General features: G+C 62.5%; 47 protein-coding genes and 3 pseudogenes. 29 read left to right on the top strand and 21 right to left on the bottom strand.

Annotated features, from left to right (window positions below):
• Nucleotides 1-163: 163 nt before the first annotated feature.
• From AC07V9_RS19460 to glcD, 4 genes are read right to left on the bottom strand one after another with little or no spacing between them, the layout of a single operon-like run.
• Nucleotides 164-571 (bottom strand): heme-binding protein, encoded by a 408-nt coding sequence (locus AC07V9_RS19460; protein WP_495017277.1) that lies wholly within the window; start codon nt 569-571, stop codon nt 164-166.
• Between the two features lie 45 nt (nt 572-616).
• Nucleotides 617-1840 (bottom strand): glycolate oxidase subunit GlcF, encoded by a 1224-nt coding sequence (gene glcF / locus AC07V9_RS19455; protein ID WP_495017276.1) that lies wholly within the window; start codon nt 1838-1840, stop codon nt 617-619.
• 2 nt (nt 1841-1842) lie between these two features.
• Nucleotides 1843-2940 carry a glycolate oxidase subunit GlcE gene (gene glcE, locus AC07V9_RS19450; protein WP_495017275.1) on the bottom strand — a complete coding sequence of 366 codons (1098 nt, stop codon included), beginning with the start codon at nt 2938-2940 and terminating at the stop codon, nt 1843-1845.
• Complete coding sequence (glcD, locus tag AC07V9_RS19445; protein ID WP_495017274.1) at nt 2940-4439, bottom strand: glycolate oxidase subunit GlcD; 1500 nt, start codon at nt 4437-4439, stop codon at nt 2940-2942. Before glcD ends, glcE begins: the two co-directional genes overlap by 1 nt.
• 312 nt (nt 4440-4751) lie before the next feature.
• Between glcD and glcC the strand changes: the two genes are divergently transcribed.
• From glcC to hppD, 3 genes are all read left to right on the top strand, one after another.
• Nucleotides 4752-5525 carry a transcriptional regulator GlcC gene (gene glcC / locus AC07V9_RS19440; RefSeq protein ID WP_495017273.1) on the top strand — a complete coding sequence of 258 codons (774 nt, stop codon included), beginning with the start codon at nt 4752-4754 and terminating at the stop codon, nt 5523-5525.
• Nucleotides 5526-5604: 79 nt separating this feature from the next.
• Nucleotides 5605-6237, top strand: coding sequence for a maleylacetoacetate isomerase (gene maiA / locus AC07V9_RS19435; RefSeq protein ID WP_495017272.1), 633 nt, complete (start codon nt 5605-5607; stop codon nt 6235-6237).
• 142 nt (nt 6238-6379) lie between these two features.
• Nucleotides 6380-7456, top strand: coding sequence for a 4-hydroxyphenylpyruvate dioxygenase (gene hppD, locus AC07V9_RS19430; protein WP_495017271.1), 1077 nt, complete (start codon nt 6380-6382; stop codon nt 7454-7456).
• Nucleotides 7457-7606: 150 nt separating this feature from the next.
• Here hppD and AC07V9_RS19425 read toward each other — a convergent pair whose 3' ends face one another.
• Complete coding sequence (locus tag AC07V9_RS19425; RefSeq protein ID WP_495017270.1) at nt 7607-8398, bottom strand: IclR family transcriptional regulator; 792 nt, start codon at nt 8396-8398, stop codon at nt 7607-7609.
• A gap of 107 nt (nt 8399-8505) precedes the next feature.
• Between AC07V9_RS19425 and hmgA the strand changes: the two genes are divergently transcribed.
• Nucleotides 8506-9822, top strand: coding sequence for a homogentisate 1,2-dioxygenase (hmgA, locus tag AC07V9_RS19420; RefSeq protein WP_495017269.1), 1317 nt, complete (start codon nt 8506-8508; stop codon nt 9820-9822).
• Complete coding sequence (gene fahA / locus AC07V9_RS19415; RefSeq protein WP_495017268.1) at nt 9819-11117, top strand: fumarylacetoacetase; 1299 nt, start codon at nt 9819-9821, stop codon at nt 11115-11117. Before hmgA ends, fahA begins: the two co-directional genes overlap by 4 nt.
• Nucleotides 11118-11237: 120 nt before the next feature.
• Here fahA and AC07V9_RS19410 read toward each other — a convergent pair whose 3' ends face one another.
• From AC07V9_RS19410 to AC07V9_RS19395, 4 genes are all read right to left on the bottom strand, one after another.
• On the bottom strand, nt 11238-12701 hold the full coding sequence (locus AC07V9_RS19410) for an N-acyl-D-amino-acid deacylase family protein (protein WP_495017267.1): 1464 nt from the start codon (nt 12699-12701) through the stop codon (nt 11238-11240).
• A gap of 3 nt (nt 12702-12704) precedes the next feature.
• A complete protein-coding gene (locus tag AC07V9_RS19405) occupies nt 12705-13565 on the bottom strand; it encodes a MurR/RpiR family transcriptional regulator (RefSeq protein WP_495017266.1) in 861 nt (286 codons plus the stop codon).
• The gene (locus AC07V9_RS19400; RefSeq protein WP_495017265.1) at nt 13566-14915 is read right to left on the bottom strand and encodes a GntT/GntP/DsdX family permease; all 1350 of its coding nucleotides are present in this window, start codon (nt 14913-14915) and stop codon (nt 13566-13568) included.
• Nucleotides 14916-15299: 384 nt separating this feature from the next.
• On the bottom strand, nt 15300-16280 hold the full coding sequence (locus AC07V9_RS19395; RefSeq protein ID WP_495017264.1) for a GlxA family transcriptional regulator: 981 nt from the start codon (nt 16278-16280) through the stop codon (nt 15300-15302).
• A 116-nt stretch (nt 16281-16396) separates the two neighbouring features.
• On the opposite strand from AC07V9_RS19395, the gene AC07V9_RS19390 reads away from it, so the two are divergent.
• The gene (locus AC07V9_RS19390; RefSeq protein ID WP_495017263.1) at nt 16397-17077 is read left to right on the top strand and encodes a DJ-1/PfpI family protein; all 681 of its coding nucleotides are present in this window, start codon (nt 16397-16399) and stop codon (nt 17075-17077) included.
• Here AC07V9_RS19390 and AC07V9_RS19385 read toward each other — a convergent pair.
• On the bottom strand, nt 17074-17703 hold the full coding sequence (locus AC07V9_RS19385; RefSeq protein WP_495017262.1) for a TetR/AcrR family transcriptional regulator: 630 nt from the start codon (nt 17701-17703) through the stop codon (nt 17074-17076). The two genes, AC07V9_RS19390 and AC07V9_RS19385, sit on opposite strands and share 4 nt — an antisense overlap.
• A gap of 223 nt (nt 17704-17926) precedes the next feature.
• Between AC07V9_RS19385 and AC07V9_RS19380 the strand changes: the two genes are divergently transcribed.
• The gene (locus AC07V9_RS19380) at nt 17927-19018 is read left to right on the top strand and encodes an MBL fold metallo-hydrolase (RefSeq protein ID WP_495017261.1); all 1092 of its coding nucleotides are present in this window, start codon (nt 17927-17929) and stop codon (nt 19016-19018) included.
• 15 nt (nt 19019-19033) lie between these two features.
• Here the strand turns inward: AC07V9_RS19380 and AC07V9_RS19375 are convergent, their stop codons facing one another.
• The 3 genes from AC07V9_RS19375 to AC07V9_RS19365 all read right to left on the bottom strand — a co-directional run bounded on the left by AC07V9_RS19375 (nt 19034) and on the right by AC07V9_RS19365 (nt 21378).
• Nucleotides 19034-19198, bottom strand: a complete 165-nt coding sequence (locus AC07V9_RS19375; protein WP_495017260.1) for a hypothetical protein — start codon at nt 19196-19198, stop codon at nt 19034-19036.
• 27 nt (nt 19199-19225) lie between these two features.
• On the bottom strand, nt 19226-20779 hold the full coding sequence (locus tag AC07V9_RS19370; protein WP_495017259.1) for an FAD-dependent oxidoreductase: 1554 nt from the start codon (nt 20777-20779) through the stop codon (nt 19226-19228).
• Between the two features lie 110 nt (nt 20780-20889).
• Nucleotides 20890-21378 (bottom strand): GFA family protein, encoded by a 489-nt coding sequence (locus AC07V9_RS19365; RefSeq protein WP_495017258.1) that lies wholly within the window; start codon nt 21376-21378, stop codon nt 20890-20892.
• Between the two features lie 195 nt (nt 21379-21573).
• On the opposite strand from AC07V9_RS19365, the pseudogene AC07V9_RS19360 reads away from it, so the two are divergent.
• From AC07V9_RS19360 to AC07V9_RS19345, 4 genes and pseudogenes are all read left to right on the top strand, one after another.
• Nucleotides 21574-22341: pseudogene (locus tag AC07V9_RS19360) on the top strand (MCP four helix bundle domain-containing protein); the annotation flags it as partial.
• Nucleotides 22336-23199: a methyl-accepting chemotaxis protein gene (locus tag AC07V9_RS19355; RefSeq protein WP_495017303.1), complete on the top strand. Its 864-nt coding sequence runs from the start codon at nt 22336-22338 to the stop codon at nt 23197-23199. The pseudogene AC07V9_RS19360 and the gene AC07V9_RS19355, both read left to right, overlap by 6 nt.
• Before the next feature lie 277 nt (nt 23200-23476).
• Nucleotides 23477-24733 carry a D-mannose isomerase gene (locus AC07V9_RS19350; RefSeq protein ID WP_495017257.1) on the top strand — a complete coding sequence of 419 codons (1257 nt, stop codon included), beginning with the start codon at nt 23477-23479 and terminating at the stop codon, nt 24731-24733.
• Entirely contained in the window at nt 24730-25347 is a 618-nt protein-coding gene (locus AC07V9_RS19345; RefSeq protein WP_495017256.1) for an LbetaH domain-containing protein, read from the top strand. Before AC07V9_RS19350 ends, AC07V9_RS19345 begins: the two co-directional genes overlap by 4 nt.
• Nucleotides 25348-25539: 192 nt before the next feature.
• Here AC07V9_RS19345 and AC07V9_RS19340 read toward each other — a convergent pair whose 3' ends face one another.
• Nucleotides 25540-26637 (bottom strand): AbrB family transcriptional regulator, encoded by a 1098-nt coding sequence (locus tag AC07V9_RS19340; protein WP_495017255.1) that lies wholly within the window; start codon nt 26635-26637, stop codon nt 25540-25542.
• A 104-nt stretch (nt 26638-26741) separates the two neighbouring features.
• Between AC07V9_RS19340 and AC07V9_RS19335 the strand changes: the two genes are divergently transcribed.
• From AC07V9_RS19335 to AC07V9_RS19325, 3 genes and pseudogenes are all read left to right on the top strand, one after another.
• Nucleotides 26742-27644, top strand: a complete 903-nt coding sequence (locus tag AC07V9_RS19335; protein ID WP_495017254.1) for a LysR family transcriptional regulator — start codon at nt 26742-26744, stop codon at nt 27642-27644.
• Between the two features lie 58 nt (nt 27645-27702).
• Nucleotides 27703-27906 (top strand): hypothetical protein, encoded by a 204-nt coding sequence (locus tag AC07V9_RS19330; protein WP_495017253.1) that lies wholly within the window; start codon nt 27703-27705, stop codon nt 27904-27906.
• A 170-nt stretch (nt 27907-28076) separates the two neighbouring features.
• Nucleotides 28077-28334: pseudogene (locus AC07V9_RS19325) on the top strand (LacI family DNA-binding transcriptional regulator); the annotation flags it as partial.
• 48 nt (nt 28335-28382) lie between these two features.
• Here AC07V9_RS19325 and AC07V9_RS19320 read toward each other — a convergent pair.
• The 3 genes from AC07V9_RS19320 to qhpR form a co-directional block, all read right to left on the bottom strand.
• The gene (locus AC07V9_RS19320) at nt 28383-29084 is read right to left on the bottom strand and encodes a FadR/GntR family transcriptional regulator (protein WP_495017252.1); all 702 of its coding nucleotides are present in this window, start codon (nt 29082-29084) and stop codon (nt 28383-28385) included.
• Nucleotides 29085-29149: 65 nt separating this feature from the next.
• Nucleotides 29150-30463, bottom strand: a complete 1314-nt coding sequence (locus AC07V9_RS19315; protein ID WP_495017251.1) for a C4-dicarboxylate transporter DctA — start codon at nt 30461-30463, stop codon at nt 29150-29152.
• Between the two features lie 328 nt (nt 30464-30791).
• On the bottom strand, nt 30792-31853 hold the full coding sequence (gene qhpR, locus AC07V9_RS19310; RefSeq protein WP_495017302.1) for an AraC-like transcriptional regulator QhpR: 1062 nt from the start codon (nt 31851-31853) through the stop codon (nt 30792-30794).
• A gap of 426 nt (nt 31854-32279) precedes the next feature.
• Here qhpR and eat point away from each other — a divergent pair, with 426 nt between their 5' ends.
• The 3 genes from eat to eutC are packed head-to-tail and all read left to right on the top strand — an operon-like array spanning nt 32280 to nt 35897.
• Nucleotides 32280-33632, top strand: a complete 1353-nt coding sequence (gene eat / locus AC07V9_RS19305) for an ethanolamine permease (RefSeq protein WP_495017250.1) — start codon at nt 32280-32282, stop codon at nt 33630-33632.
• 28 nt (nt 33633-33660) lie between these two features.
• Nucleotides 33661-35052: an ethanolamine ammonia-lyase subunit EutB gene (locus AC07V9_RS19300; RefSeq protein ID WP_495017249.1), complete on the top strand. Its 1392-nt coding sequence runs from the start codon at nt 33661-33663 to the stop codon at nt 35050-35052.
• A 23-nt stretch (nt 35053-35075) separates the two neighbouring features.
• A complete protein-coding gene (gene eutC, locus AC07V9_RS19295; protein WP_495017248.1) occupies nt 35076-35897 on the top strand; it encodes an ethanolamine ammonia-lyase subunit EutC in 822 nt (273 codons plus the stop codon).
• 165 nt (nt 35898-36062) lie between these two features.
• Here eutC and AC07V9_RS19290 read toward each other — a convergent pair whose 3' ends face one another.
• Together AC07V9_RS19290 and AC07V9_RS19285 are read right to left on the bottom strand one after the other, a co-directional pair.
• Nucleotides 36063-37223, bottom strand: coding sequence for a gamma-butyrobetaine dioxygenase (locus AC07V9_RS19290; protein WP_495017247.1), 1161 nt, complete (start codon nt 37221-37223; stop codon nt 36063-36065).
• A gap of 24 nt (nt 37224-37247) precedes the next feature.
• On the bottom strand, nt 37248-38222 hold the full coding sequence (locus AC07V9_RS19285) for a DMT family transporter (protein WP_495017246.1): 975 nt from the start codon (nt 38220-38222) through the stop codon (nt 37248-37250).
• A gap of 235 nt (nt 38223-38457) precedes the next feature.
• Between AC07V9_RS19285 and AC07V9_RS19280 the strand changes: the two genes are divergently transcribed.
• Together AC07V9_RS19280 and AC07V9_RS19275 are read left to right on the top strand one after the other, a co-directional pair.
• The gene (locus AC07V9_RS19280) at nt 38458-39387 is read left to right on the top strand and encodes a LysR substrate-binding domain-containing protein (RefSeq protein WP_495017245.1); all 930 of its coding nucleotides are present in this window, start codon (nt 38458-38460) and stop codon (nt 39385-39387) included.
• A gap of 28 nt (nt 39388-39415) precedes the next feature.
• Nucleotides 39416-40804 (top strand): CoA transferase, encoded by a 1389-nt coding sequence (locus AC07V9_RS19275; protein ID WP_495017244.1) that lies wholly within the window; start codon nt 39416-39418, stop codon nt 40802-40804.
• Nucleotides 40805-40812: 8 nt separating this feature from the next.
• Here AC07V9_RS19275 and argC read toward each other — a convergent pair whose 3' ends face one another.
• A complete protein-coding gene (gene argC, locus AC07V9_RS19270; RefSeq protein WP_495017243.1) occupies nt 40813-41772 on the bottom strand; it encodes an N-acetyl-gamma-glutamyl-phosphate reductase in 960 nt (319 codons plus the stop codon).
• Nucleotides 41773-41855: 83 nt separating this feature from the next.
• Between argC and AC07V9_RS19265 the strand changes: the two genes are divergently transcribed.
• The 10 genes and pseudogenes from AC07V9_RS19265 to AC07V9_RS19220 form a co-directional block, all read left to right on the top strand.
• Nucleotides 41856-42740: a LysR family transcriptional regulator gene (locus AC07V9_RS19265; RefSeq protein WP_495017242.1), complete on the top strand. Its 885-nt coding sequence runs from the start codon at nt 41856-41858 to the stop codon at nt 42738-42740.
• A gap of 226 nt (nt 42741-42966) precedes the next feature.
• The gene (gene yghX, locus AC07V9_RS19260; protein ID WP_495017241.1) at nt 42967-43854 is read left to right on the top strand and encodes a YghX family hydrolase; all 888 of its coding nucleotides are present in this window, start codon (nt 42967-42969) and stop codon (nt 43852-43854) included.
• A gap of 570 nt (nt 43855-44424) precedes the next feature.
• Nucleotides 44425-45657 carry a non-hydrolyzing UDP-N-acetylglucosamine 2-epimerase gene (gene wecB / locus AC07V9_RS19255; protein ID WP_495017240.1) on the top strand — a complete coding sequence of 411 codons (1233 nt, stop codon included), beginning with the start codon at nt 44425-44427 and terminating at the stop codon, nt 45655-45657.
• Between the two features lie 160 nt (nt 45658-45817).
• Nucleotides 45818-48028, top strand: coding sequence for a cellulose biosynthesis cyclic di-GMP-binding regulatory protein BcsB (locus tag AC07V9_RS19250; RefSeq protein WP_495017239.1), 2211 nt, complete (start codon nt 45818-45820; stop codon nt 48026-48028).
• An 11-nt stretch (nt 48029-48039) separates the two neighbouring features.
• Nucleotides 48040-50160, top strand: a complete 2121-nt coding sequence (locus tag AC07V9_RS19245) for a glycosyl transferase family protein (protein WP_495017238.1) — start codon at nt 48040-48042, stop codon at nt 50158-50160.
• On the top strand, nt 50157-52124 hold the full coding sequence (locus AC07V9_RS19240; protein ID WP_495017237.1) for an NfrA family protein: 1968 nt from the start codon (nt 50157-50159) through the stop codon (nt 52122-52124). The genes AC07V9_RS19245 and AC07V9_RS19240 overlap by 4 nt, the downstream gene beginning before the upstream one ends.
• Before the next feature lie 19 nt (nt 52125-52143).
• On the top strand, nt 52144-52986 hold the full coding sequence (locus tag AC07V9_RS19235) for an alpha-amylase family protein (RefSeq protein WP_495017236.1): 843 nt from the start codon (nt 52144-52146) through the stop codon (nt 52984-52986).
• A gap of 333 nt (nt 52987-53319) precedes the next feature.
• Entirely contained in the window at nt 53320-55137 is a 1818-nt protein-coding gene (atzF, locus tag AC07V9_RS19230; RefSeq protein WP_495017235.1) for an allophanate hydrolase, read from the top strand.
• A 31-nt stretch (nt 55138-55168) separates the two neighbouring features.
• A complete protein-coding gene (locus AC07V9_RS19225) occupies nt 55169-55891 on the top strand; it encodes a GntR family transcriptional regulator (RefSeq protein ID WP_495017234.1) in 723 nt (240 codons plus the stop codon).
• A 60-nt stretch (nt 55892-55951) separates the two neighbouring features.
• Nucleotides 55952-56177 (top strand): annotated as a pseudogene (locus AC07V9_RS19220) (PIN domain-containing protein); the annotation flags it as partial.
• A 70-nt stretch (nt 56178-56247) separates the two neighbouring features.
• Here AC07V9_RS19220 and AC07V9_RS19215 read toward each other — a convergent pair.
• Nucleotides 56248-57375, bottom strand: coding sequence for an alkene reductase (locus AC07V9_RS19215; RefSeq protein ID WP_495017233.1), 1128 nt, complete (start codon nt 57373-57375; stop codon nt 56248-56250).
• Nucleotides 57376-57486 lie beyond the last annotated feature (111 nt).

Below are 57486 nucleotides of genomic sequence, written 5' to 3'. Positions count from 1 at the left end.
AGTGATGCAATTTTCTGTGGGAGCGAATTTATTCGCGAGAAAGGGTTCAGGCGATAAAGATGCATCGACATTATCGACGCATCGCGAATGAATTCGCTCCCACCCATGTTGCGGTCCGTCATGGGTAACGGGGGATTTTCGAAACCGCTGTACGTGGTGATTGTTATCCTGCGTTTACAGCGCCTGCACCGGCCTTGGCCACTTGCGCGTCCTGATCGGCCTTGACCCCGGACACGCCCACCGCGCCAATCGTCTCGCCATTGACGACCACCGGCACGCCGCCTTCCAGCGAGGTGAGCAGAGGCGCGGTGACGAACGCAGTACGCCCGCCATTGACCATCTCTTCATAGCCCTTGGACTCACGACGGCCCAGCGCCGAGGTGCGGGCTTTCTCGATGGCGATGTAGCCGCCAATCGGCGCGCAGCCGTCCAGACGCTCGAAGCCCAGCAGGTGACCGCCGTCGTCGGTGACGGCAATGGACACGGCCCAGCCGTTGTTCTGCGCTTCGGCACGGGCCGCCGCGAGGATCTGGGTGACTTCGGTCTGGGTCAGTACGGATTTGGTCTTCATGCTGCTCTCCTGAGGATTGTTGTGAGTGATCAAGACGCCCCGTGATCATCTGGGATGCAGGGCGTCCTCGATAAGTTCGATCCAGTGTTTGACGGGTGTGCGACCCGCACTGGCCAGGTGGGTCTGACAGCCAATGTTGGCGGTGGCAATGACCTCCGGTGCGCCGCTTTCCAGCGCGTTCATCTTGTTGTCACGCAGCTGCTTCGAAAGCTCGGGCTGGGTGATCGAGTATGTGCCCGCCGAGCCACAGCATAGGTGACTGTCGGGCACTGCGGTCAGGTTGAAGCCCAGCTGGGTCAACACCGACTCCACCGCGCCGCCGAGTTTCTGGGCGTGCTGCAGGGTGCAGGGGCAATGAAACGCGAGTTTGGCACTGGTGCAGGCGCCGAGTTTTTCCAGGGGTTCGGCGCGCATCACTTCCACCAGGTCCTTGGTCAGCGCGCTGATTCTGTCGGCCTTTTCGGCGTAGGCCGGGTCGTCGCGCAGCATGTGCCCGTAATCCTTGACGAAGGCCCCACAGCCGCTGGCGGTCTGCACGATGGCTTCGGCGCCAGCCTGCACGCTTGGCCACCAGGCATCGATGTTGCGACGGGCGCGTTCCAGGCCTTGCTCTTGGGCGTTCAGGTGGTAATCCACCGCGCCGCAGCATCCTGCCTGGGCGATGGATTTGACGCTGATGCCCAGCCGATCCAGCACTCGCGCCGTCGCCGCATTGGTGTTGGGTGACAGGCCCGGTTGCACGCAGCCTTCTAGAATCAGCATGTGGCGCGCGTGCTGCTGCGTGGGGCGTGCCTTGGCCGGGCGAATGTTGCCGGGAAGCTTGTCTTTCAGAGTGCCGGGCAACAGGGGCCGAAATGCACTGCCCATCTGGGTCAGGGTCTTGAACAGCCCGGCGTTCGGCACCACCGCGCGCAGGCTCTCACGCAGCATGCGCTGGCTCATCGGGCGCGGCACGGCGGCGTCGACCACGGCCCGGCCAATGTCCAGCAGGTTGTGGTAGTTCACCCCGGACGGGCAGGTGGTCTCGCAGTTGCGGCAGGACAGGCAGCGGTCCAGGTGCAGCTGGGTTTTCTCGGTGACTTCCTTGCCCTCCAGCACTTGCTTGATCAGGTAGATCCGGCCGCGCGGGCCGTCCAGTTCATCGCCCAACAGTTGATAGGTCGGGCAAGTGGCGTTGCAGAATCCGCAGTGCACGCAGCTGCGCAGAATGCTCTCGGCTTCTTCGCCACGGGGCAGGCTTTTCGCGTGTTCGCTCAGGGTGGTCTGCATGGTTAGATCTCCGCGTACATTCGGCCCGGATTGAACACTCCGTGCGGATCCAGTTGCGCCTTGAGCTGGCGGTGATAGCGCAAAAGCGGCGCGGCGAGTGGCTGAAACGGGCTGTCCTCCAGGCCGTGGCTGTAACAGGTGGCATGACCGCCCACAGCGCTGACCTGCGCGCGGATTTCGCTGCCAGGTGCATCGGATTTCAGCCAGCGTTGTGCGCCGCCCCAGTCAATCAACTGATCACCGGGTAAATCCAGCGGACCGGTGTGGGTGGGCAACGACAGGCGCCACAGCGGGCGACCGTTGGTAAAAAAATCCAGCCGATGCTCATTCAGCGCGCCCCAATAAACCGGGTCGATGGACTCGCCACCGAGACGATCATGGGCGGCTGCCACCGAACCTTCGCCACCTTCCAGACGCAGGCGCAGCACACGCCCGTCGTGACTCGCCGCGCTGATCGGCAGCGGCTGCTGGCCCCATTCGGCGAGGCGGGCGAGGGCGCGGCTGTTGTCCATTTCCAGGGCGATGCTGGTGCACAGCCGGGGTTTGGGCAGGACTTTCAGCGAGACTTCGGTGATCAATCCCAGGCACCCGAAACTGCCCGCCATCAGGCGCGACAAGTCGTAGCCTGCGACGTTTTTCATCACCTCGCCGCCGAATTTCAGATGCTTGCCCAGGCCTGTGATCACGCGGGTGCCGAGGACGAAATCGCGGACAGAACCGGACCATGGGCGTCGCGGGCCAGACAACCCGGCTGCGATCATCCCGCCCACCGTGGCATCGCCCACGCCGCCATCGCTATAGGCCGGTGGCTCGCAAGGCAGCATTTGTCCTGCGGCGTCCAGTGCCGCATTCAGTTCGCTGAGGGGCGTGCCAGCCCGGGCGGTGATTACGAGTTCGGTGGGGTCGTAGGTGACGATGCCGCGATGCACACGGGTGTCGAGCACTTCGCCCGCCACTTCGCGGCCGAGAAACGCTTTGCTGTTGGCGCCCTGAATGCGCAGCGGCAGGCCCGTCTGGATGGCCTGGTTGACCTGCTCCAGCAGCACCTGACTGGCATCGCGGTCTTGCTGGCTGGGGTTCAATTGACGTTCGGCACCCATCAGAAACGCTCCAGTTCAGGGAAGGGCAGTTTGCCCATGTGCACGTGCATCGCGCCGAATTCGGCGCAGCGATGCAGGGTCGGAATGTTTTTGCCGGGGTTGAGCATGCCACTGGGGTCGAACGCCGCTTTTACCGAATGAAACAGGGTCAGTTCGTCGCTGTTGAACTGCGCGCACATCTGATTGATCTTCTCGCGGCCCACCCCGTGCTCCCCGGTAATGCTTCCGCCGACCTTGACGCACAGCTCCAGGATCTTGCCGCCCAGCGCTTCGGCGCGGTCCAGCTCGCCCGGCTGGTTGGCATCGAAAAGGATCAGCGGATGCATATTGCCGTCGCCTGCGTGGAAAACGTTGGCCACACGCAGCCCGTATTCCTCGGACAGCGCGGAAATGCCCTTCAATACGCCGGGCAATTCCCGACGCGGAATGGTGCCATCCATGCAGTAGTAATCCGGCGACAGCCTACCCACGGCGGGGAAGGCGTTCTTGCGACCGGCCCAGAAGCGCACGCGCTCGGCCTCGTCTTTGGCCTGACGCACTTCGGTGGCGCCGGCCTTTTCCAGCACGGCCCGCACGCGGTCGCAATCGGCGTGCACATCGGCCTCAACGCCGTCGAGTTCGCAGAGCAAAATGGCTTCGGCGTCCACCGGGTAACCGGCGTGAATGAAATCCTCGGCAGCACGAATGGCCAGGTTGTCCATCATCTCCAGCCCGCCGGGAATGATGCCCTCGGCGATGATGTCGCCCACGGCGCGCCCGGCTTTCTCCACCGAATCGAAGGCGGCCAGCAGCACCCGCGTCACTTGCGGCTTGGGCAGCAGCTTGACGGTCACCTCGGTGATGATGCCCAGCATGCCTTCGGAGCCCGTGAACAGCGCCAGCAGGTCGAAGCCGGGCGTATCCAGCGCGTCGGAGCCCAACACCATGCGCTCGCCTTCGACGGTGAGGATGTCGATCTTGAGCAGGTTGTGCACGGTCAGGCCGTATTTGAGGCAATGCACGCCGCCCGCGTTTTCCGCGACATTGCCGCCGATGGAGCAGGCGATTTGCGAAGAAGGGTCGGGGGCGTAGTAGAGGTCATGGGGCGCGGCAGCCTGGGAGATCGCCAGGTTGCGCACGCCAGGCTGCACGCGGGCGAAGCGCCCGGCGGGGTCGATGTGCAGGATCTTATTGAAGCGCGCCATCACCAACAGCACGCCTTTTTCCAGCGGCAACGCACCACCTGAAAGCCCCGTGCCAGCGCCACGAGCGACCACCGGCGCGCCGCGTTCGTGGCAGACCTTGAGCAGCGTCTGCACCTGTTCGACCCGCTCCGGCAGCACCACCAGCATAGGCGTGGTGCGGTAGGCGGAAAGGCCGTCGCATTCATAAGGCCGCAGTTCTTCCTCGCGATGGAGGATGTCCAGATCAGGCAGTCGCGCCTGCAAGGCCTGAAGCAGCTGTGCCTTGTCGATGGCAGGCAACGCGCCATCGACGCGTTCGTCGTACAGAATATTCATGTGGGTCTGTCACCCTGTTTTGTTCTTATTGATTGAGGCCCGTTCACGGCAGGAACGTTCTACGGCTGACTTGCATCATTGGCCCGGCAGGATTTACTGTCCATGGCTAAACGCACTGGTCGAACCAGTTTTTTTTTTTGGCATTTGCACAACGGATTTATTTAAAAGATAGCCAAAACAATCAGTTAACCAATGATCGGGAACTGTCGCTGTGTTATGCAACGGCTGGTCATACCACTTTGGTGGCTGTGATGAATATTGCTGTTACAGAGGCCGACGTTCCAACGAACATCCGCGTAAAGGTCGAGAATCATGGAACACCCTGCAAGTACCCGCCCGCCACAGGTCGCCGATGTCGTCAGCGAACGGATCGAACGCCTGATCGTCGATGGCGTGCTCAAGGTCGGGCAGTTGCTCCCTTCCGAGCGTCGTCTGACCGAAAAGCTCGGCGTCTCTCGCACGGCGTTGCGCGAGGGCCTCAAACTGCTGCGCGCCCGCGGCATCATTGAAACCCGCCATGGTCAGGGCTCGTTCGTTGCGCAAATGGGCGGGTTGGGCGTCACCGCCGCCTCACCCCTGATGCACCTGTTCGCCTCCCAGCCGCGCACCCTGTACGACCTGTTCGAAGTACGCAGCCTGCTGGAAGGGGAGTCCGCCCGACTGGCGGCCTTGCGCGGCACTGACGCCGACTTTGTCCTCATCACCCGCGCCTACGATGCGCTGGTCGCCGCCCATGATCACGAATTGCCAGCGTCCGAACATGCGCGACTGGATCACGCGTTTCATCTGGCCATCTGCGAGGCCTCTCACAACCCGGTGCTAGTGCAGACCCTGCGTTCGCTGACCGACTTGTTGCTCAATACGGTGTTCGCCTCGGTCAACAATCTCTATCACCGCGAGGTGCAGAAACGCCAGATCGACCGCCATCACGCCAGGCTTTACAACGCTGTGACGGGAAGGCTGCCCGAGCAGGCACGCAGGGCCGCGGTGGCGCATATCCAGAGCATTTGCGAAAACTTGCGGGAGATCGAAAACGAGGAGCAGCGCCTGGTGAGGGCGACGTTGCGGTTGGAGGGGTGGGCCTGACCTTGACAGCCGCAGTCTTCTGCCGCAACTTACGCATTGCGTAAGTCGTTTACGAAAATAACAAAAACAGGGCCTGCACGTGGATCTCTACACTTACTACCGTTCAACCTCCAGTTACAGGGTGCGCATCGCCCTGGCGCTGAAAGGACTGGAAGTCAACGCCATTCCCGTCAACCTGATCCGTGACGGCGGCGAGCACCGCCAGCCGGGCTATCTGGCCATCAACCCTCAAGGCCGCGTGCCCGCACTTCGTCTGGAAGAGGGCGAGGTGATCATTCAGTCGATGGCCATCATCGAATACCTCGAAGAGCGCTTTGCCCAGCCTTCACTTCTCCCTGCCGACCTCATCCAGCGCGCCAAGCATCGCGAGATCGCCGCGCTGATCGGCTGCGATATCCATCCTCTACACAACGTCGCCGTGCTCAACCGTCTGCGCGGGCTGGGGCACGATGAAGGCGATGTGACGGCGTGGATCGGTCACTGGATCAGCGAAGGTTTCAAAGCGATAGAAGCCTTGATTGGCGATGAAGGCTTCTGTTTCGGCGAAGTCGGACTGGCGGATGTCTATCTCTTGCCGCAGCTGTACGCAGCACGTCGTTTCAACGTCGATCTGAGCGCGTTCCCGCGTATCACACGGGTCGAGGCGCTGGCCTTGCACCACCCGGCCTTCAAACGCGCACATCCCGATGCGCAATCCGATAAGCCGGAGTAACCTTTCCTACATGAAAATCCTCGGTCTGCAATTGATCTTCGGCGACTTCCTCGCCCGCAGCGTGCGGGGTATTCCCTGCGCGCCACCCGCTGAACAGTGACCTTCGCCGCCGTGCATTTCACTATTTAGCAGGAGCAAGACCGTGACCGATCTCTACGAAAACCCGATGGGCCTGATGGGCTTCGAATTCATCGAATTCGCCTCGCCAACCCCCAACACCCTGGAGCCTGTGTTCCAGATGATGGGCTTCACCAAAGTCGCCAACCACCGTTCCAAGAACGTGGCGCTGTACCGCCAGGGCGCGATCAACATCATCCTCAACAACGAACCCCACAGCGAAGCGTCTTACTTCGCTGCCGAGCACGGTCCTTCAGTGTGCGGCATGGCTTTCCGGGTCAAGGATTCGCAACTGGCCTACAAACGTGCGCTGGAACTGGGTGCCCAACCGATCGAAATCGGCACCGGCCCCATGGAGCTGCGTTTGCCGGCGATCAAGGGCATTGGCGGCGCGCCGCTGTACCTGATCGACCGCTTTGGCGAAGGCACTTCGATCTATGACATCGACTTCGTGTTCATCGAAGGCGTCGACCGTCACCCCCAGGGCGCGGGGCTGCAGTTCATCGACCACCTGACCCACAACGTCTATCGCGGACGGATGGCCTATTGGGCGAACTTCTATGAAAAGCTGTTCAACTTCCGCGAAATTCGCTACTTCGACATCAAGGGCGAGTACACCGGCCTGACCTCCAAGGCCATGACCGCGCCGGATGGGATGATTCGCATCCCGTTGAACGAAGAGTCGTCCAAGGGCGCGGGGCAGATCGAAGAGTTCCTGATGCAGTTCAACGGCGAAGGCATACAGCACGTGGCGTTTTTCACCGAAGACCTGATCAAGACCTGGGATCAGCTCAAGGCGCTGGGCATGCGCTTCATGACAGCGCCGCCGGACACCTATTACGAAATGCTCGAGGGTCGTTTGCCTAACCACGGCGAGCCTGAGGCTGAGCTGAAGGCGCGCGGCATTCTGCTGGACGGCACTTCGGAAGGGGGAAACCAGCGTCTACTGTTGCAGATATTCTCGGAAACCCTGATGGGGCCGGTGTTCTTCGAGTTCATTCAACGCAAGGGCGATGATGGCTTTGGCGAGGGCAACTTCAAGGCGCTGTTCGAGTCCATCGAGCGTGATCAACTGCGTCGTGGCGTGTTGACGGCGGATTGATATCTGCTGGCTGATGCAGCTGTTGAACCTGTGGGAGCGAATTCATTCGCGAGGCGGTTTTTCAGGCGATAGATATCTGTCGTCTGTACTGGCCTCTCGCAAATGAATTCGCTCCCACAGTAGGTGTGTTCGGCATGTAATCCGTGCGCATCACGCTTGCGGCATCTCCCCACCCATCCGCGCACCGATCGCTTGGGCGGTCTGCAGCAGCTTGTGTGCCGCGTGCGCCTGACGCTCGTTAGTGAACACCGAGGCCGAGCCGACCACTGTCACCACACCCACCAACTTGTTGCCCATGGCGAACACCGGGGAGGACACGGCATTGACGCCCGCCATCAGCAGCCCGTGAATCTGATGCACCCCGGTGCTGCGGATTTCCTTGATGTGCCGATCGATTTCCTTGAGCTGTTTCGCGTTCAGGTTCACAGATTCAGCTTCGCGCAACCCGGCGGTTTCTGCGTGGGACAGGAAGGTGTCGAAGACCAGCCCCGTGGACGAGCTGAGCAGCGGCAGTACCGAGCCAATCTGCGTGACCAGTGTCACCGCGCCCAATGATTGCTCGACGTAAACCACCGTCGGCCCCTTGTTGCCCCACACCGCGAGGAAGCAGGTCTCGTTGAGTTCGTCGCGCAGGGCGATCAGCTCCGGCGCGCTGGTTTTCAGCACGTCCAGCTGACTCAGTGCCGCCAGGCCAACCTGCAAAGCAGAGCGGCCGAGGCGGTAATGGTTGGTGACCGGGTCCTGTTCGGCAAAGCCGCTGTCCACCAGCGCTTGCAAATAGCGATGGACCTTGCTCGCTGGCATCGCCACATGTTCGGCCAGTTTCGACAGTGAGGTGGCGGGGGCCAGTTCGGCCAAGGCCTTGAGAATGCCAACGCCCACTTCAGCGGACTGCACCTTTTGTTGGCGCGGGACTACAGGGTCTGTGGAATCGTCTGTCATGAGTCAAGGCGCCGGTCTGAAAAAGCAGCTTTATAGCTTGACCGTCCTGCAAACTCAAATTACGTTATTCGTAATTCGCTTACGCAAAACAAAAACAAGAGGTCGAGATGTTGACGTCACCCGCCTGCAGGGCTTTGCGCTACCAGTCCGGTTTCGGTAATCAATTCAGCAGCGAGGCCGTTTCCGGTGGTTTGCCCCAGGGGCAGAACTCGCCACAGCGTCATCCACTGGGCCTCTATGCCGAGCAGTTCTCGGGTACGGCATTTACCGTGCCCCGCGCCGAAGCCCGGCGCACTTGGCTCTATCGCATCAAGCCTTCGGCCGCGCACTCGCGATTCCAGCGCGCAGAGCGGCAGATCACCGGCGTTGAGCAAGGCCCTGTGAACCCCAATCGCCTGCGCTGGAACGCCTTCGACATCCCCGCTGAGCCCACCGATTTCATCGACGGCCTGATCGCGTTGGCAAGCACCTCGGCAGCGGATCAGGCAGAGGGCGTCAGCGTTTATCTCTACTCCGCCAATCAGTCCATGGACCGCGCTTTCTTCAATGCCGACGGCGAATGGCTGATCGTCCCGCAACTGGGCCGTCTGCGCCTGATCACTGAACTGGGCTTGCTGGACATCGAGCCGCAGGAAATTGCCGTCATCCCCCGTGGGCTGAAATTCAACGTGCAGCTGCTCGACGGGCAGGCCCGCGGTTACATCTGCGAGAACCATGGCAGCCCGTTGCGGCTACCAGACCTGGGGCCTATCGGCAGTAACGGGCTGGCCAACCCGAGGGATTTTCAAGCCCCGGTGGCGCATTTCGAGAATCGCGAGCAACCCACCGTACTGGTGCAGAAGTTTCTCGGTGAGCTGTGGCAAACCACCCTTGAACACACGCCGTTCGATGTGGTGGCGTGGCATGGCAACAACGTGCCTTACAAATACGATCTGCGCCTGTTCAACACCATCGGCACTGTGAGTTACGACCATCCGGACCCGTCGATCTTCACCGTGCTGACCTCGCCGGGCGCGACCCAGGGTCAGGCCAACGTCGATTTCGTGATCTTCCCGCCACGCTGGATGGTGGCGGAAAACACCTTCCGTCCGCCGTGGTTCCACCGCAACCTGATGAACGAATTCATGGGCCTGATCGACGGCGCCTACGATGCCAAGGCCGAAGGCTTCATGCCTGGCGGCGCGTCGCTGCACAACTGCATGAGCGCCCACGGCCCGGACAATGCCACGGCTGAAAAAGCCATGGCGGTCGAGCTCAAACCGCACAAGATCGAGCAGACCATGGCGTTCATGTTCGAGACCGGCAAGGTCCTGCGTCCCAGCCGCCACGCGCTGGAATGCCCGCAACTGCAAAGCGACTACGATGCCTGCTGGAACGGCATCGCCAACACCTTCAAACCTTTCGATACGGACAGTCAACGATGAGCATTTCCAAGCACCCGCGCAGCTGGGTGACCTCTGCCAACGATCACCCCGATTTCCCGCTGCAGAACCTGCCGTTCGGCGTGTTCAGCCGCGGCGGCGGCAGTCGGCGGGGGGGTGTGGCCATCGGCGATTTCATTTTCGATCTGCAGGTGGCTTACGAAACCGGCCAGTTCAACGGCGAGGCTCGGGTGGCAGCTGAAGCGGCCCGTCACGGCCAGCTCAACGCGCTGTTCGCCTTGGGCACTGCGCCGCGACAGGCGCTGCGTAATGAATTGCTCAGACTGCTCGATGAAAACAGCCCGGAGCGTGCGTCTCTTGAGCTGCTCGGCGATGCCCTGCTGGTGCCGATGAGTGAATGCCGCATGCACCTGCCCGCGCAGGTGGGTGACTACACCGACTTCTATGTCGGCATTCATCACGCGACCAACGTCGGCAAGCTGTTCCGCCCCGACAACCCTTTGCTGCCGAACTACAAATACGTCCCCATCGCCTACCACGGTCGTGCCTCGACGCTGTGTGTGTCAGGCACCCCGGTCAAACGCCCCAATGGCCAGACCCTGGCGCCGGGCGCCGAGGCGCCGACCTTGGGGCCTAGCAAGCGGCTGGATTACGAGCTGGAAGTCGGCGTGTGGATGGGGCAGGGCAACGAGACCGGCGAGTCGATAGCCATTGGCGAAGCGGGCGGGCACATCGCCGGTTTCTGCCTGCTCAATGACTGGTCGGCGCGGGATCTTCAGGCTTGGGAATACCAGCCGCTGGGGCCGTTCCTGTCCAAGAGCTTTGCCACCACGCTGTCGCCTTGGGTGGTCACCGTTGAGGCGCTGGCGCCGTTTCGCAGCGCGCAACCCCAGCGGCCGGAGGGGGATCCCCAGCCACTGGCGTACCTGTTCGACGAGCAGGATCAAAGCCACGGCGCGCTGGATATCGAGCTGGAAGTGCTGCTGCTCACTGCGCAGATGAAAGAGCAGGGCATCGCACCCCATCGTCTGGCCCTGAGCAATACGCTGAACATGTACTGGACTGTGGCGCAGATGGTCACGCATCACAGTGTCAACGGCTGCAAATTGCAGGCAGGGGATTTGTTCGGTACAGGCACCTTGTCTGGCCCTGAGGCGGGGCAGCTCGGCAGCCTGTTGGAGATGACCGAGGGTGGCAAACATCCGGTGGAATTGCCCAATGGCGAGATGCGCACCTTCTTGCAGGCGGGGGATGAGGTAATTCTGAAGGCCCGCTGCCGCAGGGACGGCGAGGTGAGTATCGGGTTTGGTGAGTGCCGAGGTCTCATTCTTGGATAGGTCGAAACTCATCGCCGGATGACCCAGCGCCATCGCGAATGAATTCGCTCCCACAGGTTGACCGCATCCTTCTGTGGGAGCGAATTCATTCGCGAGAGGCTGTTACCGACGCAGCGAGTCTCAGGTTTGGGTAAACCCCGCCACCAGCGAACCGCTCCGGGGCAAGAACCGTCCCTGCCGTTCACCCTGCGGCTTACCATCGGCATAGCTCAAATGCCCGTTGACCCACACCCCATCGATGCCTTCGGCGGCGCGTTTTGGCTCCTTGAAGTCGGCAACGTCACGCACCGTGTCGGGGTTGAACAGCACCAGATCCGCCCAATAGCCTTCGCGCACGAAACCGCGGTCATGCAGGCCGAAGCGGCTGGCGGTCAGCCCGGTCATCTTGTGGATGGCCCGGTGCAGCGGGAACAGGCCCAGATCACGACTGAAATGCCCCAGCACACGGGGAAATGCGCCCCACAGACGCGGATGCGGGAACGGGTCTTCCGGCAGCCCGTCCGAGCCGATCATCGACAGCGGGTGTTTCATGATGTTCTGCACATCGTTCTCATCCATGCCGTAATACACGGCGCCCGCCGGTTGCAGCTGGCGCGCGGCGTCGAGCAGAGACAGGCCCCAGTCGGCAGCAATGTCTTTCAAATCGCGACCGCTCTGATCCGGATGCGGGGTCGACCAGGTAATGGTGATGCGAAAAGCATCAGTGACCTGCTTCAAATCCAGCGTCGAGGAACTGGCGGCATAGGGGTAGCAGTCGCAGCCGACGGGGTGGGTCAGCGCGGCTTTTTCCAGCGAGGCCAACAGTTGCAGGCTGCGCCCCCAGTTGCCAGCGCCGGCGCATTTCATATGGGAAATCACCACCGGCGATTTGGCGTGGCGACTAATGTCGAAGGCCTCATCCATCGCTTCCAGCACCGGCTCGAACTCGCTGCGCAGGTGAGTCGTGTATACCGCGCCAAACGCTGTCAATTCCTCGGCCAGTTGCTTGACCTCGTCGGTCTCGGCAGCGTTCGCCGAGGCATAGGCCAGGCCCGTGGACAGGCCCAGCGCGCCGTCTTCCAGGCTCTGGCGCAGCTGTTCGCGCATGGCGCTGATTTCATCCGGATGGGCGGTGCGGAACAGATCGTCCAGATGGTTGCTGCGCAAGGCGGTATGGCCGATCAGGGCCGCGACGTTCACTGCCGGGCGCGCCTTGTCTACGGCGTGGCGATAGTCGCTGAAACGCGGGTAGGCAAATGCCTTGGCCGGGCCGAGCAGGTTCATCGGGTCTGGCGGGTCGCCTGCCAGGGTCACTGGGGAGGCGCTGATGCCGCAGTTGCCGACGATCACTGTGGTCACGCCCTGGGTGATTTTCGGCAGCATCTCGGGCTGGCGAATCACCACGGTGTCGTCGTGGGTGTGCACGTCAATGAAGCCCGGCGCCAGCACCCGACCGGCCGCGTTGATGTCTTCGCGAGCCGACACGCCGCTCAGGTCGCCAATGCGCTGGATGCGCCCCTGGGCGATGGCCACGTCGGTGTGCACGCCGGGGGTATCGCTGCCGTCGATCACCAGCGCGTCGCGAATGATCAGGTCGTAAAGCATGGTTCAGTCTCCAAGCGGCAGGCCGTCGTCGCCGCCGCGGTAATCGTCGAGGGCCAGCTTGATGCGGCGCAGGCGCTCCTGATTGTCGTCAGGGGCGATCAGCGCCAGCTCCGTGGCCAGCACGTCGAGGGTCAGCAGCATGCCGTAGCGCGCCGCCGTGGGTTTGTAGATGAAGTTGGTTTCGGCGATCTGCAAGGGCAGCAGCACGTCGGCCAACGCCGCCAGCGGTGAGCCAGGGAGGGTGATGGCGAGGATCTTGGCGCCGTAGCTGCGGGCCAGGGTCACGGCGTCCAGCAATTCTGGCGTGAGCCCGCTCAAGGAGCAGACGATCAGGCTGTGATCCGGGCCCAGGGTCGCAGCGATCAGGCGCATCATCACCGGGTCCCGGCAGGCGGCGATGGGGTAACCCAGGCGCACCAGGCGGGTCTGCAGTTCTTCGCTGCACAGGCTCGAGCAGCCACCCATGCCGAAGCTGTGAATCATCCGCGCCGGGGTGAGCAGGGCGACGGCGGCCTTGAAGCGCGTGTCGTCGAAGCCTGCCAGGTGCTGGCGCAGGGTGGATTCGATGTCGCCGACGATCTGGCTGAAAAATGCCGATTGCTCCGGCGCCTGTTCCGGTTTGAGAAAGCGGCTGCCAACGCCGCTGGCCTGGGCCAGTTGCAGGCGCAGGTCGCGCAGATCCTTGCAGCCGACCGTGCGGGCGAAGCGCGACAGCGTAGCGCTGCTGACCTCGGCGCGGGCGGCCAGTTCGTCGAGGCTGGCGCTGGCCGAGAAGGCGACATCGCTCAGAATCAATTTGGCGATGCGGCCTTCACCGGCGCTGAAGGAGTCCTGACGGGCGCGGATCTGATACAGAATGTCCACTCAGAGCACCTGCGCCAGGCCCAGGGTGAGGACGAATGCGATCACCGAGATCAGCGTTTCCAGCACCGTCCATGTCTTGAAGGTCTGTGCCACGGTCATGTTGAAATACTCCTTGATAAGCCAGAATCCGCCGTCGTTGACGTGGGAAAAGATCACCGAACCCGCCCCGGTCGCCAGCACCAGCAGTTCAGGATGCGGATAACCCAGCCCCATGGCCACCGGCGCGACGATGCCCGATGCGGTGGTCATTGCTACCGTCGCCGAGCCTGTGGCGACGCGCATCAACGCGGCGAACAGCCAACCCATCAACAACGGCGAGAGGTGAAAATCCTGGGCCAGGCCGACAATTTCATTGGTCACGCCGCTGTCGACCAGAATCCGGTTCAGGCCGCCGCCAGCGCCGACCAGCAGCGTGATGCTGGCGGTCGGGGCTAGGCATTCCTGGGTGAATTTGAGGATCGAGTCGCGGTTGAAGCCTTGGGCGATTCCCAAGGTCCAGAAGCTTAGCAACGTTGCCAGCAGCAGGGCGATCACCGAGTTGCCGATGAACAGCAGGAAGCTGTTGAACGCACTGCCCGGGGTCGACAGCAGGTTGGCCCAGCCGCCCAGCAACATCAGGAAGACCGGCAGCAGAATGGTCGCCATGGTGATGGTGAAGCCTGGCAGCTGTTTGCGTGGCTCGCGGTCGAGAAACTGCTTGGCCAGCGGGTTTTCATCGGGCAGCTGAATGTGCGGCACGATGAATTTGGCGTAGAGGGGGCCGGCAATGATCGCGGTCGGGATGCCGATCAGGATCGCGTAGAACAGGGTCTGGCCCACCGAGGCCTGATAAGCCTGCACCGCCAGCATCGCGGCCGGGTGCGGCGGAACGAGGGCGTGCACCACCGACAGACCGGCGACCATCGGCAGGCCGACCATCAGGATCGACACGCCAACCCGACGGGCGACGGTGAAGGCAATCGGCACCAGCAGCACAAAACCGACTTCGAAGAACAGCGGCAGGCCGACAAGAAAGGCGATGCAGACCATCGCCCAGTGCGCGTTGCGCTCGCCGAAACGGTCGATCAGGGTGCGCGCCACCTGCTCGGCGCCACCGGACTCGGCCATCATCTTGCCGAGCATGGTGCCCAGCGCGACGACCAGGGCGATATGGCCCAGGGTCTTGCCGACCCCGCCTTCATAGGAGCTGACCACGGACGTCGCGGGCATCCCGGCGACCAGCGCCAGGCCCACCGACACCAGGGTGATAACGACAAAAGGGTTAAGACGAAAACGGGCGATCAGCACGATCAGAGCGATGATCGCGATGGCGGCATAGACCAACAGGGACAGGCCGGTAGACGGAGGCATGCAACGGTTCCTTGCAGAGAAAGTGAGTGGTCAGGCGAAGCGGCGGGGGCAGGTCAGCCCAAACGCAATCGCGCGATGTAAACAGTCTCGGCAGTGGGTGTTGCAAAGGGCTCACGGGGTGAAACAGGGGTCCAAAGACGACGATCACAGGCAGGCATTATTTTTATCTCTGATTTCGTGATGAAAATTAAATTACACGAAAACCGATAAAAATATCAATTTATGAAAATTAATTTCCTTCAGCGTGCTGCTCTGGATTTTCTGTGGGCGCGAGTTCATTCGCGATTCGCCGGTATATCCGGCACATTTTCTGTCGCCTGCACCGGCGCCTCGCGAATGAATTCGCTCCCACGGGGGCAGTGTCGTTCTCGCCGCTGGCGACATTCACCCCGCACTGAACCGCTCCCGATACGCCTGCGGCGTCACCGCCACGGTGCGCAAAAAACTGCGACGCAGGGTCTCCTCGGTGCCGAAACCGCAGCGATCGGCAATTCGCTTGATCGGCATCGCGCTATCCCCCAGCAAACGGCGTGCGGCCTCGACGCGCAGCTGCTCGATGGCCCGGGCCGGGGTGTTGCCGGTGTGGGCGCGGTAGTGGCGCACGAAGCTGCGTTCGCTCATGCCCACCTGCGCGGCGAGGGTGGCGACGGACAAATCGCTCGCCAGGTTGTCGAGAATCCACGCGTGCAGATCGCCAAAACGGCTGTCCTGACTGCGGGTGGCGTGTTGCATCGACAGCGCCGTGCTGAACTGCGACTGTCCTCCGGGACGCTTGAGAAACACCACCAGGTCCCGCGCGACGGCCAGGGCGACCGGGCGCCCAAGGTCGGCCTCGACCATCGCCAGCGCCAGATCAATACCCGCCGTCACGCCTGCGGAGGTCCACAGCGCGTCTTCGTTGATGAAAATCGGCTCAGGGTCGACCTGCAAATCCGGGTAGCGCTGGGCCAGCTCCTCGCAACTGTCCCAATGCGTTACCACCCTGTGGCCGCTCAGCAAACCCGCCTCGGCCAGCAGAAACGCGCCGGTGCAGACCGACGCCAGGCGCCGCGCGCGCGCAGCCTGATTACGCACCCAGCGCAGCAGATCCTGATCCTGCAACGCGGCATGCACGCCTCGGCCACCGGCGATGATCAAGGTGTCGGAAGGCGTGGTTGGCAGCGGGTGCGTATGCAAGCCCAGACCGGCCCATGACATCACGCTGCCGTCTTCCCGAGCGATCACCCTGGGCGAGTAGGGGCGCGCGAGGCCTTGTTCGGCAGCGTGCACATTGGCCGAGGCGAACACCTGCAAGGGCCCCGTGACATCGAGCAGCTGCACCTCAGGGAAGGCGAGGATGTGAATGGGCCTTGGCAACTGGGCCATGGAGACGCTCCGATACGGTTGGCGGAAACTGTGGGTGTTATGGCGTATCCGCCAGAGCGTATCTGGCTAGAGTGAGTTCGTCCAATACCCACTGACATTCGCAAAGGAGCGACGCTATGACCCTGCACATCGGCCTGCTGATCTTTCCCAAGGTTCAACAACTGGACCTGACCGGCCCGTACGACGTCTTCGCCAGCCTGCCGGGCGTAACCGTGCACCTGGTCTGGAAAAACCTCGACCCGTTGCTGTCCAGCACTGGCCTGGGCCTGATTCCGACCCAGACCTTCGACAGCTGCCCGGATCTGGACGTGATCTGCGTGCCTGGCGGGGTGGGCATCGATGCGCTGCTCGAAGACGCCGAAACCCTGGCATTCATCAAGCACCAGGCTCAGAACGTGCAGTACGTGACCTCGGTCTGCACCGGCGCCTTGGTGCTCGGCGCGGCAGGTCTGCTGGAGGGCAAGCGCGCGACCACTCACTGGGCGTCCCACAGCCTGCTGGAGAACTTCGGCGCGATCCCGGTAAAAGATCGCGTGGTGCGCGACGGCAACTTGATGACCGGGGGTGGCGTCACCGCGGGGATCGATTTCGCCCTGACTCTGATCAGCGAGATCTTCGACGCCGACACTTCTCAGGCCGTTCAGCTGCAAATCGAATACGCGCCTGCGCCACCGTTCAACGCGGGTCGGCCCGACACGGCGCCAGCCCATATTCTGGCGTTGGCCCAGGAACGCGCAGCGCCAGGACTGCAAGCGCGTCGGCAGATCGTCGAGCGGGTGACGGCGACGTCGCGTTAAGCAGGTGGGGTGCAGGCCGGGATTTCGTACCAACAGAGAAACAGGTCCAGCGCCGATTCGACCACGCTGGCCTGTTTCTCGGGCGTGAGCAGCGGTTCGTTGAGGGTGACCTGCGGCCAGAAGGCGAAGGCCTTGAGCAGCGCGTGGATCTGCGAGGCGGCGAAACCCGGTTCGACGGCCTTGAGGCGGCCGTCTTGCTGGGCGCCGCGCACCCAGACGGTGAAGGTTTCTTCGCGCTGATTGAGGCGGTTGACCCAGACCTGTGCGCGCTCGGGGGAATGAATTGTGGCGCCAATGGCCACGCGGGCCAGGTCGATGAAGTTGCTGTCGCCCAGTGTTTGCATCTTCGCGCTGAGCAACTGGCGCAGTTGATCGCGCAAGGGCACGCCCGCCTGATAGGGCGCATCCGGTTGCGCCGAAGCGCTGGCCCACAGGCGCTGGAGCATTTCCGAAAACAGCTCTTCTTTGCTCGGGAAATGGTTGTAGACCGTGCGTTTGGAGACTTGCGCCCGTGCCGCGATGCGATCCATGCTGGTGACCTCAAAACCGTTATCGCGAAATTCGGCAATGGCTGCCTGGACAATGGATTCACGTTTTCGGTCGGTCAGGCGCGTCGGAGCAGTCATGGCATCGCTTCTAGAGGGGGGCGGGGCTGACACGAATGAGGGCCAGCAAGAAAATTACACCGAGCAGTTTACTTCTCTTTAGAGATCGTGCAAGCTAGAAACTACACTGTGTAGTGTAAAAGCCTGTTACAACTTCTCGCTTACTTCTTTGCGTCGTATGCAACATTCTGCAACGCGTCCGCCGCTGCAGAAACCTCCACCCGTTTCATGGAGTCAGCACCTCATGGCCTCGATCGAAAAAAACCTCGATAACGCTCCTTCGTTGCCCGTCCTTACCCGCCAGGAGGGCCGCTTCCGCAATCACAAGCCGATGAAGCGCTCGGGGTTGCTGAAGACGCTGCGCATTTTCTGGAATGCCATGGTCAACAAGCCGCGCCACACGCGCCCTGTCGGCGAAATCCCGGTTCAGCCTTTGTCCCGCCAGCAACTGCTGGCCGCGCCGAACAACACGGTATATCGCCTAGGCCATTCGACCGTGCTGCTCAAATTGCGTGACCAGTATTTTCTGACCGACCCGGTGTTCGCCGAACGCGCTTCGCCCATCCAGTGGGCCGGGCCACAGCGCTTCCACCAGCCGCCGATCAGCCTCGAAGACTTGCCGCCGCTCAAGGCGGTGATTCTCTCGCACAACCATTACGACCACCTCGACCATATGAGCATTCACGTGCTCAAGAACAAGGCCGAGCATTTCATCGCGCCGTTGGGTGTGGGCGATACGCTGATCGAATGGGGCGTACCTGCAAATAAAGTGCAGCAATTGAACTGGTGGCAGTCTGCCGAGATTCACGGTATCCGCTTTGTCGCTACGCCCGCTCAGCACTTCTCTGGCCGCAGCCTGCGCGACAGCAACCAGACGCTCTGGTGCTCGTGGGTGATGATTGATGGGGCGCAGAAAATCTTCTTCAGCGGCGATACCGGCTACCACGACGGCTTCAAGCTGATCGGTGAGCAATTCGGCCCGTTCGACCTGACCCTGATGGAAACCGGCGCCTACAACGTCGACTGGCCGGACGTTCACATGCAGCCGGAAGAAACCCTGCAGGCGCACATCGACCTACGCGGCAAATGGCTGCTTCCGATTCACAACGGCACGTTCGACTTGGCGATGCATGCCTGGCACGAACCCTTTGACCGTATTCTCGCCCTGGCCTGGGATCGCAGCATTTCCATCACCACGCCGGAAATGGGCCAGCCGTTCTACCTGCAATACCCCAGCCGTGGCGAGGCCTGGTGGCTGAAGGTCGAGAAGGCCGTCGAAGCTCAGGCGCCGTGCCAGTCCCGTCGCTGCAATCGCCAGCAGGCGGCCAGCCGCTAGGTCACGCGTGTGGGATCAGGGCTTGTCGTTGTTCTGATCCCGCGCTTTTTCCCCATCTTTTGGCTGTTCAGGATGACGGGGCTGCTCGCCTTGCTGATTCGCCTGCCTGTGCTGCTCGCCGACTTTGCCGGCGTTCTCTGGTCTGTGGTTCAGGTCTTCACGGCTGGATTCTTTGGGCATTGCTCATTCTCCATCAGGGGCGCGCGGTCACGCGCCATTACTCATCTGCGCTATCAGCATCAGCGCTTCGTCTTTGAACAGCGGCTGTTTCATCCGCTCGGCGAGTAACGCCACCTCCCGCTCGCGCTCGCAGGCGACCACCGCCGCTACGCTGCCTTGCTTACAGATCAACGCGAGGAAGTCGAAATCCTCAGGTTCGCCAAGGTAGACGATGTCGTCCCAATCCTCGGCGTGACCCAGATAATCCAGACGTTTTTCGAAGTGATAGGTCCAGAAATACGGCACGTCGCTGTAGTGCTTGTTCGCCCCCAGCATGTTGCTGGCGGCGATGCGTGCGTGTTGCTGGGCCAGGCGCCAGTGCTCAATGCGTTTTGGCTGGCCGTCGATGGGGAAGGTCGCGATATCGCCCGCTGCCCACAAATCCTTGCCGACCTGCATGCCTGAATCAACCGCCAGAGAGCCGTCCTCCTCCAGCTCGATCCCGTCGATGAATTGCGTGGCGGGCGTCACCCCGATACCGATCAGCGCCAAGTCCACCGGCAGTCGTTCGCCATTGCTGAGCACCGCCGTCTCCAGGTTGTTTTTGCCGCCCTGGCCATCGCCCTCGAAGCGGCTGACGTCCACATGGGTGCGAAACAGCACGCCGTTTTTTTCATGCAGGGTGCGAATGGCCTTGCCGATGCGTTCGCCCAGCTGCGCGGCAAATGGCACTTCGTGGTGGGCCAGCACAGTGACGTTCACACCGTGTTTGCGCAGGGCGGAGGCCGCTTCCAGACCAATGAAGCTGTCGCCGACGATCAGCGCATGCTTGCCCGGTTGAGCGGCGGCGAGGATCTTTTTCGCGTCCTCACGACAGCGCAAGGTCAGCACCTGCGCCAGCTCGGCGCCGATTAGCGGCAGGGCACGAGGCTCGCCGCCGGTGGTGATCAACGCGGCGTCGTAAGCGAAGCGGCGGCCGTCCGCCAGGATCAGGCGTTTGTTAATGACGTCGAGCTTCATGACCTCGCCTTGAACACGCTCGATGTGATGCTCCTCATAGAAAGCGTCTTCGCGCAGGGGCGGGGTTTCATCCGGGCGTATGTCGGCGGCGAGGACAAATTTGCTCAGGGCGGTGCGGTCGTAGCCGGGCGTGGTTTCGCGATCTACCAACAGGAGGCGACCATTGAAGCCCTTTTCACGCAGCGCGCAGGCGGCGGCCGTTCCCGCAGCGCCAGCGCCGATGATCACGAAGCAGCGGTCGTCATCGGGCAACGTTTCGGGATGGATTGGCATCGGTTGATCGTCGACGTGGATCTGCCCTTCGATGACCTGAAGCGGGTAGCGCGTCAGGGCGTCAAGGGCCGGTGGCTCGCACAGGTGGCCGTCAGAGATCGCGAACTCGGCTTTGTGCCAAGGGCAGATCAAATGCCCGTTGCACACCGCGCCATCCGCCAGTGGCGCACCGGCGTGGGGACACTCGGCCTGATAGGCACGCACCTCTTCTCCATGGCGCACCAATACAACCTTTTTCTCGCCAACTTCAACCTGAATGCCGCGATCTCGACGAAGATCGGCCAGGTTAGCGACTCGATGCATTGGCATTTTCTTATCCTCCCAGGCTTTCTGTTGGGAGTGGGCCGCCAATCAAGAGGTTCAGAGAATCTGCCGAACGCTGCATAAAGCGTTCACACGCCGCACATTTGCAAGGCGCATCAACGCACCAGCCCCAGTCGCTCGTGCCAGTCGGCAATGGATTCCTCAGGGTATTGTTCGAATTGCTGATCCTTGGGCCCGGCCTCGACCTCAACCCACGAGGCCTTGGAATCGAGCAACAAATGCGTGTGTTCGGGCGGCGTGGGCAGCGGTGTGTCGATGGCCGAGGCGAAGGGGTGGATCAGCTCCGGCCACTCAGGGCTGAACAGCCACAGCCCACTGCCGCACTGCTTGCAGAAATGCCGCTCGGCGCTGCTGGTGTGCACGTGTTTGTGTTCTTCATCGCGCATTTTGGCGTGGTAGATCGCGATGCTGTTCTTGCCTTTGACCTTGAGGCTTTTCGCATCGCCGCCCAGGTTGATCGAGTAGCCGCCCCCGCCCTGGGTCTTGCGGCAGATCGAGCAATAGCAGCGTTGGTAAGGGTAGGGGTGGGCGCAGGTCAGGCTGAATTCCACCGCGCCGCAATGACAAGAACCTTCCAGATGCATGATTCACCTCCGCAATTGCTGATAAACGTCTCTGAGGTCTAGACCGCGCTGGCTAGCGAGGTTCGATGTTTCGTCGAACAGGCGTTCGGATTCTTCATTAAGCAAACCCTCAAGAAGCGCTATCCGGCGTCGATAAGCGGTAGTCGTACGGTGACATTACGACCACTGCCACCAAAAAATAACGAGCCAACGGTCATGAACCTACGCAACCTGACCATCGCCCGCCGCGCGGGCCTTGGGTTTACCCTGATCTCCCTGCTTGTTGCACTGCTCGGCTGGTTTGCCCTGAGCCAGATGTCCACCATTCGCCAAAGTGAAGTGGCGGTCGAAAGCAACTGGATGCCGAGCATGCGTCTGGTCAACGACATTCGCGAAGCCATGCTGCGCATTCGTACGATCTCCCTGCGCATGGCGCTGGACCCAGACACCAAGAACGTCAGCGTCTACAAGGGCCAGATGGACGCCCGCGCCAAGGTGCTCGCCGACAAGCTCTCGGGCCTGGATAAATTTGTCGACACCCCTGAAGAGAAGGTGCTTTATGACAAATTCCGCACCACCCTGGCGGATTATCAGCGCGGGCTGTCGCAGTCGTTTGTGCTCGCCGAAAGCGGTGACCTGAAAGCCCTGAATACCCTGTTGCTGGTGGACATGAAAACCGCCGTCGACAACTCCGGCGCACAGCTGGGCGATCTTGCGGATTTTTACTCCCATCAGGTCGAGCTCGAAGGCGTGTCCGCCGAAACCCAGTACGGCCATTCGCGCAACATCGTGCTGGTGTTCGTACTGATCGCCGCGCTGGCCACCGTTATCCTCGCGCTGTGGCTCACCCGCAGCATCATCGTGCCGCTGGAACAAGCAGTTACCGCCGCCGAGTTCGTGGCCAAGGGCGACCTCACCCACGACATTCGCGTCGAAGGCAAGGATGAAGTCACTCGTCTGCTCAGCGCCCTGCAGCAGATGCAGAACAACCTGCGCAGCACCTTGAGCCTGATCGGCAGCTCAGCCAGCCAATTGGCGTCGGCGGCCACCGAACTGAACTCGGTCACCGAAGACAGTCATCGCGGCCTGCATCAGCAGAACGCCGAAATCGAACAGGCCGCCACGGCAGTCAACGAGATGACCTCGGCGGTGGAAGAAGTGGCGCGCAATGCAGTCTCCACCTCCCAGGCATCCAGCGAATCCAACGAGGCCGCGCAGGATGGCCAGACCCGCGTCATCGAAACCGTGACGTCGATCCAGACCCTGTCGAGCAACGTGCAGCACACCTCGGCGCTGGTGCAGAAACTCGCCGATCAGTCCCAGGACATCGGCAAGGTGCTGGACGTGATTCGCTCCATCGCCGAGCAGACCAACCTGCTGGCCCTGAACGCAGCGATCGAAGCGGCCCGCGCCGGGGAGTCCGGTCGCGGTTTTGCCGTGGTGGCCGATGAGGTGCGCGCGCTGGCCCATCGTACTCAGCAGTCGACGCTGGAAATCGACAAGATGGTGTCGACCATGCGCAGTGGTTCCAGCGAGGCCTTGGAGTCGATGCTGGTCAGCCGTTCCCGCGCCACCGAAACCCTGGAACTGGCGCAGGGCGCGGGGGAGTCCCTGACCCGCATCACCTCGTCGATCAACCAGATTTCCGAGCGCAATCTGGTCATCGCCAGCGCCGCTGAAGAGCAGGCGCAGGTGGCTCGGGAAGTGGACCGCAACATCGTCAACATTCGTGACCTGTCGTTGCAGTCTTCATCGGGGGCCAATCAGATCAGTGCGTCGAGCAATGAACTGTCGCGTTTGGCGGGGGAGTTGAATCAGGTGGTGACGCGCTTTCGTGTGTGAACGCAGATGTCAGCTGACCGCACATGACCTGTGGGAGCGAATTCATTCGCGAAAAATATGTCAGGCGATAGAGCTGTATCGACTGTACCGCCCTCTCGCGAATGAATTCGCTCCCACAGGGTATGGGCGTTCAGCCAGTCACATGGGCGTCATTCCCACGGGCTTGCTAAAAGGATTCACCTCATTCACTTGCCTGCACCCGGCCTTGGCTTGCATGATTCTCCCCGACTAATAATTCCTGGCGGGCCGAACCTGCCGAGCACAAGGTGACAAGGCAATGGATGACGTGAATCGCGATTTCAGCAGTTGGTTGCGCTCCCCTGGGCACAAGGCCTGGCTGGCGCAGGAGGGCAACCGGCTGCTGGCGTTTGCCAAGGCGGCGAAGCTGCCTCAAGGTTTTGGCAATCTGGATGATCACGGGCGCCTGCCCGCCAACGCGGTCGCCGAGACCATGAACACTGCGCGCATGACCCACAGTTTCGCCATGGCCCACATCAACGGCATCCCCGGTGTTGCCGAGCTGGTCGACCACGGCGTTGCGTCACTGGCAGGTCCCTTGCGCGATGCCGAGCACGGCGGCTGGTTCGCCAAACCCCTGGATCAGACCGACGGCTCACCTGCAAACACCGGCAAGGCCGCTTACCTGCACGCCTTCGTTGCTCTGGCCGCATCCTCTGCCGTGGTTGCCCAACGCCCCGGCGCCAAAGCCCTGCTCGAACAGGCAATTCAGGTCATCACCCAGCATTTCTGGAGCGAGGAAGAGGGCGCCATGCGTGAATCCTTCGCCCGTGACTGGAGCGACGAAGAACGCTATCGCGGGGCCAACAGCAATATGCACAGCACCGAAGCCTTCCTTGCGCTGGCCGATGTCACCGGCGATGCGCGCTGGCTGGACCGCGCGCTGCGCATCGTCGAGCGGGTCATTCATCAACACGCCGCGGCGAACAATCATCAGGTGATCGAGCACTTCACCCTGCGATGGCAGCCGGTTCCCGAGTACAACGCCGATAAACCGGATGACGGTTTCCGCCCCTACGGCACCACCCCCGGCCACGCCTTCGAGTGGGCGCGGCTGGTGCTGCATCTGGAGGCCGCGCGCCAGGCCGCCAAGCTGGAAACCCCGTCCTGGCTGCTGGAAGACGCCCGCCTGCTGTTCGAAAACGCCTGCCGCTACGGCTGGGACGTCGATGGCGCGCCGGGCATCGTCTACACCCTGGACTGGGAAAACCGCCCCGTCGTCCGGCATCGTTTGCACTGGACCCACGCCGAAGCGGCCGCAGCCTCGGCGGCCCTCTTGCAACGCACCGGCGAGCAGCAATACGAGACCTGGTATCGCACGTTCTGGGAATTCAACGAGTCGCTGTTCATCGATCGTGAACACGGCAGCTGGCGCCACGAGCTGAACCCGCAGAATCAGCCGAGCGCCGACATCTGGCCGGGGAAACCGGACCTCTATCACGCCTACCAGGCAACGCTGTTGCCGGTGCTGCCACTGGCGCAGAGCCTGGCCACGGCGCTGGAGCGTTTGCAGTGATCCGCGTCGGCGACTTCATCGAATCGATGGACACGTCCGCGCTGTCGCGCTGGGCATCGCTGACGCCGTGGGAACTGGTGACCCGCGCCCCCGAGATCGTGCGTGACGTGCTGGTCACGCTGGGTGACGACTACGAGATTCGCGGCGACATTGCCGTGCACGAGACCGCGGTGGTCGAGGAGGGTGCCGTGCTCAAGGGCCCGCTGATCCTGGGGCCGCACTGCTTCGTGGCCAGCGGCGCTTACTTGCGCGGTGGCTGCTGGGTGGGCGAGCGCTGTATCTTCGGGCCCGGCGCGGAGCTGAAAACCTCGTTCGTGTTCGACGGCAGCAAGCTGGCGCACTTCAATTTCGTCGGCGACTCTGTGCTCGGCGTCGGCGTGAATCTGGAAGCGGGCAGCATCGTCTGCAATTACCGCAATGAGCGTGACGACAAGGAAGTGCGCGTGCGCATCGACGGCCGCCTGCGTGCCACGGGCTGTGACAAGTTCGGCGCGCTGATCGGCGACCGCAGCCGCATCGGCGCGAACGCCGTGCTGGCGCCGGGGGCGTTGTTGGGGAAGGGGTCGATTATCAGGCGAGGTGAGGTGTTTGATGCGGAGGTTGTAAAGACCTGATGCGGTTCTAACGGCGAACGCTGTCCCCCAGTGGGAGCGAATTCATTCGCGAAAAATGGGTCAGGCGATAAAGGTGCATCGACTGTACCGTCCTCTCGCGAATGAATTCGCTCCCACAGAATCTCCCGCACAGGGGTGTGAAGCATTGGAGGTAGTAGGTCTCAGAACACTCAGCCCGTCACCTCGGAGCGATCACGCCAACCGCTGGGTCACGCGAATCACCTGACGGGCGATGTAGGCGCCGGTCACGATTACGCCGAACAGGCGCAAGGTCTGCATGGCCAGCACGAAGCCGACGTCCGAGTGGGTATCGATAGCGATGATCGCCATGGCATCTAGGCCGCCGGGGCTGGTGGCCAGGTACACGGAGAGGAAATCCTTGCCCATCATCTCGGCGATGACCCAGGCAGAGATCGCGCACAGCAGGATCAGCAGCAGAGCGCCGAAGATCATCGCCGGCAAGCGCCGCCAGACGTAGTTGATCGTCACCCGGTCGAAGCGCAGGCCGATGTAACTGCCGATGGCGCCGTAGGCAATTGCCAGCAGCCAGGTAGGCATGGTGATATGCAGCAGGCCGCTCAGTTGCAGCGCGCCACCGAGCAACAGGGGCACCAACAGGGCACCGGCTGGCAAGCGCGCGCCGAGGGTGACGCCGACTACGATCACCAGCAGGCTCAGGGCCAGGTTGAGCAGGTTGACCCCTTGCTGCAGAGCATCGACGCTGTGGGCATCGGTGCCGCCGACGTCCGCGCCGATCAGGCGGCTGACCAGCGCGCCCACCATCACCACGCAGACCACCCGCACGTATTGCATCGTCGCCACGACCCGCGAGTCCGCGCCGTAGTCCTCGGACATCGCCACCATCGCCGACGCCGCGCCCGGCGACGTCCCCCATGCCGCGGTGCTGCCCTGAATCCCGCCCCAGCGCGCCACACCGATGCCGACCACCGCGCTCAGCGCAACGGTCAGTAAAGTGGCGAACACCATCACGTGCCAGGAGTGCATGGCCGTGAGCAGCACGCCCATGGTCATCGAGTGGGCCACCAACACCCCAACCGCGCCCTGACCCAGGCGGAAGACATGCTTGTTCAAGCGAATCGAGACGCCCGACACGCCGAAGCCGATCGCGACCAGCATCGGTCCGAGGAACAGTGCGGCAGGAACATGAAAGTATTTGAAGAGCTGACCGGCGCTACCGGCCAGGACAACAAGCAACGACCATTGCACCAACGGGTGCAGGGTTTCGAGGGAAAACGAGGCGGGGCGCGACAACGAAGATCTCCAGAGCATGGGCGGTTTCCTGATGGAATGCGGTCCAATGGGAGAAATTATCGACAGCTGAATCGATCAAGTCTATTTTCTAATAATCATGAATTGATAACTTTGGTTGATATATGGACCTGCGTGACCTGACCTATTTCGAAACCATCGCCGAACTCGGCCACCTGGGGCGCGCCGCAGAAAAGCTCAACCGCAGCCAACCCGCGCTGACCAAGAGCATTCAGCGCCTCGAAGAGTCCTTCGGCACCAAGCTGTTTCAGCGCGACGGTCGGCGCATCAAGCTCACGCCTGTTGGCGAATTGCTGCAGGCGCGGGGCAAGGTTCTTCAGCAAAGCATCGCCCAGACCCAGCGCGAAGTACGGGATTTCGCCAGCGGTGCGGTGGGGGAGATTCGCCTCGGCTGCGCCTCGACCATGGCTGAATACCTGCTGCCCGAACTGACCAACGCGCTGCTCAAACGCGCCCCGGACATCATCCTGAAACTGGTAATCGGCCAGGACGACATGCTGCGCGAACAACTGCGCTCAGGGCACCTGGACATGATCATCTGCGCCCAGCGCAGCATCGAGGATGAATTTACGGCTTACCCGATTCTCACCGACGAAGCCGTGGTCATTGCCAGCCGCAACCACCCGATCTTCAAAGCGCCGTTTCAGATGAGCGACCTGTGCAACTACCGCTGGGTGCTCCCACCGCTGGGCGTGTCGTCGCGGATCTGGGTCGACGAAGCCTTCACCCGCCACAACCTGCCGCTGCCGGTGGTGCAGATCGAGGCCAACTCCATCTCCTTGCTGCCGCGCCTCATCGCCCAGACCAGCCTGCTCAGCTTCATTGCTCGCGAAACCCTGGAATACGGCAAGAACATGCAATATTTGCGGGAAGTGCCGCTGGAAAATACCACCATGACGCGCACCATCTACGTCATCCTCCGGCGCGAGGGCTACCTGTCACCTGCCGCCCACGCCATGGTGCAGATGCTGCGCGACGACGGCGGGTCATTTTTCAGCTGGGTGTGACAGCGCCGGATTCTGGAGTAGCCTTGAAGCGAATTTGATCGGTCGGGAGACATCGGCAATGCATGTACAGCCTCACATCAGCGTTAAACCCCACTATTTTCTGAGCGACGAAGACCAGCACTTCGGTGGCGACCAATCGCCCCTCAACGATGCCGACGCCGACGAAGACGCCGACCCCGGCGAGCTCGACCTGGCCGACCTGGGGCTGGATGAGTTTGCCGATTCGGACAAGCTGGATATCGGCTCGTCGACGTTGGGGTAGGGCGTTTTAGTGCGGAGTGAGCTGATATCGCTCACACGATTGACCCGCCTCTGTGACGACAGGGCATCGGACGTTGCAACTGCTGAGTGTATTGTTGAAAAGCTACCGCCATGAAGAGTCAAGCGAGGTGCCGGGCACCCGTTTGAGCAAGCGACGGGACGAACCCGCCATTGCCTGGGGGGCTGACGGAAGGGCTTGGAATCAAGGTCCAGACACTGTTGCCCTACCAAAACCGCCACTACGCAGCGAGCCGAAACGCAGCTTCATGCCGAAAAAACCAGACAGGTGGCAGACCCTGTCTCGTCGACCGAGCCGAAAAAAGCCTCACCTTGATCGCTGTCACCAAAGCCGCGGGGGCATCGCCGATGAGCGTATCGCGGGCGTTGCATCGTCCGGATCTGGTGAGCGATGACACCCGCGAAAAGGTGCGTGAGGCGGTGCTGGCCGCGGGCTCAACATCATGGAAGCGGAGGCCATCAATCCTGCTTCGGAATATCCAGCTCAACCTCCATGCGCTGGCCTTCCTGGAGGATGTGCTCGCGCATCAGTTCACTGGCGGTGGCGCTGTCCTTGTTGCGGATGGCGCGCACCAGCGCTTCGGTTTCTTTCAGGCGCGCGGCGAGGTGTTCCGGGGTGTTGCGCAGGGTGGGGGCGCATTGCTTCAGGGCCTGGCTGGTCTGCTGCACCATGCTGCTGAAAATCGGGTTCGAGGTTAGGGTGAACAGTTGTTCGTGAAAGGCGATGTAGGCATTGCTGCCCGATTCGCTGTCCTGGTCTTCCAGCGCTTCGCGCATGTCCATCAGGGTCAGGCGCAGTTCGGCGATTTCCTTCTGACTGATCGATTGCGCCAGCAGGCCGACGATGAAAGGCTCCAGGGTGTAACGCAGCTGCATGACATCCGCCAGCGTGGCGTCGGCGACTCCAGCAGAGGCTACCCCTGAACTGCTTTGAGGCAATGGCTCGTCCAGCACGACAACGCCCTTGCCCGGCATCGAACGCACCAGCCCAAGGGTTTCCAGCACGATGATCGCCTCGCGCAGGCTGGGCCGGCTGATGCCCATTTGCTCGGCGAGTTCGCGCTGCCCGGGCAGCATGTCGCCGGAGCGCCACTGCCCGCGGGTCAAGGCCTCGCGCAATTTTTCCACCACTGAGTTGACGACGGTCGAGGAGCTGATCATCAAGGCGTTCCTGGTTTGTCAGTGAGGTCGGGAAGGGCGCCGTGTCAGCGCCCGATGCCACGGCCTCAGAATTCCTGTTGGTGGACGGGAGTGGCGCTCTTCTTCGGTTGGAAGACAAAGCCCTGTTTACTGGCCAAGACGTTGTTGGCGCGTTTCACATCGATGTCGCGTTCCCAGCGGGCGATGGCGACGGTGGCCACGCAGTTGCCGATGAGGTTGGTCAGCGCCCGGCCGATGCCCATGAACCAGTCCACCGCCAGCACCAAGACCAGCCCGACCACCGGGATCGCCGGCACTGCCGTCAGCGTTGCCGCGAGGATAACCAGCGCCGAGCCGGGAATGCCATGGGCGCCTTTGGAGGTGATCAGCGACACCAGCAAAATCGTCAGCAGGTCAGTGAAGGCCAGCGGCGTGCCGGTGGCATTGGCGATGAAGACGATGGCCAACGTCAGGTAGATCGAGAAGCCGTCGAGGTTGAACGAGTAGCCGGTGGGGATCACCAGGCCGACGGTTGGGCTGCCGATGCCCATGTGCTCCAGCTTGCGCATCACCTGAGGCAGCACGGCGTCGGAGGAGGCAGTGCCGAGCACGATGAGCAATTCTTCGCGCAGGTATTTCAAGAACGGCAGGATCTTCAGCCCCGACGCCCGCATCACTCCGCCCAGAATCAGCAGCACGAAGGCCGAGCAGGTCAGGTAGAACAATGCCACCAGGCTGCCCAGATGCTGCAGCGACTGCACGCCATATTTGCTGGTGGTGAAGGCAATGGCGCCGAACACCCCGATCGGCGCCAGGCGCACGATCATGCCCATGATGCGAAAGATCACATGGCTCAGTTCGCTGATCAGCCGCGAGATACCGCTGGCCGATTCGCCCACCAGGTTCAGTGCGCTGCCGAACAGCACGGCAAACAGCAGCACCTGCAGGATGTTGTTGTCGGCGAAAGCGCCGATCACCGAAGTGGGGATCAAGTCCATGAGGAAGGTCGAGGCGCCGTGGATCTGCCTGGTGCGTTCGGTCAGGTCGCCCATGTCGGCCACCGACAGCTGATCCAGATGAATGTTGGCGCCGTTGCCCAGGCCCGTCCCATAAGCCACGATCAGGCCAATGACCAGCGCGATGGTGGTCAGCACTTCGAAATACAGCACGGATTTGAGGCCGATGCGGCCGACTTTTTTCAGATCGCCAGCGCCGGAAATGCCGCTGACAACCACGCAGAACACAATCACGCCGATGAGCATCTTGATCAGCTTGATAAAGCCGTCACCCAGTGGTTTGAGTTGTGAGGAGAATTCGGGGAGGGCCAGGCCGCAGACGATGCCGAGCATCAATCCAATGACAACCTGAAGGAAAATCGAACGGGAGCACCATTTGAGCATGATGAGGATCTCTAGTCGGTGTCCTGGCTGGGCGCAAGCCTCGTCGCCGGACTTAATTATTGTGGTCTTACCGGTCTGTCCAATGCCCGCGCAGTCTAGGCCTGAAAAGGGGGTGAAAACAAGGGAGCGGCTGAAGAAAGATCTTACCGGTCTGACCAGTGGCCACTATGAGCACGATCGGGGTAAGGCCTCATACCTCTGTGGAAGTGAGCTTGCTCACGAAGAGGCCGCTACAGACGCAACCTACTCGCAGGTTGGCAATGGCTTTCGTGAGCAGGCTCACTTCCACAGATGATGCGCAGTGGGTGAAATCAGGCTGGAGCGGTGATTACTGAGTGGTGGTCGCGCTGCGCCACTGCTTCGGGCTCAAGCCGAACCAGCGTTTGAACGCACGAGAGAAGGCGCTGGTTTCCGAGTAACCCAGCAGGGAGGCGAGTTGGGTGACGCTCAGGTGCTGTTGCTTGAGATGGGCCATGGCCGTTTCCTGACGGATCTGGTCTACCAGCTGCGTAAAGCTCAAGCCCAAGTCGCGCAGCTTGCGTTGCAGCGCCCATTCGGAGAGGCCCAGGTTGTGGGCGATTTCATCCAGCGCCGGTTCGCCCAAGTGCAGCGTGGCGAGGATGGTCTGGCGGGCGCGGTCCAGCAGGCTGGTTTCAGGGCTGCCGTTGTCGCCAAGCTGGCGAATGGCGTCCTTGATCAGCATCAGCAGGATCGGGTCGCTGCCGGGCATGACCTTGTCGATCACGTCGCGCTTGGGAATCAGCAGGGAGTTGCAGCCCTGAGTGAACTGTACATCGGCATGGAAGACGTCGCGGTGTTCGTGCCAGTCCTCAGGCCGTCCATGCTCGAAGGCCACCTGACGCGGCGCCCAGTCCGACCCCAGCACATGACGCAGCAGATTCAGCGCCATGCCCATGGTCAATTCGGCGTCCTGACGGCGTTCATTGATCGCGCCGTGACGCACTTGGTAGTCGAAGCGGTAACACTCGCCCTGGTCCACCAGTTCGATCAGCGTGCTGTGCTGATGAAACGGGAAGGCCTCGGAGAAATTGATCAGTGCATCTTCCAGGGTCGGTGAGCACAGGCCGATGTAGCCCAGTAGCCCCAGGGCCTTGGGCTGGAATTGCTGGCCATAGCGCAGGCCGAAATTGTCGCAACCGGTTTGCCGCGCCGCTTCTTCCAGCACTTTGCAGTAGTTGGTCAGCGGCAGGCTGAGGGTGGGGTGCAGCAGCTGTTCGGGGTCGATGCCGGAGCGGCCGAACACCCGGTCCAGATCCCCGCCGTGCTGCACGATGAAGCCGTCCAGACCATTGGCGGCAGCCGACAACACGCCGCGATTGCTAGCGGCGCTGGGGTTGGACGCGGCGCTGGGGATGAGGGTCTGGAACATTGAGTTGAACGTCTTCAGCGTATGTATGAATTTCATTCAAGCAAATGTCATACCTTGTTATGTGTGGCCGACGCATTGTAGGAGCTCGCTTGCCCGCGATAGCGTTGTGTCAGACGCCTCATTGGGACGCTGATCAATGCAATCGCGGGCAAGCGCGCGCCTACAGGTAATTGCGCTTCTTCTGAGTATTGCTACCCAACCACCCATTGCTGTGTAGTCGGGTGTCACACTGCCCTGATCAATCATGACCCGCAATCAGGCACAGCCCCGCCATCGTGCGCCGGGATGATGCATCCCGCGCAACAGTCCAAAAAACTTGACCGCACACGACAACCCACGCCCTGCAGGGTCAAGCCTTGTCCGTCATCCTGTGGCTATGCTCGACCTCAGGCAAATACCGTCGCTTGGCTACCGGGGTGCACACTCATGACTGTTTCAACACTTAAACCCACATTGGGAACCCTGCATTTGTGGGGGCTGGCCGTCGGGCTGGTGATTTCCGGCGAATACTTCGGCTGGAGTTACGGCTGGGGCACGGCAGGCACGTTAGGCTTTCTGGTCACCACGCTGATGGTGGCAGTGATGTACACCTGCTTTATCTTCAGCTTCACCGAACTGACCACTGCCATCCCCAACGCGGGCGGCCCGTTCGCCTACAGCCTGCGCGCCTTTGGTGTGACCGGCGGGATGATCGCGGGCTTGGCGACGCTGATCGAATTCGTCTTCGCGCCGCCGGCCATTGCCATGGCCATCGGGGCCTACCTGAACGTGCAGTACCCGTCCCTGGACCCGCGTGTGGCGGCCATCGGCGCGTACATCGTGTTCATGACCCTGAACATTCTCGGCGTCAGCATCGCTGCCACCTTCGAGCTGGTGGTGACCGTGCTGGCCGTCGCCGAATTGCTGGTGTTCATGGGCGTGGTAGCGCCGGGCTTCAGCTTCAGCAATTTCGTGCTGGGCGGCTGGGCCGGTTCCGACACCTTCAGCCTGCCGGCTATCAGCGGCATCTTCGCGGCGATCCCGTTCGCCATCTGGTTCTTCCTCGCCATTGAAGGCGCGGCCATGGCCGCCGAAGAAGCCAAGGACCCGAAACGCACCATCCCTCGCGCGTATGTGGCAGGCATCCTCACCCTGGTTGTGTTGGCCATCGGCGTGATGATCTTCGCGGGCGGCGTTGGCGATTGGCGCACCCTGTCGAACATCAACGACCCGCTGCCACAGGCCATGAAGGCAGTGGTGGGCAACAACTCCAACTGGATGCACATGCTGGTGTGGATCGGCCTGTTCGGTCTGGTGGCGAGCTTCCACGGGATCATTCTGGGTTACTCCCGTCAGTTCTTCGCCCTGGCCCGCGCGGGTTTCCTGCCGCCAAGCCTGGCCAAACTGTCGCGTTTCCAGACCCCTCATCGCGCTATCCTCGCTGGCGGCGTCGTGGGGATTCTGGCGATCCTCAGCGACGGCCTGGTCAACCTGCAAGGCATGTCCCTGACGGCAGCGATGATCACCATGTCGGTGTTTGGCGCTATCGTGATGTACATCGTCAGCATGCTCAGCCTGTTCAAGCTGCGTCGCAGCGAGCCGAACCTCGAACGCACCTTCCGTGCGCCGGGCTACCCGATCGTACCGGGCATCGCGTTGGTGTTGGCAGTGGTCTGTCTGGTGGCGATGGTGTGGTTCAATCTGGTCATCTGCGGCATCTTCATCTGCCTGATGGCGCTGGGCGCGCTGTTCTGCAAAGTGGTGCGCGGTCGTGGCGCGGTTGTTGCAGTTGCCGGTTAAGGTTCTGGAATAAAGGAGGAGGCAGGCGATGAGCTTTTCCCACAGCATTGGCGGCATGGTCTGGCGTTTCGACAGCCTGCGCGAGCTCATGGCCAAGGCCAGTCCTGCCCGTTCCGGGGATTATCTGGCCGAAGTCGCCGCCAGCAGTGACGCCGAGCGGGCAGCGGCGCAAATGGCCCTGGCGGACGTGCCGCTCAAGCGCTTTCTCAACGAAGCGCTGATCCCATACGAGCAGGATGAGGTCACCCGTCTGATCATGGACAGCCACGATCAGGCGGCCTTCGCGCCGGTCAGTCATTTGACGGTCGGCGGCTTTCGTGACTGGCTGTTGGGCTTTGATGTCACCGAGGCCAGCCTCAAGGCGCTGGCCCCGGGGCTGACGCCGGAAATGGCCGCAGCGGTATCGAAGATCATGCGCGTGCAGGATCTGGTGCTGGTGTCGCAGAAGATCCGCGTCGTCACCCGTTTTCGCAACACCGTGGGCCTGCGCGGGCGGATGTCCACCCGCCTGCAGCCCAACCATCCGACCGATGACCCGGCAGGCATTGCCGCCAGCGTCCTCGATGGCCTGCTGTACGGCAACGGCGATGCCATGATCGGCATCAACCCGGCCACCGACAGCATCAGCGCCATCAGCGAGCTGCTAAAGATGCTCGACGGCGTGATCCGTCACTACGAGATTCCTACCCAGTCCTGCGTGCTGACACACGTCACCTCCTCGGTCGCAGCGATTGAAAAGGGCGTGCCGCTGGACCTGGTGTTTCAGTCCATTGCAGGCACCGAAGCGGCCAACAGCAGCTTCGGCATCAGCCTGGACATCCTGCGCGAAGGCTACGAAGCGGGCCTGAGCCTCAAGCGCGGGACGTTGGGCAATAACCTGATGTATTTCGAGACCGGGCAGGGCAGTGCGCTGTCGGCCAACGCCAACCATGGCGTCGACCAGCAGACCTGCGAAACCCGCGCCTACGCTGTGGCGCGGCACTTCAATCCGTTTCTGGTCAACACCGTGGTCGGCTTCATCGGCCCAGAATACCTGTACAACGGCAAGCAGATCATCCGCGCAGGGCTGGAAGATCATTTCTGCGGCAAGCTGCTGGGCGTGCCCATGGGCTGCGACATCTGTTACACCAACCACGCCGAAGCCGATCAGGACGACATGGACATGCTGTTGACCCTGCTCGGTGTCGCCGGGATCAACTTCATCATGGGCATCCCCGGTTCCGACGACGTGATGCTGAACTACCAGACCACTTCGTTCCACGACGCCTTGTATGCGCGCCAAACCCTCGGCCTGCGCCCGGCGCCGGAGTTCGAAGCGTGGCTCACGCGCATGGACATCCTGCGTCAGGATGACGGCGGCGTTCGCCTGGGGCAGGGTGTGCCGCCGCTGTTTCGCAAGGCATTGGCGCAATTGAACTAGCCGTGAAAGAAGAAGGATTGGCCATGAGTGATGACCACAGCAACTCGCCGGCCCAGGCCGATGCCTGGCGTCAGCTGCGCTCGCTGACCTCGGCGCGCATCGCCCTGGGGCATGCCGGCACCAGCCTGCCGACCGCCGCGCAACTGGACTTCCAGTTCGCCCACGCGCAAGCCCGGGATGCGGTGCACCTGCCGTTCGATCACGCCGCTTTGAGCGAGCAGCTGCAGGCCCGCCAGCGCGAAACCCTGACCGTTCACAGCTCGGCGCCCGATCGCAATATCTACCTGCAACGGCCAGATCTGGGGCGGCGGTTGTCGGTAGATTCGGTGGAGCAATTGCGCACCTACGCTGCGAGTCATCCCGAAGGCTTTGATCTCGCGGTCGTCGTCGCCGATGGGCTTTCTTCGCTGGCAGTGCAACGGCACAGCCCGGCGATGCTGGCGCGCATTGACGAGATGGCGGCGCAGGAAGGTTGGAGCCTGGCGCCGGTGGTGCTGGTGGAACAGGGGCGCGTGGCGGTGGCCGATGAGGTCGCCGAACTGCTCCAGGCGCGGATGGTGGTGATCCTCATCGGCGAACGTCCCGGCCTTAGCTCGCCGGACAGCTTGGGCCTGTATTTCACCTATGCACCGCGCGTCGGCCTGAACGATGCCGCACGCAACTGCATCTCCAATGTGCGCCTGGAGGGCATGAGCTACGCCCTGGCCGCGCACAAGCTGCTCTACCTGATGCGCGAGGCCTGGCGCCGGCAGTTGTCCGGGGTCAAGCTCAAGGACGAAGCCCAGGTGCCGGTTCTGGAAGCGGGAGAGGGCGAGCGTCCGGGGAATTTCTTGATCGGCGGTTAGCGTCGATGCACAGAGCATGGGCACACCACAAAATCTGTGGGAGCAGTCGCAGGTTACGACGGCCGCGAAGGCGGTGTGTCAGACAATGCATTTGCAGATGACCCCCCCGCTTTCGCGGCAGTCGCACAGCTCCCGCAGCGCCTACAGGTACAGCGTCTGGCGCGGTCAGCGCTGCAGTACCAGTATCCGCGACAACAGTTCATCGCGATCCACATAGCACCCCTGAAAATGCCGCGCGCCACTGGTTGGGTCGAAAGCGTCGCGGGCGTGCAGGGTGCGGCGGTTGTCGAAGCACCACAGCTGGCCGGCTTCCAGACGCTGGCAGAGCTGAAAGCGCTTCTGGCGGCTCATCTCGATGAAGCGGCGATAGGCGCGGTAGTAGGGCTGCATGAGCTCAGGCTCGATGCTGAACGGCCCGCGCAGGAAGTTCGCCATGCGGATTTCCGCCACCTCCCCCACGGCATCCAGGGCGATCACCGGCGCCAGGCAGCGGTAGTCGCTGCGTCGATCCTTGTTGCGAAACTCCACGGCCACCTCACACAGCAACCGATACGCCTGCGGGTCCTCCTGGCGCAGGGTTTCGGCCACGGCGAAGCCATCGACAAAGCGACTCTCGCCCCCTTGCGCGTCATTGACCAGGCAATGCAGAAACTGCAAGCCGGGCTGCAACTCACGGGTCGGCAAATCGGTGTGCAACGGCAGGTTGAAGGCGGTGTAGGCGTTGCTGTCGGCGTCGGCCTTGGACTGCACGTTGAACAGCACGCCAAAGTTGCTCTCGCGAATGAAGGCAATGCGCTGCGCCAGCAGGGTCAGCGAGCCGCGCTCCGTGGGCACGCCTTGCACTTGGGTCAGGCCGATATCACGCACGGCCAGCAGCCAGTGGAGCAGGGCGTCTTCGTCTTCCATCACCGCTGCGTACTGGAAAACCGGCAGCTCCATGCCCTGGACCCAGCGCTGCTTGCGTGGCTTTTTGGCCTGTTGCTCGGCGCGAGAGGCGTCATCATAGGCATGGACGCGCAGCCAACCGGGGTCGAAACGGCTTTCGTGGCCGTCCTGCCAGATGACGTGCAGCGCACCGTGTTCATCGATGTTGGCACTGAGGGCGTAAAGATCACCAGGCACGTCGGCAATCTCGAACACCTGCTCGCGGGTGACGTCGTAGACGCACAGAGGGCAGGGGCAGTTGTCCCGTAGCCACAAGTGATGAAAGGGGCTGCGGCGTTGGTCGGACCAGGTGACCTCGACCCGATCGGGGGCCAGTTGCACGCTGAGCAAAGGGCTGATCAGCGGGTAGGTGCGGTAGTCGGCGATGGCGTTCACGGGCAATGCTCCTTGGGCGTGAGGCGGTGGTCATTCAGAGAGGGAGAGACATTCGGCAGCAGCAGGCGCAGGGGCGAGAATCACCCGCACCGAGCAGGCGGTGCCGAACAGGATCAGGGCCAGGCCGAAGGCTTCGGCGGTGCTCGGCAGGCGGCCATGAAAGGCCAGCCCGAGCGCCGTGGCGAAGAACGATTCCAGCGCGATCAACTGCCCTGACAGCACCATCGGCAGGCGCCGCGAGGCGAGGTTCCAGGCCCAGGCGCCGATGACCGACGAGAGCAGGGCGATCAGCAGCGCCCAGCCATACAGGTTCAGCGCATCCGGGGTGGTCATGCCTGAAACCGGCAGGCGCAGCAGTTGTGTGGCCCAGGCCAGCGGCGTCAGCATCAGCGCAGCGAGGCCCGCGCCGATCATCATCAGGCAGGTCCAGGCAATCGTCGCGCTGGCGTGCAGGTGTTCCATCGCCGCCTGATTGACCACGCTGAACGACAGCCACAACAGCACCGCGCCGAGCGAAAACGCAAGGCCCAGCCACAGCACCTTACTGCCGGAGGTGGGCGCCTGGAGTAACTCAAGGTTGATCAACACCAACCCCAGGCACAGCACGCTGATGGGTATCGCCAGCTGGCCCCAACGCAGCGAGCGTTGTTGCGCATTGCCGAGCAAGGCCTGAAGCACCGGCACCGCGCCGATGAAAGCGGCGATCAGCAACGGCCCGCCGTAGATCACGCCCCCGGCGATGCAACTGCTGTAGGCCAGATACCCCAGCACGCCCAGGCCCATGCCGGTCAGCCATTGCCGGGGCCGCAAGCCGCGCAGCTGGCTGCGATAGAACGGCAGCAGCAAGGCGCCCAGCACGCCGGCCATCATGAAACGCACCAGCATGAAATCCTCAATGCTGTAGCCGTGCAGCACGTATGGGGCGATGAAGTTGCAGGCCCAGCTGAGTGTCGCCAGAACCGCAAATGCCACACCTTGCACGATGACGGAACGGGGTGAGGTCATGGTGATTCTCGTTTGGACATGTGTGGGATGTCGGCTGCCTCACCTGTGGGAGCCAATTCATTCGCGAGATGGCCGTGCAGTCGATAAAGATGTCTTGGCTGTACGGGCCCCTCGCGAATGACTTCGCTCCCACGGGGACAAGGTGTGTGGCTGGCCTGTGTGTGTGGCGCCATCTTGCCGATCCCCCCGGCTGTGCTACAAATGATGTTTCCGTCACGATGCATTACCCAAAATTATGAATAAGCTCGGCAAATCCCTTCCGCCACTGGCCAGCCTGTTGCCCTTCGAGGCAGCGGCGCGGCTGCTCAGTTTTTCCCGCGCGGCCGAGGAGCTGAACCTGACCCAGGCAGCGGTGAGTCGACAGATTCGCGCGTTGGAAGAGGACCTCGGCATCGCCCTGTTTCAGCGCCGTAACAGGGCGGTGTTTCTGACCGACGCCGGGCGCGAGTTAAACCTTACGCTGGGTAATGCATTGCGCGACGTTGCCAGCACGGCTGATCGCCTGCGCGGCGTCGCGGGCAAGAACGAAGTGGTGTTGTTGTGTCAGCCCTGCGAAGCGTTTCACTGGCTGATGCCAAGGCTCTCGGACTTCCATCAGCAGTACCCGGAAATCGAACTGAAGATGGTCACGTGGGCCAACCCGCTGACAGATTTTCAGGGCTATTTCGACGTGGCAATGCAAAGCAGCAATCGCGACCACGGCCTGCATCCGCTGTTGTTCACGGCGCCTGATGAGGTGTTTGCGGTGTGCAGTCCGGGCTATCTGAACAAACACCTCAAAGGTCGCGCCTTGCCGATCGCGCTGGATGAACTGCACAACCACACCCTGTTGCACCACGACGCCCAACCCGCCTATCAGCTCGAATGGGACACCTGGCTGGCGACCTTCGGTCATGAGCTGCCACGCAAGGCGCGGGGGCTTTCGTTCGACAGCTATTCGCTGATGCTGCACGCCGCCGTCGAGGGGCATGGCCTGGCCATGGGCTGGCGCCGCACCTCGCAACGCATGCTCGACAGCGGCGTGCTGGTCGCGCCTTTCAGCCAGAGCGTTCACCTGAGCGAGGCGCTGTCGGTGTATCGCCGCCATGGACAGGCGCGCCGGGAAGAGGCGAACCTGTTGGTGCAATGGCTGCGAGCCGAATTGCTGCAACGGGCCGATGAATAGCCGCCGTTTTTGGATGAGGGAGATGAGCATGTCCAACGATGAACATCGGCCAGCGACGGTCGAGCATTTTCTGCGTGAGTGCTGGCAGGCCGCCGGAGGCGATGCGCAGTTTCTGACGCAGTTGCGGGTGATCGGCGAGGGCGCATTGCCGTCCTGTTTTGCGGTGTCGGATCTGGCCACCGCTGCCATGGGCGCGGCCCATCTGGCCATTGCTGAACTGCTACATCACGCCTCTGGTATCACGCCTGAGGTTGTGGTGAATCGGCGTCTGGCGTCGCTGTGGTTCGGCACTTCGTTGCGCCCGCAAGGCTGGTCACTGCCCGCGCAATGGGACGCCGTGGCCGGGGACTATCGCGCCGCAGATGGCTGGATCCGGCTGCACACCAACGCGCCCCATCATCGCCAGGCCGCGCTGGCGGTGCTCGGTACGCCGGCTGATCGCGAGGCGGTGAGCAAGGCTGTTGCGACGTGGCAGGCCAGCGCGCTGGAGCGCGCCATTGTCGAACGTCAGGGCTGCGCGGCGGCCATGCGAACGACCCAGGCCTGGGCCGCTCACCCTCAGGGCCTGAGTGTGGCCAGTGAGCGCTTGTTGCAGTGGACGGGGGCAGCGTCGGTCGACAGGGCCGCTTGGCCGTTGCCGCGGGAGCGTCCTTTGCAGGGCGTGCGGGTGCTCGATCTGACTCGCATTCTCGCCGGGCCTGTGGCGACGCGTTTGCTTGCCGGCTTCGGCGCGCAGGTGCTGCGCATCGACCCCTACGGCTGGGAAGAGCCGGGTACGGTGCCGGACGTGGTGCTCGGCAAGCGCTGCGCCCGCCTGAACCTGAGGGATGCGACCGATCGCGCGGTGCTCGAACAGCTATTGAGTGAAGCGGATGTGCTGGTGCATGGCTATCGCGCCGATGCCCTGGCCAGGCTTGGGCTTGATGCGCAACGCCGACGTGAGCTCAATCCCGGGCTGGTGGATATTTCGCTCAACGCCTATGGCTGGACGGGGGCGTGGCGCGAGCGGCGGGGCTTCGACAGTCTGGTGCAGATGAGCAGCGGTATCGCGGACGCCGGGATGCGTGCGGCAGGCGCAGACAAACCGGTGCCATTGCCGGTTCAGGCGCTGGACCATGCCACCGGTTACCTGCTGGCTACAGCGGCGATTCGCGGTCTGACGCAACGCCGCGCGAAGGGTGAGGGCTGTCAGGTGCAGGCCTCGTTGGCGCGCACCGCGAAGCTGTTGATTGACGCACCTGTCGAGGCGCAGCCGCCGATTGCCCCTGCCGAGGGCGATGACTTTACGGCCCACATCGAACACACCGCCTGGGGCCCTGCGCTGCGCCTCAAGCCCCCTGCGCAGGTCGAGGGCTCGCCCGTGCGATGGGCGCTGCCAAGCTGTGCGCTGGGTTGCGCCCAGGCCACGTGGCTGTAAACGGCGGATCAGCCCCCGGCGAGCATCAGGTCCAGGTTCTGCACCGCCGCTCCCGCTGCACCCTTGCCCAGGTTGTCGAAAACCGCCGCGAGCATCACATGCCCGGCGTTTTCGAAGACCATCAAACGCAATGTGTCGGTGTCGTTCAGCACCCGTGGGTCCAGGCCAGTCAGGGCTTTTGACTCCTCCATCGACATCACCTCGACGAACCCGCTGCCTGCGTAGTGCTGCGCAAGGCAGGCGTGCAGTGTTGCGCCGCTCACACCTTCAGGCAGCAGGCGCAGTTGCAGGGCGATGGTCAGAACGATGCCCTGACGAAACGAGCCATAAGCCGGAATGAACACAGGCCGCTCGGACAGCCCGCTGTACTGCTGAATTTCCGCTACGTGCTTGTGCGCCAGGCCCAGGCCGTAGACCTGAAACGGCGTGGCGTTGCCAGCGTCCGGACCTTCGAATTCATCGACCCCCGCACGGCCTTTGCCCGAGTAGCCGGACACCGCGTTGATAGTGATCGGGTAGTCGCGGGGCACCCACCCCGCATCGAGCAACGGCCGTAACAGGCCCACCGCGCCAGTCGGGTAGCAGCCTGGGTTGCTGACCCGTCTGGCGCTGGCAATCGCCCGTTGCTGAGCGTCGCTCATCTGGGCAAGGCCGTAGACCCACTCGGCATCGGTACGGTGCGCGGAACTGGCGTCGATCACCCGCACGTTCGGGTTTTCGATGCTGGCGGCGGCAGCGCGGGCGGCGTCGTCCGGCAGGCAGAGAATGGCGATGTCACACGCATTGATTGCCGCTGCACGGCTCTGTGCGTTCTTGCGTTGTTCGGCAGGCAGTGTGACCAGGGTGAGGTCCGTGCGGCCTTGCAGCCGTTGATGAATCTGCAGGCCGGTGGTGCCCTGGTCGCCATCGATGAAAACCACTGGAAGGGTCATGTTTGGATGCTCGTTTGAAAGTTCGGTGGCGAGCATCTTCGAGCAGTGCGTAAGATAGGAAAAGTTGAATTTTATGATCTTCAAATTCAGCTTTACTGAATGAATAAAAAGGGGCGACGATGCGTGAAATCAGCCTGGACCGCCTGCGCACGCTGGTGGCGATTGCCGACCATGGTTCATTCGCCGAAGCGGCGCGGCTGCTGAATCTGGCGCCGCCAACGGTCAGCCTGCACATCGCCGACCTCGAAGAACGCATCGGCGGCGCACTGCTGTCGCGTACCCGTGGCAGCGTGCAGCCCACGGCCATTGGCGAAACCCTCATAGAACGCGCCAGACGCCTGCTGGCCGACGCCGAACGGGCGCTCGAAGACGTCGAGCGTCAGGTACTGGGGCTGGAGGGGCGGGTGCGACTGGGGGCGTCGACTGGCGTCATCGCGCAGCTGATTCCGCAAGCGCTGGAAACCCTGAGCCACGCCCACGCCGGCATTGACGTGCAGGTCGCGGTGCTGACCTCTCAGCAGACGTTGCAGAAGCTGGCCGACGGCAGCCTCGACATCGGCGTGATCGCCTTGCCGCAGACGCCGGTCAAGGGCTTGCAGATCCAGCCCTGGCGGCGCGACCCGGTGATGGCGTTCCTGCCGGCGCGCTGGACCTGCCCCGAGGTGATCACGCCGTCGTGGCTGGCCCGGCAAGCGTTGATCCTCAACGACAGCACCACGCGGCTGTCCCGCCAGGTGGGCGAGTGGTTCGCCAGCGAAGGGCCGCAACCGACGCCGCGGATCCAGCTCAACTACAACGATGCGATCAAAAGCCTGGTGGCGGCAGGGTATGGGGCGACGTTGTTGCCCCACGAGGCATCGACGCCGCTGCCGGAAAACCGCATTGTCATGCGCCCGTTGCAGCCGCCGTTGTGGCGGGAACTGGGCATCGCCCATCGTGCCGGGGAAGTCGAGCGTTCGACCCGGCATGTGCTGGACGTGTTGTGGGGGTTGGAAGCGTTGTAGCGCGAGGGGGAGGTTGCGGGAACGGTGGTGGGCGCCGTGGCTCACTGCTGAACACGCGGCGCGCTCTGCGAGCACGTCACGCGAGTGTGTTCAAGGATCAGAGACAAACCGGGGATGCGTTTCGATCTGCATGGCAAAACACTGCTTTAATGAGGGTTCCTTTCCATGGCGTCGAACCGCTGTTGGGGTGCGATGGCCAGCCGACAATCGTTGAGGATGCGCACAGATGACCCGTCTCACCGCCAAGGATTTCTCCCCTGAGTTACTTGAGCTGTATGACTACTACGTTCACGGCCGGATCAACCGCCGGGAATTCCTCGACCGAGCCGCTGTGTTCGCTTTGGGTGGTCTCACGGCCACTGCGATTCTGGCGTCCCTGAGCCCCGATTACGCCTTGGCCGAGCAGGTCGAATTCACCGATCCGGACATCGCCGCCGAATACATTTCCTATCCTTCGCCCAAGGGCAATGGTCAGGTGCGCGGCTATCTGGTGCGTCCTGCCAAGGCCTCGGGCAAGGTGCCCGCCGTCCTGGTGGTGCACGAGAACCGCGGCCTCAATCCTTACATCGAAGACGTTGCCCGGCGAGTTGCGAAAGCCGGCTTTGTGGCCCTGGCGCCCGATGGCCTGTCGTCGGTGGGCGGCTATCCGGGCAATGACGACAAGGGCCGCGAGCTGCAGCAGAAGGTCGATCCGGAAAAGCTCATGAACGATTTCTTCGCCGCGATTGAATGGTTGATGGCCCATCACGCCAGCACGGGCAAGGTGGGCATCACCGGTTTCTGTTATGGCGGGGGCGTGGCCAACGCGGCCGCCGTGGCCTATCCGGAGCTGGCGGCGGCCGTGCCGTTTTACGGTCGGCAACCCAAGGCCGAGGAGGTAAGCCGGATCAAGGCGCCGCTGTTGCTGCATTACGCTGAACTGGACAAGCCGATCACCGATGGCTGGCCGGCTTACGAGCAGGCGCTGAAAGCCGCTGGCAAGACCTATGAGGCGCATATCTACAAAGGCGCGAATCACGGCTTCCATAACGACTCCACACCGCGTTACGACGAAGCGGCGGCGAAGTTGGCGTGGGATCGCACCATTGCCTGGTTCAACAAGTACCTGGTCTAAGTACGGCGGCAAAAAGAGTTGGGCAATTGAACAATGTTCAACGATGAGGATGTATACCGTTATGCGCTGCCACTAACATGGCGTCAATAAGTTGGACCGGTCATCAGTTGCGGATCCAACTCTGGATCCTTTTTATTTAAACGCTGCTACAGTAAAGCTATAACTATCCCCGCCGTCGTAGAGCGGGCGGGGACGTCATTAAACCATGAAAAGTTCAACCCTTCACACTCAAGTGCGGACTGATGCACACTCCTTGCTGTTCTAAGGCCCCTGCTGCAAGGCTCTGGCGCAACGCCAAACCCTTCATTGACTGCGTTGTTTAGCAAAAGTTTATAAAATTTATAATGCGTTAAATTCGTTATAAAACCTTTTGCAAAGTGTTTTTTATCTGCTAATAATCTGTCCTGTTTCGGGCACTAAGGACTGCACCAGTCTCACAATGAAGTGAACATCGAATCGACTCTCCGATTGTTACCCGTCCGTCCATTACTAAAACTTTCGAGCGACGTGAGCCCTTCGGTTCAACGTACGCTGCCGTGCGGCGCATGCAAATGCGTGGGAGGAATATGAATGGCTCGCGCTCATCCACAGCTTAAAGTTCTGTCGATTTTCGGTACTCGCCCGGAAGCCATCAAGATGGCGCCGCTGGTCAAGGCCCTTGCTGCCGAACCCGGCATTGACTCGCAGATCTGCATTACCGGCCAGCACCAGAGCATGCTGCAACAGGTGTTGGACATGTTCGAACTCAAGGCCGATTACACACTGGACGTCATGACCCCCGGCCAGACCCTCAACACTCTGACTGCCGCGTTGTACGCCGCGATCGATCCGGTGCTGGAACAGGCGCAGCCTGACAAGGTGCTGGTTCATGGCGACACCACCTCGGCCATGGTCGCGGCGATGTCGGCGTTCCATCGGCGTATCCCTGTGGCCCACATCGAAGCGGGGCTGCGTACAGGTGACATCCATCAGCCGTGGCCCGAGGAAATGAACCGGCGCAGCATCGACCTGATCGCCGATCACCTGTTTACGCCCACGGCCGAGTCGCGCCGCAACGTACTTGGCGAGCGCCTGCAAGGCACCTCGTTCGTCACCGGCAACACCGTGATCGATGCACTGAAGATGACCGCCGAGCGCATCGACCAAAACCGTCAGTTGCGTGTGGCGCTCGATCGCCAGTTCAACTTCCTCGATCTCAAGCGCAAATTGCTGTTGGTGACCGGCCATCGCCGGGAGAACTTCGGAGAAGGTTTTCTCGACATCTGCAAGGCGTTGCGCACACTGGCCAGGCGCAACGACATCCAGATTGTCTACCCGGTGCACCTGAACCCCAATGTGCTGGGGCCGGTCACCGAGCACCTGGGCGATCTGCCCAATGTGCACCTGATCAAACCGCTGGATTACCTGTCTTTCGTGCGCCTCATGCAATTGGCCCACGTGGTGCTGACCGATTCGGGCGGCGTGCAGGAAGAAGCGCCCTCGCTGGGCAAGCCGGTGCTGGTGATGCGTGACGTCACCGAGCGTCCGGAGGCCGTGGCGGCGGGCACTGTGCGCCTGGTCGGCACCGACCCGGATACCATCGTGCGCGGCGTGTGTGCGCTGTTCGATGACGAGCAGCTGTGGCGCATGGCCTCGCAATCGGCCAACCCCTATGGCGACGGCAAGGCGTGTTCGCGCATCGTCGACGCATTGATGGGGCGGCCGGTCGACGAGTTTGTGGTCCAGGCGCCTGTCCGGCGCAGCGAACCGACCGAGGTGCATCGCCCGGCTGCCTCGCTGCGCTCGGTGTCCAGTCTGCATTAGCGCCGACGCCGATCACCTGGCCTGCCATTGCGATGGCAGGCCTGCCCGATATCCCCGTGGGGGCGGATTGGTACGCGAAGAAGCCTTGCTGGCCCTACCTGCCAGCGTCTGCGTTCGCTGGTCTGCCACGCACTATTTGCTTTGACCGAGATCTGCCTGAATGAAGTCTTCCGTTACCGTTCCCTCGGCGGCGTTGCACGCCCTTGCCTGCGGCATGAGCTTGCTGGCCGTCGCCCCCGCGTTTGCCGCTGAAAGCCCATTGAGCCAGGCGATCAGTCGCCTGAACGCCGACACCCGTCAGCAGCGTGTCATCGCGCTGCAGGACCTGGGCATCGACCGCCCCATCATTCTCAATGCCACCGACGCGCGCCGTGAGCTTTATCTGCCGGTGCCGGCGGACGTGCCGCTGACCGATGCCACGCTGCATTTCGATGCCAGCTATCTGAATGGCGAATCCGGTCGCAACACGCTGTTGCTGTCGCTGGACGGCTACCCGGTTCGCGCCTTGGGCCTGAACGAGGGCGAGGGTGATGCCAGCGCCAAGCTTGGTGTCGACAAATCCCCCCGCGACAGCGGCTCGGTGCGATTGGGCGTGGCGTGGTCGTCGATTATCTCCCGGGTGCAGTGCGAAGACGAACGCGCCATCGGCAACGTGCTGCGCATCGATCCCCACAGCCGCCTGAGCTACAGCTTCGACGCCAGCCAATTGCAGGATGTGGGGGCGGCATGGAATGCGTTGCCCGGCAAACCGGGCATTCTGGTAGCGCCGGGGTCGCTGTCCAGTGCCAGCTACGACGCTGCGTGGCGGCTGGGCGTGGCACTTGAGCGCATCGGTAAACAGGCGCGCATCGTGTCGTTTCCGCAGGTCAAGGACAGCATCGACCTGAGCGGCGTGAGCATTCCGGCCGAGCTCAAACAGATTCCGGCCTTCGCCAGCCTCGACGGCAAGGGCCTGCACACCCTTGACGACGCAGCGCAGATTGGCGCTTTGCTGATGCTCGGTCAAACCCCGGCGTTCAATGCCGATCTGGCGGTCAGTGACCCGCAACTGCTCAAGGCGATCAACGAGTCGCTGGACGCCCTTCAGGCTCAGGTGCAGCGTCTCGATGCCTCGGCAGGCGGCGCGTTCAATCAGTGGCGCGAGCGTCACGTCAACGGCGCACTGGCGACATCAGGCGGCGACAATGTGCGTCTGGCCCTGCTCGGCGCGCACCCGTTGCTGATGATCAATCAGGACGCTGCCGGCAAAGCCATCGGTCTGTTCAGCTCAGCGTGGAACAAGCTCGCCCGCGCCCGTCAGCTGAACGTTGGCGAGGAGGCGAACATGCCGCTCAGCGATGACGGCCGCGTGGCGCTGACGCGTCTGGGCGGCAAGCCCGGCAGCGTCGACGTGCTGGCCAAGACCGACTGGAGCGCGAGCTTCCCGCTGGGCACCGTAGCCTACGACGGGCGTGTGCCGGTCAGTGCCGCGGTGGATGTCGCGGCCGCACCGGGGGCTTCCGGCACGCCACCGATTGCCAGCCTGTTCCTCAACGATTACCTGATTGGCGCCAAACAGCTCGACGCTGACGGCCAGAAAGAACGCATCGAAGCGCGCATCCCGCGATACGCCCTGGCTGCGCAGAACACGCTGCGGGTGTCGTTCCAGCGCCAGCCGGTCAGCGACCTGTGCCGCGAAACCCCGCAAGCCTTCCCGGTTTCGGTGTTGCCGAGCAGTCACGTCACCCTGGAAAAGATCGGGCTCGACGACGACTTCTCCGGCATGGCCGCGCGTTTTGCCGCTGGCACTCAGGTGCTGGTGCCGCAGGGCTACCTCGACCGTCCGGCCAGCAGCCTGCCCCAGGTGATCCGCATCGCCAGCGCCAGTGGTGTGTCGCCGTTGCGCGCAGACTTCAAGGTGAGCAACGACGCCACGTCGGCGATCAGCCCGGACAAATCTTTCCTCGCTTTCGAAGTGCCGATCAAGGGCAGCGATGAGCCGGTGCAAGTGGACGAGCAGGGCCATCTGTTGATACATCACAAAGAGCAGACGCTGCTCGACCTCAGGTCGCTGAATCACCTGGCGGCGTTGCAGGTGGTCGAGTCCGGCAGCCAGCACGGCATGGTCTATCGCACCCTGGGCGGGCAGGCGCCGAACTTCGCCCGGCCGGTGTTGCTGGAGCGCGGCAACGTCACGGTGCTGGGCGACAACGGCCCGCTGACCACCTTCGATGCGAAGGACCCGACCGGCAGCCAGATGATCGATGACCACGAGCCCAAAGGTCTGGATGCCTGGCGCAAACCGTCCGCGCTGTGGCTGATTCCGGCTGCTGTGATCGCTTTCCTCGTGTTGCTGCTGGCTGGCCGTCGCGCCCGTCGCAATCGCCAGTAACGGGAGCCGCGATGACCTCGCTTTATTGGCCTTACTGGCTGGCCCATTACTACAGCGCCCTGGAAGTCGCGACCATTGTGGTCGCGGCGATCATCCTGGTGTCGAGCCTGGACGATCTGTTCATCGACCTGTGGTACTGGGCCCGGCGCATCTACCGCAAGTTCACAGCCGAGCGGCGTTACCGTCCGCTGACGCCTGAACAGCTGATCGCCCGGGACGAACAGCCGTTGGCGATCATGGTTCCGGCGTGGCTGGAATACGACGTCATCGCGCCGATGATCGAGAACATGGTCTCGACCCTGGACTACCAGAACTACGTGGTCTTCGTCGGCACCTACGTCAACGATCAGCGCACCATCGATGAAGTCGAGCGCATGCGCCGTCGCTACAAACAGCTGCATCGCGTTGAAGTGCCTCATGCCGGGCCGACCTGCAAGGCGGACTGTCTGAACTGGGTGATCCAGGCCATCTTCCTCTACGAGAAAACCCACGGCGTCAACTTCGCCGGGGTGGTGCTGCACGACAGCGAAGATGTTCTGCACCCGCTGGAAATGCGCCTGTTCAATTACCTGTTGCCGCGCAAGGACATGATCCAGTTGCCGGTGGTGTCGCTGGAACGCAACTGGTACGAGTGGGTCGCGGGCACCTACATGGACGAGTTCGCCGAGTGGCACGGCAAGGACCTGGTGGTGCGCGAAAGCATGACCGACAGCGTACCCTCGGCGGGGGTCGGTACCTGTTTCTCGCGCCGCGCCTTGCAGGTGCTGGCGGACGAAAACCGTAATCAGCCGTTCAACACCGACAGCCTCACCGAGGACTACGACGTGGGCGCGCGCCTGGCCCGTTACGGCATGAGTGCGATCTTCGTGCGCTTCCCGGTGCAGTACCGGGTGCTGCGAAAATCCTGGTTTCGTGAGCCCTATGAATCGACCCTGGAAATGCCGCTGTGTGTGCGTGAATTCTTCCCCGACACCTTTCGCACGGCGTTCCGCCAGAAAGCCCGCTGGACGTTGGGCATCGGCCTGCAAGGCTGGGAGCAGATGGGCTGGAACGGCTCGCTGGCCAATCGTTATCTGCTGTTTCGCGATCGCAAAGGGATCGTCACCTCGTTCGTCAGCATCATCGCCTACCTGATCCTGGCCCAGTTGCTGGCGCTGATCGTGCTGCGCGCCAGCGGGCTGTGGAACACCAGTTTTCCGACGCCGTTCGAGAGCAACGGCCTGGTGGGTTTTCTGCTGGCGGCCAACGGCGTCGCCTTGCTCTGGCGCATGGCCCACCGTTGCTACTTCACCACCATTATTTACGGCTGGCAGCACGGGTTGTTGTCGATGCCACGGATGATCGTCGGCAACTTCGTCAATTTCATGGCCGCGGCCCGGGCCTGGCGGTTGTTTCTGGTGGGCAAGGTGCTCAATCGCAAGTTGGTCTGGGACAAGACCATGCACGATTTCCCCTCCACCGACCTGGTCGCTCGCGCGCCGCGCAAACTGGGCAGCGTGCTGTTGTCCTGGCAGGCGATCAACGACGAGAAGCTGCAAAGCGCGCTGGATGAACAACGGACCCGGCAAATGCCCCTAGGCCGAATTCTGCTCAGCCGCGGCTGGCTGGACGACGAAACCCTGGCCGAGGCCATCGCCTTTCAGAACGACCTGCCACGGGTGTTCGATGTCGCCGCCAAGGTGCCGGCGCAGTCTTCGCTGGCCGATGAGTTTTGCCTGCGCTGGCGCGTCGTGCCGCTGGCACTGGACATCGACGGGCGTCCGGAAGTTGCCGTCGCCAGCCCCTTGCCCGAAGACGGCTTGCAGCAGATCACTGAACAGATGGGCGTGGAGCCTGTGCAATTGATCGCCCGGGAAAGCGAGATCGTCGAGCAATTGCGCAGGCTTGAGGTGGTGGCCGGTCAGCCACTGCCTGCCGCCACGCCACTGCTGGGCGAGTTGCTCATCGATCAGGGCTTGCTGGACCGGCAGACTTTCAATCTGGCGATGCTCAACTATCGCCCGCACATGCATGGCCGTATTGGCGATTACCTGGTGGACATCGGCGTGCTGTCGCGCGAGACCATCGAACAGGCCGTGGCCCGCCAGCTTCGCCACGCCTCACCGGACGCGCCAACGGAGCAGCCCTCATGAGACTTCCGATTTTCCTGGGCCTGAGCGTCCTGCCTGCACTGTGCCAGGCCGAGTTGAATGCGACCGCCCAGCCGCAGATTCTGCCGCTGGCACTCACCGGTCCGGCCTACGAGATCGCCAATCAGGCCTATGCCGCCTACAACGACAAGGACTACGACCTGGCCATTGCCAAAGCCCGGGAGGCCTTGCGTCAGCGCAGCGACGTCGACCGCCTGCGCGAGCTGATTCACCTGGCCGAGCGCGACAAGGATCGACGCGACCACCCCGAGCGCTACCCCGGCAACAAGAAGGGCTTTCAGAACGGTGACCGCTCGTTACGCGCCTACGCCAATGGCGATTACCAACGCGCCGAGGAGTACGCGCGCAAAGCCATCGCCGAGTCGCCGAAGAACCCGGACTACCGAATGATGCTGATCGAGGCGCTGCAACGTCAGCAGCATCTTGATGAGGCAGAGGCAGCGATCAACGATGCAGTGGCCGTGTCGGGTGACTCGCCACAACTGAGTCGCCGTCGGGATGCGATTCACCAGCAGAAGGCCGTCAATGTCGCCGCCGCCGGTTACGCGTCACTGGCCCGTGGCGACAACGATGCTGCCGTCAGCTACGCCCGCGACGTGGTGCGTCAGTACCCGCAGGAAATCGCCTATCGTCGTTTGCTGGTCAGCGCCCTGATCGCTCAGCAGCAGTACGCGGCAGCGCGCTCGGAGGCTACCGAAGCCCTGGCCCTCAACGGCAACGACGCGCCGTTATTGGCCCAGCGCGGGCAAATGCGCATGCGCCTGGGTGACAAGCGCGGCGCGCAGCAGGACTTCAGTCAGGCACTGGCTGTAGGCACGCTGCCGCTGCGGGATCAGGCTTCGCTGTACGCGACGCTGGGTCAGCCCAAAGAAGCGTTAGCGCGCATGCAGCAGGCCCGCGCCAGCGGCCAGTTGAAGCCGGGCGATGAGGTGCAGATTGCTTACTTCCTCAGCCAGGCGGGGGATGATCGCGCGGCGCTTGCGCAATTCAAGCGCGTCGATCGCACTCAAGGCCTGACCCCCAAAGAAACCCAGGACGCCGCCTACAGCGCCATGCGTGCGCCGGACGATGTGCAGGCCATCGCGTATTTCAAGCGCGTGCTGGATTATCAGCAGACCGGCGACCTGAAAATGCCCGATCAGCAGGTGTTCGACACCCGCCGTGCGGTGTCGGATCTGTCCCGTGTGTGGGGCGTGACCAACACCACCACCTACCGGGGCGCGAGCACCAACAATGGCTTGAGCGGCGCACCGAGCAGCAGCAACGACAGTCTGCAGAACAGCACCGAGATTTTCTGGCGGCCGGAAGGCTATCGCGATGCGCGTTTCGTCGAGCTGTATGGCCGCGTCACCGATACCCTGTGGAACAAGGAAAGCGGCAACGACAAAGGCCTGGATGCCCTGCAAGGCGCGGTCGGGGTTCGCATCAAGCCCTTCACCGAATACAACGTGATGGCCGCGTTCGAGCGCACCTTCCCGCTGGCCGGCAGTAATGTCAGCGGCGACTGGTTGGTGCGCCTGGGCTACGGTTCGAGCATCGGCACCGATCTGCGCGTCGACGTGCCGAGCTGGTGGACCTCGCAGTTCTACGCCGAAGGCGGGCGCTACCTGCGCGACAAACGCAACTACTTCAACAGCGAATGGCAACTGGGGCGCAGCCTCCGTCTGGATCGGGTCAGCCCGCGTCTGGTGGTGTTCCCTCACGTGGTGCTCGCGGCGGATTACGACTCCAAAATGCACAGTTCGGTCGACGCGCTGGGCGGCACCAAAACCTCGTCCGATAATGCGGGCGGCGCGGGTGTGGGTGTCGGCGTTCGCTACTGGTTCCGCGAGACCCGGCACAAGGCACCGCAGTCCTACATCGACTTCTCGGTGCAGTACCGGGAGAAAATATTCGGTGACGACAGCGCCCAGGGCGTGTTCGCACGCATGACCTATTCGTGGTGATGGTTTGAAAGGATCTGCAATGTCTCGCCTGCTGAAAACCTCGCTTGCCGGGCTGCTCATCGGCGTGGTGGGCGTGGCGGTCGACGCACTGTACGAACTGGGGCAGGGCATGCGCCCCGACATTGCCGGCATCGTCTGGCAGCCAGACAACGCCACGGTGGGCATTCAGGGCGATTGGGACAAGCTTGGCGCCCACGAGCTGCTGGTGCAGTGGACGGCGGTCGATGGCCAGTCATTCGTCGCCGGTTCCGGCCTGCCCGAGGTCCCGGTGCTGCCGGACTGGGCGCGCATCGCCCGCGAGCCCTGGGCGCAGGATGTGATCGTCGGGCTGGCCGGCTTTTTCAGTGAAAACCGCTCGCGGGACAACATTGAAGAACTGGCCACGCTGTCCGAGCGCATGGCCAAGGTCAAGACGCCGCTGAACGTCACCGGTTGGTATTTTCCGGCAGAAGTGGACCCCAGCTGGAGTCGCGCCAAAGAGCTGCCCGCGCTGCTTGCGCGTCTGCCACGGCCGTTGTGGATCAGCGTTTACGACGGCGCCAACATCGGCCCCGAGGCGACGGCCAACTGGCTCAAGAGCTGGCTGCCGGACGACATCGGTGTGTTCTTTCAGGACGGCGTAGGCGTCTACGCGCGCACTGCGCCGGTGGCCAGAACCTACGCCGATGCGCTGCGCAAAAAGCTCGGCAAGCATCGGGTGAAGATCATCGTCGAAGCCTTCCGCCCCCAAGTCGGCGGCGGCTTTCGCCCGGCCACGGTGGCTGAGCTCAAGCCTCAGATCGCAGCGTACCGCGGGTATCCGCTGTACCTGTTCGACGGCCCGCATTACGTGACGCCGGAGGTGGTGGAGGGGTTGAAATAACGCCACTCTGCTTTTGATTCTGGCCGGAGGCCGTAGGAGCGCGGCTTGCCCGCGATCGGCTGCGCAGCAGTCGTCAAATCGGCTTCCAAGGTGTGTCTGATCCACCCGCTGACGGGGCTTGCTGCCGCTGCACGCCAGATCGTCGGCAAGCCGGACCTGCGCCTTCGGCAGAAGCATGACAGGCGTCAGCACCAAAATCGTTCGGTCATGTTCCATCAAAGTGCATCTTGCGAGTGCAATTCGTCCTCGATATCTCGGAAATGTTAATCGGCAAACCCGTGGCCCGGGTCTTGCTTTCGCAGGATTCAAACTTGGATACAAGATGGAATCCTCATGCAGACCCCTCAAAACCCCCTGTTTGGCTGGACCGTAAATCAGTGGCTGACGGCGTATGAAAATGGCGAGCTGACGCCCGAAGCCTTGCGTGATCTGCGCCAGGCTTATCCGGCTCAGGACAACGCCTGGATCTCCCTCGTCAGCCGCCCGCAACTCGACACGCAACTGGCGCAGTTAAGGCAGCGACTGGAGGCTATAAAGGGCGATCTCAGCCAACTGCCGCTGTATGGCGTGCCGTTCGCGATCAAGGACAACATCGACGCTGCACACTGGCTGACCACTGCCGCCTGCCCTGAGTTCGGCTACACCGCCAGCGCCGACGCTACGGTGGTGGGACGTCTGCGGGCGGCGGGGGCGATTCTGATGGGCAAGACCAATCTGGATCAGTTCGCCACCGGGCTGGTCGGCACCCGCTCGCCTTTCGGGGCGGTGGGCAACAGCTTCGATCCCGACTACGTCAGCGGCGGCTCCAGTTCGGGCTCGGCGTCGGTGGTGGCACGCGGGCTGGTGGCGTTCTCATTGGGCACGGACACCGCAGGTTCGGGGCGCGTACCGGCGGGCTTCAACAATATCGTGGGGCTGAAACCGACCAAGGGGCGGCTGTCCAATACTGGGCTGGTGCCGGCGTGCCGCACCGTCGATTGCATCTCGATTTTCGCCCTGACCGTCGAAGATGCCGAGCAGGTGGCAGGCATCGCCGAGGGCTACGACGCCAGCGACGCCTATTCCCGTCGCAACCCCAATACGGCACCCGTCGGGTTCGGCCAAAGCATCAAGCTGGCGGTGCCGGATACCCTGGAGTTTTTCGGCGACACGCAGAATCAGGCGGTCTACGAGCGGGCGCTGCTCACCTTGAGCAAAATGGGCGCTGAACTGTCCCGTATCGATTTCGCGCCGTTCAAGGCCCTGGCCGAACAGCTGTACTACGGCTCCTGGGTCGCCGAGCGCACCGTGGCGCTGGAGTCGATGCTCAACGCCAATCCCGACGCGATCAACCCGGTGGTGCGCGGTATCGTCGAGAACGGCCTGGGCTACAGCGCCTGCGATGCATACAAGGCGGAATACCTGCGCGCTACGCTGAGCCGGCAGATCAACGACGCGCTCGCCGGTTTCGACGCGCTGGTGGTGCCGACCTCGGCGACCATTCGCACCCTCGCCGAAATGGCCGAGGAACCGGTGCAGTACAACTCGCAGTTCGGCTTCTACACCAACTTCACCAACCTGGCCGACCTCTCGGCGCTGGCGCTGCCTGCCGGCCTGCGCGCGGACGGATTGCCAGCGGGCATCACGCTGATCGCCCCGGCCTGGCACGACGCAGCGCTGGTGAGTTTTGGCAAGCAATGGCAGGCGCAGTTGGACCTGCCCCTGGGGGCTACCGGCCGTGCCTTGCCCGCGGGGAACGCCTCGCCGGTTCCTGCAAAAGGCAGCGTGCGCGTGGCCGTAGTCGGGGCGCATCTGACCGGCATGCCGCTCAATTTCCAGCTGACCACGCGCGATGCGGTGTTCGTCGAACAGACCCTGACCGAAAGCGGCTACCGCCTCTACGCGCTGCCGGGCACAGTGCCCCCCAAACCGGGGCTGGCCAAGGCCGATAGCGGCCAGTCGATCATCGTCGAGCTGTGGGATGTGCCTGTGGCGCGCTTCGGCGAGTTCGTCGCCGAAATCCCCGCGCCATTGGGCATTGGCAACCTCACACTGCTCGACGGGCGCAGCGTCAAAGGCTTCATCTGCGAGCCATGGGCGCTGGGCGATGCCCTGGACATCACCGGCTTCGGCGGTTGGCGCGCGTATATCGCCAGCCTGAAAAAAGACTGATCGCGCCCCTCACTTTTCAACCGGGAAGACCATGCAAATCGCGCAACCGAAAAAGCCCAAGGATCGCCCAGACAACATGGTCGAGCGCATCTATCAGCAACTCAAGGACGACATCTTCGAGTTTCGTCTGTTGCCCGGCGATCGCTTCAGCGAGAACGAAGTGGCCGATCGGGTCCAGGCCAGTCGCACGCCGGTGCGGCAGGCGTTGTACCGGCTGGAGCGGGAGGGCTTTGTGCAGGTGTATTTCCGCAGCGGCTGGCAGGTGAGGGCGTTCGACTTCAACTATTTCGAAGAGCTGTACGACGTGCGCATCGTCCTGGAAAGCGCGGCGGTGGCGCGGCTTGCTGCCCAGTGTCTGGACGGTCATCCGGTCATCGAGGCGTTAAAGCGGACGTGGCTGGTCACCGAGGATCATCGCTTGCAGGACGCTGCAGCGGTGTCGGCGCTGGATGAGCGTTTTCACTGCGCGCTGCTGGAGGCTGCAGGCAACACGCAAATGGCACGGATGCATTTCGAGATCACCGAAAAAATCCGCATCATCCGGCGCCTGGACTTCACCCAGGCGCCGCGGATCGACGCGACTTATACCGAGCATGGCCAGATTCTCGAAGCGATTCTCCAGCGCCGCACTGACGAGGCGCAGCAGGTGTTAAAGCGGCATATCGAGGTGAGCAAGCACGAGGTGCGCAAGATCACACTGCACCGGTTGCAGGTGGCCAGGGAAAGGCATTCAGTACCCCCGCTATCCCTATAGGAGACATCGGAGGTTACGACGGCAGCGGTCATCGAGGCCGCTACCGAAACCCGCCGCCAGTTGGCGGCGTTCCTGTCCATATTGGATGCCAATGTGCTCTATCGCGCACCGTTGCGGGATTTTTCTCTTGCGCGTGGCGTTGACCGGAATCTATCGGGCGCGCTGGACGCTCGATATTCATGACGAATGGAAACGAGGCCTGTTGGTCAACAGGCCTGACCTCACCCGCCAGCAACTGGACAGGACGTCGTCACTGATGGATGAGGCCATTGCTGATGCGTTGGTGATGAATTAGGCCTGACGCAGACCGAAAAGCTGCTTTCGGGTTTCAGAAGCGTCATCTGAGGTGCAACGCCTCAGGCTTCTTCATAAGGCGCGTAATCCACATACCCCTTGGCATCACCGCCGTAATAGGTGTCGCGGTCCGGTGTGGTCAGCGGCCAGCCGTTTTTCAGGCGTGCAACCAGATCAGGGTTGGCGATGAAAGGTTGACCGAAGGCGGCGAGGTCGATGAGCCCGGCGTCCACCAGGTCCTGGGCGCGTTCCAGGGTCATGTCGCCGGCGAGGATCAGCGCGGTGTCGCCCAGTTCGGCCTTGCAGTGTTTGAGCAGTGAGCGCAGGGCTTGTTCTTGCGCGTCCGAGCCTTCGGCGGCGAGGAAGAAGTGGGTCTGGTCCATGACGTGGACATAGGCGATGCCGCGTTGGCGCATGCCGGCGCAAAGGGCCGAGTAGGTCTCGTCGATCTGCGGGTAGATCGGCATGTCGAACAGTTGGCCATAGGGCGAGATACGGATGCCGACCTTGTTGGCACCGATGCGGGCGACCACGGCATCGACCACTTCAAAGACGAAGCGCAGGCGATCTTCCAGGTTTTGCGCCGAGTAGCGATCGCTGCGGTCGTTGACCAGCGGGTTGAGGAACTGCTCGATCAGGTAGCCGTTGGCGCCATGGATTTCCACGCCATCGAAGCCTGCCGCAACCGCGTTCTCGGCGGCCTGGGCGAAATCCTCGACGACGCGGCCGACTTCTTCGGTGGTCAGTGGACGTGGCGTTGAGGTCGCGACGAAACCCGGCTCGCCGTTGTCGGTGTAGCCAAAGGCGATGGCGCCTTGAGCGGGTTTGCCGGTGGAGCTGACCGGGGCCTTGCCGTCGAGCTGGATCGAGGTGTGAGAAACGCGGCCCACGTGCCACAACTGGGCAAACATCTTGCCGCCGACGCTGTGCACTGAATCGGTCACCAGCTTCCAGCCCTGGATCTGCTCCGGCGTGAAAATACCCGGATTGAACAGGTAACCTTGGCCTTCGCGAGAGATGGGCGTGCCTTCCGACACGATCAGGCCCGCCGTGCCGCGTTGGGTGTAGTGCAGGGCGATCTGCTCGGTGGCAATGTCGACGGGGGCGCGGGAGCGGGTCATTGGCGCCATGACGAAGCGGTTGCTCAGCGTCAGGCCGTTCAGGTCGTAGGTGTCGAACAGGTTGATCATCGATACGGGTCTCGAATGCGTAAGGCGCTTGGCAGGAATACCAGGCCTTGAAGGATGAATCGATGGTAGGGGCTTGCCGAAAAAGCCACAATGCGGCGCATTGGCAAAATA

The organism is Pseudomonas sp. GW821-FHT02A11 (assembly GCF_059421985.1).
This window is presented reverse-complemented; position numbering and strand designations above follow the sequence as displayed.

What these genes read in the sequence shown, in the direction of transcription:
- AC07V9_RS19400 (WP_495017265.1), bottom strand. Translation starts at nt 14,915, where the DNA reads ATGCCTCCGTCTACCGGCCTGTCCCTGTTGGTCTATGCCGCCATCGCG.
- AC07V9_RS19250 (WP_495017239.1), top strand. Translation starts at nt 45,818, where the DNA reads ATGAAGTCTTCCGTTACCGTTCCCTCGGCGGCGTTGCACGCCCTTGCC.
- AC07V9_RS19225 (WP_495017234.1), top strand. Translation starts at nt 55,169, where the DNA reads ATGCAAATCGCGCAACCGAAAAAGCCCAAGGATCGCCCAGACAACATG.
- AC07V9_RS19300 (WP_495017249.1), top strand. Translation starts at nt 33,661, where the DNA reads ATGAGCTTTTCCCACAGCATTGGCGGCATGGTCTGGCGTTTCGACAGC.
- AC07V9_RS19245 (WP_495017238.1), top strand. Translation starts at nt 48,040, where the DNA reads ATGACCTCGCTTTATTGGCCTTACTGGCTGGCCCATTACTACAGCGCC.
- glcF (WP_495017276.1), bottom strand. Translation starts at nt 1,840, where the DNA reads ATGCAGACCACCCTGAGCGAACACGCGAAAAGCCTGCCCCGTGGCGAA.
- AC07V9_RS19350 (WP_495017257.1), top strand. Translation starts at nt 23,477, where the DNA reads ATGGATGACGTGAATCGCGATTTCAGCAGTTGGTTGCGCTCCCCTGGG.
- eutC (WP_495017248.1), top strand. Translation starts at nt 35,076, where the DNA reads ATGAGTGATGACCACAGCAACTCGCCGGCCCAGGCCGATGCCTGGCGT.
- AC07V9_RS19380 (WP_495017261.1), top strand. Translation starts at nt 17,927, where the DNA reads ATGGCCTCGATCGAAAAAAACCTCGATAACGCTCCTTCGTTGCCCGTC.
- AC07V9_RS19410 (WP_495017267.1), bottom strand. Translation starts at nt 12,701, where the DNA reads ATGCTTTACGACCTGATCATTCGCGACGCGCTGGTGATCGACGGCAGC.
- AC07V9_RS19240 (WP_495017237.1), top strand. Translation starts at nt 50,157, where the DNA reads ATGAGACTTCCGATTTTCCTGGGCCTGAGCGTCCTGCCTGCACTGTGC.
- AC07V9_RS19280 (WP_495017245.1), top strand. Translation starts at nt 38,458, where the DNA reads ATGAATAAGCTCGGCAAATCCCTTCCGCCACTGGCCAGCCTGTTGCCC.
- AC07V9_RS19285 (WP_495017246.1), bottom strand. Translation starts at nt 38,222, where the DNA reads ATGACCTCACCCCGTTCCGTCATCGTGCAAGGTGTGGCATTTGCGGTT.
- AC07V9_RS19330 (WP_495017253.1), top strand. Translation starts at nt 27,703, where the DNA reads ATGCATGTACAGCCTCACATCAGCGTTAAACCCCACTATTTTCTGAGC.
- glcC (WP_495017273.1), top strand. Translation starts at nt 4,752, where the DNA reads ATGGAACACCCTGCAAGTACCCGCCCGCCACAGGTCGCCGATGTCGTC.
- AC07V9_RS19370 (WP_495017259.1), bottom strand. Translation starts at nt 20,779, where the DNA reads ATGCCAATGCATCGAGTCGCTAACCTGGCCGATCTTCGTCGAGATCGC.
- wecB (WP_495017240.1), top strand. Translation starts at nt 44,425, where the DNA reads ATGGCTCGCGCTCATCCACAGCTTAAAGTTCTGTCGATTTTCGGTACT.
- AC07V9_RS19460 (WP_495017277.1), bottom strand. Translation starts at nt 571, where the DNA reads ATGAAGACCAAATCCGTACTGACCCAGACCGAAGTCACCCAGATCCTC.
- qhpR (WP_495017302.1), bottom strand. Translation starts at nt 31,853, where the DNA reads ATGTTCCAGACCCTCATCCCCAGCGCCGCGTCCAACCCCAGCGCCGCT.
- AC07V9_RS19375 (WP_495017260.1), bottom strand. Translation starts at nt 19,198, where the DNA reads ATGCCCAAAGAATCCAGCCGTGAAGACCTGAACCACAGACCAGAGAAC.
- hmgA (WP_495017269.1), top strand. Translation starts at nt 8,506, where the DNA reads ATGTTGACGTCACCCGCCTGCAGGGCTTTGCGCTACCAGTCCGGTTTC.
- AC07V9_RS19395 (WP_495017264.1), bottom strand. Translation starts at nt 16,280, where the DNA reads ATGGCCCAGTTGCCAAGGCCCATTCACATCCTCGCCTTCCCTGAGGTG.
- atzF (WP_495017235.1), top strand. Translation starts at nt 53,320, where the DNA reads ATGCAGACCCCTCAAAACCCCCTGTTTGGCTGGACCGTAAATCAGTGG.
- AC07V9_RS19235 (WP_495017236.1), top strand. Translation starts at nt 52,144, where the DNA reads ATGTCTCGCCTGCTGAAAACCTCGCTTGCCGGGCTGCTCATCGGCGTG.
- glcD (WP_495017274.1), bottom strand. Translation starts at nt 4,439, where the DNA reads ATGAATATTCTGTACGACGAACGCGTCGATGGCGCGTTGCCTGCCATC.
- AC07V9_RS19265 (WP_495017242.1), top strand. Translation starts at nt 41,856, where the DNA reads ATGCGTGAAATCAGCCTGGACCGCCTGCGCACGCTGGTGGCGATTGCC.
- eat (WP_495017250.1), top strand. Translation starts at nt 32,280, where the DNA reads ATGACTGTTTCAACACTTAAACCCACATTGGGAACCCTGCATTTGTGG.
- argC (WP_495017243.1), bottom strand. Translation starts at nt 41,772, where the DNA reads ATGCTCGCCACCGAACTTTCAAACGAGCATCCAAACATGACCCTTCCA.
- AC07V9_RS19340 (WP_495017255.1), bottom strand. Translation starts at nt 26,637, where the DNA reads ATGCTCTGGAGATCTTCGTTGTCGCGCCCCGCCTCGTTTTCCCTCGAA.
- fahA (WP_495017268.1), top strand. Translation starts at nt 9,819, where the DNA reads ATGAGCATTTCCAAGCACCCGCGCAGCTGGGTGACCTCTGCCAACGAT.
- AC07V9_RS19390 (WP_495017263.1), top strand. Translation starts at nt 16,397, where the DNA reads ATGACCCTGCACATCGGCCTGCTGATCTTTCCCAAGGTTCAACAACTG.
- AC07V9_RS19275 (WP_495017244.1), top strand. Translation starts at nt 39,416, where the DNA reads ATGTCCAACGATGAACATCGGCCAGCGACGGTCGAGCATTTTCTGCGT.
- AC07V9_RS19335 (WP_495017254.1), top strand. Translation starts at nt 26,742, where the DNA reads ATGGACCTGCGTGACCTGACCTATTTCGAAACCATCGCCGAACTCGGC.
- glcE (WP_495017275.1), bottom strand. Translation starts at nt 2,940, where the DNA reads ATGGGTGCCGAACGTCAATTGAACCCCAGCCAGCAAGACCGCGATGCC.
- AC07V9_RS19385 (WP_495017262.1), bottom strand. Translation starts at nt 17,703, where the DNA reads ATGACTGCTCCGACGCGCCTGACCGACCGAAAACGTGAATCCATTGTC.
- AC07V9_RS19425 (WP_495017270.1), bottom strand. Translation starts at nt 8,398, where the DNA reads ATGACAGACGATTCCACAGACCCTGTAGTCCCGCGCCAACAAAAGGTG.
- AC07V9_RS19315 (WP_495017251.1), bottom strand. Translation starts at nt 30,463, where the DNA reads ATGCTCAAATGGTGCTCCCGTTCGATTTTCCTTCAGGTTGTCATTGGA.
- yghX (WP_495017241.1), top strand. Translation starts at nt 42,967, where the DNA reads ATGACCCGTCTCACCGCCAAGGATTTCTCCCCTGAGTTACTTGAGCTG.
- AC07V9_RS19215 (WP_495017233.1), bottom strand. Translation starts at nt 57,375, where the DNA reads ATGATCAACCTGTTCGACACCTACGACCTGAACGGCCTGACGCTGAGC.
- AC07V9_RS19355 (WP_495017303.1), top strand. Translation starts at nt 22,336, where the DNA reads ATGCAGAACAACCTGCGCAGCACCTTGAGCCTGATCGGCAGCTCAGCC.
- AC07V9_RS19320 (WP_495017252.1), bottom strand. Translation starts at nt 29,084, where the DNA reads ATGATCAGCTCCTCGACCGTCGTCAACTCAGTGGTGGAAAAATTGCGC.
- AC07V9_RS19365 (WP_495017258.1), bottom strand. Translation starts at nt 21,378, where the DNA reads ATGCATCTGGAAGGTTCTTGTCATTGCGGCGCGGTGGAATTCAGCCTG.